The sequence below is a fragment of the Pauljensenia sp. UMB6358 genome (assembly GCF_030216865.1).
GTDB lineage: Bacteria > Actinomycetota > Actinomycetes > Actinomycetales > Actinomycetaceae > Pauljensenia > Pauljensenia turicensis_A.
The window spans coordinates 57672-113965 of the sequence record NZ_JASOMS010000007.1 but is presented as its reverse complement, the minus strand read 5'-3'; the positions used below and the strand labels follow the sequence as shown (position 1 = coordinate 113965).

Here is a 56294-nt window from a genome sequence, read left to right as displayed (position 1 = left end):
GGCTGTCGAGGCCGGCGAAGCATGGACCCGTCACCTCCCGGCTGACGGCATCACCACCGAACCTGAGACTCTCGTGGCAACCCCCGTGTTCGACGGTCTTGAAGCCGACGAACTCGCAGGCCTGCTGCGTAACGTGAACCCGAACCGCGACGGCAACCGTCTGACGAACGAGCAGGGCAAGGCCCGCCTGTTCGACGGTCGTTCCGGTGAACCGTTCCCGTATCCGATCGCAGTGGGCTACACCTACATGCTCAAGCTCCACCACCTGGTTGACGACAAGATTCACGCCCGTTCAACCGGCCCGTACTCGATGATCACGCAGCAGCCACTGGGCGGTAAAGCCCAGTTCGGTGGCCAGCGTTTCGGTGAGATGGAAGTGTGGGCGCTCGAAGCTTACGGTGCAGCCTACGCGCTCCAGGAACTCCTCACAATCAAGTCGGATGACACGACCGGTCGTGTGAAGGTCTACGAAGCGATCGTCAAGGGCGAAGACATTCCTGAGCCCGGAATCCCCGAGTCCTTCCGAGTTCTCATCCAGGAAATGCGCTCGCTGTGCCTGAACGTCGAAGCTCTCGACGCAGCCGGCAACGCCATTGACCTGCGTGACCAGGAAGAAGACTTCAACGCGCGCGAAGACCTCGGCATCACACTTGATGCCCGTCCGAACGCCGCGGCGACCATCGACGCGATCTGATAGGGAGAGATGACTTTGCTGGACGCCAAAACGTTCGACAGCCTGAAGATCACCCTGGCCACAAGCGATGACATCGCTTCGTGGTCACACGGTGAAGTCAAGAAGCCGGAGACCATCAACTACCGCACGCTCAAGCCCGAGCGCGACGGCCTGTTCGGTGAACAGATCTTCGGCCCCACACGCGACTGGGAATGCGCGTGTGGCAAGTACAAGCGTGTCCGTTACAAGGGCATCGTGTGTGAAAAGTGTGGCGTCGAGGTCACGCGCTCTAAGGTTCGCCGCGAGCGCATGGGCCACATCGACCTCGCCGCACCGGTCACCCACATCTGGTACTTCAAGGGCGTGCCCTCGCGCCTCGGTTACGTGCTGAACCTCGCTCCGAAGGACCTCGAAAAGGTCATTTACTTCGCCGCATACATGGTCACCGAAATCGACGAAAAGGGCCGCGACGAGGACCTCATGGATCTGCGCGCTGAACTCGAAGTTCAGAAGAAGCAGATGGAAGACCGCCGTGACGACGCCATCAACCAGGCAGCCGAGAAGCTCGAAGCTGACCTCGCTGCTCTCGAAGCTGATGGTGCCTCCGCCGCGGAACGCGAAAAGCTCCGCAAGAGCGCCGAGAAAGACATGACGCGCCTTCGTAAGCGCTTCGACGGTGACATCGACGGTCTTGAGGTCGTGTGGGATAACTTCACGAACCTGAAGGTCGGTGCCCTGATCGGTGACGAGCGCCTCTACCGCGCGATGGTCGCCCGCTACGGCACCTACTTCAAGGGCGACATGGGCGCAGCTGCCATCCAGAAGCGCCTGGAAACCTTCGATCTTGAAGCCGAAGTCGAATCCCTCCGTCAGACCATTGCGTCCGACTCCGGGCCTCGTAAAGCACGTGCCATCAAGCGCCTGAAGGTCATCAACGCCTTCATCGCGACCGGCAACTCGCCGGCATCGATGGTCCTGACCAAGATTCCGGTTATTCCGCCGGACCTGCGCCCGATGGTTCAGCTGGACGGTGGCCGCTTCGCGACCTCCGACCTCAACGACCTGTACCGTCGAGTGATCAACCGCAACACCCGACTCAAGCGGCTGCTTGAACTGGGTGCGCCGGACGTCATCGTCGCGAACGAAAAGCGCATGCTGCAGGAATCTGTGGACGCGCTCTTCGACAACGGTCGCCGTGGTCGCCCCGTTGCAGGCCCGGGCAACCGCCCGCTGAAGTCGATCTCTGACATGCTCAAGGGCAAGCAGGGTCGCTTCCGTCAGAACCTGCTCGGTAAGCGCGTCGACTACTCTGGCCGTTCGGTCATCGTCGTCGGCCCGCAGCTGAAGCTCCACCAGTGTGGTCTGCCCAAGCAGATGGCACTCGAGCTCTTCAAGCCCTTCGTCATGAAGCGCCTCGTTGAGAAGAACTACGCGCAGAACGTCAAGGCAGCGAAGCGCAAGGTCGAGCGTCAGCGCCCCGAGGTGTGGGACGTCCTCGACGACGTTATCCGCGAGCACCCCGTGCTACTGAACCGTGCACCTACCCTTCACCGTCTGGGTATCCAGGCGTTCGAGCCTCAGCTCATTGAAGGTAAGGCCATTCAGTTGCACCCGCTCGCCTGTGGCGCGTTCAACGCTGACTTCGACGGTGACCAGATGGCAGTCCACCTGCCACTGGGTGCCGAGGCTCAGGCTGAAGCGCGTATCCTCATGCTGTCGACGAACAACATTCTGAAGCCGTCCGACGGGCGCCCCGTTGCGATGCCGTCACAGGACATGATCATTGGCCTGTTCCACCTGACTTCGGAACCGGATTCGACGATCGAAGTTGCCAAGGATTCTGCCGGCAACCCCATCGTTCCGTCGTTCTCCAGTGCCGCTGAAGCGATTATGGCGTTCGACATGGGTCTGCTTGACCTCAACGCGAAGGCTCTCATTCGCTTCGACGGCATCGTTCCGCCGGCCGATTGGGAAGCACCTGAAGGTTGGGAACCGGGCGACGATGTTCTGCTCGAAACCAGCCTCGGTCGCGCGATCTTCAACGAGCAGCTACCGGTTGACTACCCGTTCGTGAACGAGGTCGTCGGCAAGAAGCAGCTCGGTCAGATCGTCAACACCCTGACCCAGCGTTACCCGAACGTTCTGGTTGCAGAATGCCTCGATGCCCTGAAGTCGGCCGGCTTCCACTGGTCGACGTGGTCGGGTATCACGATCGCGTTCTCCGACATCCAGGCGTCGCCGCGCAAGGAAGAAATTCTTGCTGAATACGAGGCTCGCGCAGCCAAGATTCAGGAAGACTTCGACGCAGGCTTCATCCTCGAAGAAAACCGCTACAAGGACCTCGTTGACCTTTGGCTCGAATGCACCCAGAAGGTTGCAGACGACATGCGCGGTAACTTCGACGATCGCAACACCGTGTACCGCATGGTCAACTCGGGCGCGCGTGGTAACTGGTCACAGGTCCAGCAGATCGCAGGTATGCGTGGTCTGGTGTCCGACCCGAAGCAGAAGCTCATTGAGCGTCCGATCAAGGCGAACTACCGCGAAGGCTTGACCGTTCTCGAGTACTTCATCGCAACGCACGGTGCTCGTAAGGGTCTTGCTGATACGGCACTTCGTACCGCAGAGTCTGGCTACCTGACTCGTCGTCTGGTTGACGTCTCGCAGGACGTCATCGTTCGTGAAGAGGATTGTGGCACCCGCCAGGGCGTCAAGATCAAGATCGCGAAGAAGGTCGACGGCGTTTGGGAGGCTCTCGAAACGGTTGAGACCACCGCATATGCGCGTAACCTTGCCCGCGATGCTGTGAACGAAGCCGGCGAGGTCATCATGCCCGCAGGCACCGATCTTGGTGACGATGAGCTCATCGCACTTGCGCAAGCAGGCGTTGAAGAGATCACCTGCCGTTCCGTCCTCACCTGTGAATCGCAGGTCGGCACCTGTGCTGCCTGCTACGGTCGCTCGTTGGCTACCGGCAAGCAGGTTGATATTGGTGAAGCAGTTGGCATTATCGCCGCGCAGTCGATTGGTGAGCCCGGTACTCAGCTCACGATGCGTACGTTCCACACCGGTGGCGCCGCATCTGCAGCTGATATTACCCAGGGTCTGCCACGAGTTCAGGAACTCTTTGAGGCTCGTAGTCCGAAGATGGAAGCAAAGATGAGCGAGGCCGCTGGTCGCGTTCACATTGATGACGAGGATCCGTCGGTTCGTCGCATCGTCATTACTCGTGATGATGCGAAGGAAGATGACGTTATTGAGGTCTCGCGTCGTCAGGAGCTTCTTGTCGCTGAAGGCGAGCATGTCGAGGCAGGCAAGCCTCTGACTGAGGGTCAGCTTGATCCGAAGGAAATCGTTCGCATCATGGGTCGCTCCGTCGCGCAGAAGCAACTTGTTGACGAGGTCCAGAAGGTCTACCGCGATCAGGGCGTCGGTATCCACGCGAAGCACATTGAGGTCATCGTTCGCCAGATGTTGCGTCGAATTACCATCCTTGAGCCCGGTGATACGACTTTCATGCCCGGCGAGCTTGTTGACCGTATGGCTTACCTGGCGCAGAACCGCAAGGTCGCTGCCGAGGGCGGGCAACCTGCTTCCGGTCGTCAGATGCTTATGGGTATCACGAAGGCGTCGCTGGCAACCGACTCGTGGCTGTCGGCGGCATCCTTCCAGGAAACGACGAAGGTTCTCACTGAGGCAGCGATGAACGGCAAGTCTGATTCGCTCGTTGGCCTCAAGGAGAACGTCATTCTCGGTAAGCTCATCCCGGCTGGTACCGGCTTGTCGCGTTACAACCGAGTCACCGTTGAGCCGACTGCGGAAGCGCTTGCTGCTTCGAACTACACGCAGATGGATTTCCAGGATGGTGGGGTGTCCGAGGACTTCCTTGATGCCCTTGGTGCGATCGACTTCGGTATGTCATTCCGTGAGTAGTAGTTGCTCTTTAGCTAGGCAATGACTGGCTAAATACGAGGCGTGGCGCTTGATGCGATTTGTTCGCTCGGGCGCCACGCTTTGTATATGTTGTCGTCTGCCTTTCGGCGCTTGTTCACCGTCGGCGAACGGTGAACAAGCGCCTGTTCGCTCAGAGCGAACAGGTTGTATTTGGTGCGCCGTCGAACGAGCGCGGGACACAGAAGTTACGAAATGTGACTGTAAATCGTGAACAAGCGCGGGGGTTAGGAAGCGGTATCAGACGCGAGGCGACACCGTAGTGCCTAGGCAGTGGCAGGGGGGCCGAGTGGCAAGGGCGGAAATGTCAGTAAAACGGTGGATTGATTCGGTCAGTAGAGACAGGCGAGGTGTTAGGCGTGGACGCGAGCGCGTCTCATAGTGGCCGGACAAGCCCCAACCTGCAGAAGTAGCATGAACACGGAATTCAATATCTTCGAACAGTCTGACAAGTCTTCCCAACGGAAACGGATGAACTGCCAACCGTCGGCCTCTAATTGTGTCTGTCGTTGAACTTGCTTGGCCGTAGCCTCGTCAATCTCTAACTCACTGTCCCCATACTTGAAACGCCCGTCAAACTCGATTGCGACGTGAGCCTCAGGAAAGCAGAGATCGAAGAAGAAACGGTTGCCGTTACTTGTGACTTCGTACTGCGTTTCAATGCCAGCTAGTCCGCTTGAACGCAGAATCCATAGGATGTGGCTTTCTCCAGGACTCTCGCACGCGGCATCGGCGTGAGTGAACAGCCAAGAGCCGTCCGCGCGACGGCGGTGGCCCGATTCGAGCTGTTTGAACTGAGCGATCAACGACTGCCTGAGTGTTCGAAAGCGTTTTTTGAATCCAATGCTTCTGCTTCGTGTGTTCTCAATCAACAGGCGCATCCCCGAGCAAGCCATCGAGAAAGCTAGCGCACCGCACTCCTGCACTGCGAGCGTCAACAGCGCGTCATGTAAGGTCAAACTCCGCACTCCATCAATCCTGCACGTGTGATTGGCGATAGGAAGCATCCGGTGAAACACGATTGTGGCGCGACTGGCTAGTACTTCTTCGCCGAGAGTGACCGCTGGTAACGCCTTTGCAGAACGCGTTGAATTTGACAGGGAAGCCATATGGACGTCGCCGGGGTAATCAAACGCGCGGGCACCGTGTAAGTACGCTGCTGATATACCCGTTGGAACGCATCGCGGATGAGTGTGCTGAACAGCGATAATGCGAGCGAGTTGGACGGCCTGTTCACGTTGCCAATGCTGAGGAAGTGTCGAGAGGTAGGTGACGCTCAGGAAAGCCCCTCTTCGTATTTCGACGTTGTACATGAGTTCGTCGCGCGAAGCTCGGTGCGGGCGGGTGAATGTCATTGCCTTGCGGACGTCGCGGATGCGAGGCGCCTGGAAACGGTGCATGGGGACCTCGATTGTGGGCTGAGGGGGGAGTAGGTGTCTAGCTTCCGCGATGGAGGAGGAATGTGCGAGGCTCCCTAGAGCGAAATGTTGATAAGTCGGGGTGTGTGAAAACTGTGGAAAACTACCGCGCTTGTTCACCGTTGCGGAACTCAATACGGGGAGGGAAGCGCGTAGTTTTGCGACTTTGGCGCGCTTGTTGAAGCAAAGCGCTCCTAGGCGTTCAAGTCCGTCAGGGTTTGGAAAAGGGTTCGCGGTGCCCTAAATGAGGAGTCGTTGGTGGTGAACAAGCGCGGTGGGTGGGGCGGGAGGTGGTGAACAAGCGCGGTGGGGGAAGTGGGGCGCACCTCACGAGTTGTGCCTTTGACCAAGAAACCCCAAGCCTCGTAAACTAGACGAGGTTCCCGTGAATTTACGGGTTCTCTTTCGTCAGCTTTCGCTGACAGCGGGCTCCGTCCGTCGGAGCTCCGGGCGTCATTCTCTGGCCAGCCGAACGGTGGCTATCATGGCGCACCGGCCCCTTGGCGGACATGCGTGTGTCCGTAAGGGGATTCGTCAAGCCATGGATGACTAGACAAGGGCCTTTCGCAATTGTTCAATCGAAAGGCCTCCGACGGAAAGAAACTGGAGAACCAGTGCCTACCATTCAGCAGCTCGTCCGCAAGGGTCGTAGCTCGAAGCGCTCGAAGGTGAAGACCCCGGCGCTTAAGGGCTCGCCTCAGCGACGTGGTGTGTGCACCCGCGTGTACACCACCACCCCGAAGAAGCCGAACTCAGCCCTCCGTAAGGTCGCTCGTGTGCGCCTTTCGTCCGGCATTGAGGTTACGGCGTACATCCCCGGTGAAGGCCACAACCTGCAGGAGCACTCGATCGTGCTCGTTCGCGGTGGTCGTGTGAAGGACCTCCCGGGTGTCCGTTACCGTATCGTTCGTGGCTCCCTCGACACCCAGGGTGTTCGTGGTCGCCAGCAGGCTCGTTCCCGCTACGGCGCGAAGAAGGAGAAGAAGTAATGCCTCGTAAGGGCCCAGCTCCTAAGCGTCCCCTCGTCGACGATCCGGTCTACGGCTCGAAGGTCGTGACCCAGCTCGTCAACCGCGTACTCCTCGACGGTAAGAAGACCGTTGCAGAGCGCATCGTTTACGGTGCACTGGAGACCGTGCGTGAGCGCACCGAGCAGGAACCGGTTTCGGTTCTGAAGCGCGCTCTTGACAACATTCGTCCCGCCCTTGAGGTTCGCTCCCGCCGTGTTGGTGGCGCGACCTACCAGGTTCCGGTTGAGGTTCGCCCCGCGCGCGCCACGACCCTTGCCCTGCGTTGGCTGGTTGACTATTCGCGTCAGCGTCGCGAAAAGACGATGACCGAGCGCCTCGCGAACGAGATCCTGGATGCCTCCAACGGTCTCGGCGCCGCCGTGAAGCGTCGTGAGGACATGCACAAGATGGCCGAGTCGAACCGCGCGTTCGCTCACTACCGCTGGTGATTTTGGGTGACGAGGCCGGGATCTTCGGTCTTCGTCAACCTTAATTTTGCCCGCGAATTCACAATCACTTCGAGCGAAGGATCGCACTCGTGGCACTAGACGTGCTTACCGACCTTAACAAGGTTCGAAACATTGGCATCATGGCTCACATTGATGCCGGCAAGACGACCGTGACGGAACGCATCCTGTTCTACACGGGCATTAACTACAAGATCGGCGAGACCCACGACGGCGCCTCGACGACCGACTGGATGGAACAGGAAAAGGAACGCGGCATTACGATTACGTCCGCCGCTGTTACCTCTTTCTGGAACGGCAACCAGATCAACATCATCGACACCCCCGGCCACGTTGACTTCACGGTTGAGGTTGAGCGCTCCCTGCGTGTGCTCGACGGCGCTGTTGCAGTCTTCGACGGTAAGGAAGGCGTTGAGCCACAGTCTGAGACCGTGTGGCGTCAGGCTGACAAGTACGAGGTTCCGCGTATCTGCTTCATCAACAAGATGGACAAGATGGGCGCTGACTTCTACTTCTCCGTTTCGACGATTAAGGATCGCCTCCACGCGACCCCGATCGTCATGCAGCTCCCGATCGGTGCAGAGAATGACTTCGAGGGTCAGGTTGACCTGCTCTCGATGGAGTCCCTGCGCTACCCGGCAAAAGACGACAAGGGCGAGGCAACCCTCGGCTCCCTCGTTGTTCGTGGCCCGATCCCCGAGGATCTGCAGGAACGCGCGGAAGAATACCGTGAACTCATGATCGAGGCTGCTGCGGAAGGCTCCGACGAGCTGACCGAGGCATACCTGGAGAATGGTGAGCTGACCGTCGAGCAGATTAAGGAAGGCATCCGCCTGCTGACGATCTCTGGTCGCGCATTCCCGGTTTACTGCGGTACCGCTCTTCGTAACATGGGTGTTCAGCCCGTGCTCGACGCGGTTGTTGACTTCCTCCCGTCTCCGCTGGACGTTGAGTCCGTCCGTGGCTTCAAGCCCGGTTCGGAAACCGAAGAAGAGACCGAGTCCCGTAAGCCTGACGAGAACGAACCGTTCGCAGCTCTTGCATTCAAGATTGCTGCTCACCCGTTCTACGGCAAGCTCACCTTCGTCCGCGTGTACTCCGGCAAGGTGGACTCTGGCGCACAGGTCTTGAACTCCACCAAGGGCAAGAAGGAACGCATCGGCAAGATCTTCCAGATGCACTCCAACAAGGAAAACCCCGTGGATCAGGCACATGCTGGCCACATCTACGCGGTTATCGGCCTGAAGGACACGACCACTGGTGATACGCTCTGCGCAATCGACAAGCCGATCGTTCTCGAATCGATGACGTTCCCGAAGCCTGTTATCCAGGTTGCGGTTGAGCCGAAGTCGAAGGCTGACCAGGAAAAGATGGGCGTCGCAATTCAGAAGCTCGCCGAAGAGGACCCGACCTTCACGGTCGAGCTCGACGCTGAGACTGGCCAGACGATCATCGGTGGTATGGGTGAGCTTCACCTGGACATCATCGTTGACCGTATGCGTCGCGAATTCAAGGTTGAAGCAAACGTCGGTGCTCCGATGGTTGCCTACCGCGAGACCATCCGCAAGAAGGTCGAGAAGTACGAGTACACGCACAAGAAGCAGACCGGTGGTTCCGGTCAGTTCGCGCGTGTCATCATCGCTCTCGAACCTATCCCCGCAGGCTCCGAGGAAGAGTACGAGTTCGAGGACAAGGTCACTGGTGGCCGCGTTCCGCGCGAGTACATTCCTTCGGTTAACGCTGGTATCCAAGACGCCATGCAGTCCGGTGTTCTCGCCGGCTACCCGATGGTTGACATCAAGGCAACGCTCCTCGATGGTGCGTACCACGAAGTTGACTCTTCGGAAATGGCGTTCAAGGTTGCCGGTTCGATGGCTTTGAAGGAAGCCGCGAAGAAGGCAAGCCCGGTTCTTCTTGAGCCGATCATGGCCGTTGAGGTCCGTACTCCTGAGGAGTACATGGGCGACGTCATCGGCGACCTGAACTCCCGTCGTGGACAGATTTCGTCCATGGATGAGCAGCACGGTATCCGCGTCGTCAAGGCACAGGTTCCGCTCTCTGAAATGTTCGGATACGTTGGCGACCTGCGTTCCAAGACGCAGGGCCGTGCAGTGTACTCGATGGAGTTCGACTCCTACGCGGAAGTTCCGCGTAACGTCGCTGACGAAATCGTCGGCAAGTCCCGGGGCGAGTGAGTCCCGATCCGTCGCGTTTCGCTACGCTCGCGCTAAGAAATTAGCGCGAGCGTAGCGACCCGCCTCACATACCAACAATTTCCATGTAGGTTTCGGCCGGCTGGGTGTTAGAGTTGCACGTAGCCAAAGGCTAGAAAAACTACCCGAGTCCAGGAGGACACAAGTGGCGAAGGCCAAGTTCGAGCGCAGCAAGCCGCACGTCAACATCGGTACCATCGGTCACGTTGACCACGGCAAGACCACGCTTACCGCAGCAATCACCAAGGTTCTGCACGACAAGTACCCGGAACTGAACGAGTTCACCCCGTTCGAAAACGTCGACAACGCTCCTGAAGAGCGTGAGCGTGGCATTACGATTAACGTTTCCCACGTCGAGTACCAGACCGAGGCGCGTCACTACGCACACGTTGACGCCCCCGGCCACGCCGACTACGTCAAGAACATGATCACCGGTGCAGCTCAGATGGATGGCGCAATCCTCGTTGTCGCCGCCACCGACGGCCCGATGGCTCAGACCCGCGAGCACGTTCTGCTTGCTCGCCAGGTTGGCGTTCCGACGATCCTGGTTGCCCTCAACAAGGCCGATATGGTCGACGATGAGGAAATGCTGGAGCTCGTTGAGGAAGAGTGCCGCGACCTGCTCGAGTCCCAGGACTTCGATCGTGACGCCCCGATCATCCAGGTTTCCGCGCTGAAGGCTCTCGAAGGTGATCCGCAGTGGGTTGCTAAGGTCGAGGAGCTCATGGAGGCAGTCGACACCTTCGTGCCGACTCCTGAGCGCGACATGGACAAGCCGTTCCTCATGCCGATCGAAGACGTCTTCACCATCACCGGCCGTGGCACCGTTGTTACCGGTCGTGTTGAGCGTGGCAAGCTCCCGATCAACTCTGAGGTTGAAATCCTCGGTATCCGCGAACCGCAGAAGACCACCGTTACCGGTATCGAGATGTTCCACAAGTCCATGGATGAAGCATGGGCAGGCGAGAACTGTGGTCTCCTCCTGCGTGGCACCAAGCGCGATGAGGTTGAGCGCGGTCAGGTCGTTGCCGTTCCCGGTTCGATCACCCCGCACACCAACTTCACCGGACAGGTCTACATCCTCAAGAAGGAAGAAGGCGGTCGTCACAACCCGTTCTTCTCGAACTACCGTCCGCAGTTCTACTTCCGCACCACGGACGTGACCGGCGTCATCACCCTCCCCGAGGGCACCGACATGGTCATGCCGGGCGACACCACCGAGATCACCGTCGAGCTCATCCAGCCGATCGCTATGGAGCCGGGCCTCGGCTTCGCGATCCGCGAGGGTGGTCGCACGGTTGGTTCCGGTCGTGTGACTGCGATCGAGAAGTGATCGACTCCGGTCGGGCGTTCCGCTGAGGCGGCTCGTCCGGACCGGGTGAGAGCTTCGGTCCAGCGGACCTCGAAGGGCCGCCATCCCCGTCAGGGGGTGGCGGCCTTTTCGCTTTTTGTGTGTGCTTGTTCGTGGTTGTTTGTGTGCTTGTTCGTGGTTGTTTGTGTGCTTGTTCGTGGTTGTTTGCGTGCTTGTTCGTCGTGTTTGCGTGCTTGTTCGTCGGGGCGGCGTCGACGGCGGATACGGAGTACACGGTTAAAGGGTCGGTGTCGGGGCACTTTGCTGCGTTGGCGTCGAAGTCGGCTGCGACGGGTGGTCGTGATATTCAGTTCAAGTTCACCTGGACTGGTGAGCAGACGCCTGAGGGTGCGGATGCGAAGACTCAGGTGGGTATTACGTACACGGTGAAGTACAAGCCCGCCCCGGCTGGGCCGAACAACCCGACACCGTCTGACCCCCCGAACACCAACAATTCGAGGCCGCGAAAGATCGCGAAGACCGGCTTCAATGGAACGCTCGTTGGCGGACTCGGAATCCTCTGCCTGGTTGCGGATGTGTGTGCAGTTCGTCAGAAATGCGACTGAGACGCCCAGCGTCATTAGCGAATACTAGGGTGACTGTGGAGCACTGAACCTCTGGTCGGTGCCCCGCAGGCGCCTCGTGCTAGTACACCCCCAGGTAGACGACACGCCCGAGTGCGGGTACACTGATTCGCGGTGCTTCAAGCACCTGTGGGCTAAAGGCTCCAAGTCGAAGCGCATGGGGGCTGACAAGTAATTTAATCGTCCGTGTAATGTATGAGGATTCACACTCCAGATGGCGAGTTCAAACTTGCTAGGAAAGGTGTGGCTCTGTCAGACTTGAACGGTTGCCTCGCGACCCGTGGGGCGGTTCCGCAGGGATTCTGCGGACTGGGCTGAAACGCCCGTGATCTTTGGACAAGACAACGGTCCACCTTCACATAAGAAGGAACCGCGCAATATGTGTGTCACTTTTTTAAGCGACACGCCCGAGTGCGGGGACCGGTGACGAATCTGTACGAGAAGAGGTAAGACGGCATGGCGGGACAGAAGATCCGCATCCGGCTGAAGTCGTATGACCACGAGGTCATCGACAGCTCCGCGCGCAAGATCGTGGACACCGTGCAACGAGCAGGTGCCACTGTTGTGGGCCCGGTTCCACTGCCGACCGAAAAGAACGTGTTTGTCGTCATTCGGTCGCCCCACAAATACAAGGACAGCCGCGAGCACTTTGAGATGCGCACACACAAGCGGCTCATCGACATCATCGACCCGACGCCGAAGGCTGTCGATTCGCTCATGCGTATCGACCTGCCCGCAGACGTCAACATCGAGATCAAGCTCTGAGGACATCTGCAATGACTACTGACAACAAGCAGCACGCAGCTGCGCCGATTAAGGCGTTGCTCGGCCGCAAGCTCGGCATGACCCAGGTTTGGGACGCTGACGGCCGCCTCGTGCCCCTCACTGTCGTGCAGGTCGGCACTAACATTGTGACCCAGGTTCGCACCGAAGAGGTCGACGGCTACTCCGCCGTTCAGATCGGTTTCGGCGAAATCGAAGCACGCAAGGTCACCAAGCCTCTCGCAGGCCACTTCGCAAAGGCTGGCGTCGAACCCCGTCGTCACCTGACCGAGGTCCGCACCTCCGCCCATGACTCTTACGAGGTGGGTCAGGAACTCGACGCTTCCACCTTCGAGGCTGGACAGGCTGTTGACGTTTCCGGCAACACCAAGGGCAAGGGCTTTGCAGGCGTTATGAAGCGTCACGGCTTTGCCGGCGTTTCCGCTTCGCACGGTGCACACCGTAACCACCGCAAGCCCGGTTCGATCGGTGCTTGCGCAACCCCCGGACGCATCTTCAAGGGCCTGCGCATGGCCGGCCGCATGGGTGGCGTTCGTCGTACCGTCCAGAACCTCAAGGTCCAGGCAGTCGACACCGAGAAGGGCCTACTGCTCATCAGTGGCGCCATCCCGGGTCCGAAGAACTCCGTGGTCCTGGTTCGCTCGTCCGTGAAGGGTGCGTGAAATGGCTGACGTTCAGACCATCGACGTCTTCGATCTCAAGGGCAAGAAGGCAGCTTCGGTTGACCTCCCCGCAGAGATCTTCGACGTTCCCACGAACATTCCGCTGATGCACCAGGTCGTCGTCGCACAGCTTGCTGCTGCCCGACAGGGTACGCACGCAACCAAGACGCGTGGCATGGTTTCTGGTGGTGGCAAGAAGCCGTTCCGCCAGAAGGGTACCGGTAACGCTCGTCAGGGCTCGATCCGTGCACCGCACTTCACCGGTGGTGGCATCGTCCACGGCCCGCAGCCACGTGACTACGATCAGCGCACCCCCAAGAAGATGAAGCAGGGCGCACTCCGCTCCGCTCTGTCTGACCGTGCACGCGCAGGTCGCATCCACATCGTCACCGCTCTCATCGAAGGTGAGAAGCCGTCGACGAAGTCCGCTCTCGCAGCGCTTCGCGCGATCGTCGAGGACCGTCAGGCTCTCGTCGTCATCGAGCGTAACGATGAGCTCACCGCTCTCAGCCTGCGTAACGCTCCCGAGGTTCACGTCCTTTGGGCAGACCAGCTGAACACCTACGACGTCCTTGACGCCGACGATATCGTGTTCACCCTGGCAGCCATGGAGTCCTTCCTCGGCACCAAGGAGGAGACCAAGTGAGCACCCTCGAAGCGGGCAAGAACCCGCGCGACATCATTCTGAAGCCCGTCGTCACCGAGAAATCCTCCATCCTCATGGATGAAGGCAAGTACACCTTCGAGGTTGACCCGCGCGCCAACAAGACCGAAATCAAGATTGCCATCGAAGAAATCTTCGGTGTCAAGGTCGGTCAGGTGGCCACTCAGAACCGTAAGGGCAAGACCTACCGGACCCGCACGGGTCAGGGCAAGCGCAAGGACGTCAAGCGAGCAATCGTGACCTTGCGTGAAGGCGCCATCGACATCTTCGGCGATCAGGCCTGAAAACCGGAGAGGTAGAGGACAAAAATGGGAATCCGCAAATACAAGCCCACGACCCCGGGTCGTCGTGGCGCGTCGGTCTCTGATTTCGTTGAGATCACCCGCTCCGAGCCCGAGAAGTCGTTGGTTCGTCCGCTGCACAAGACCGGTGGACGTAACTCGAACGGCCGCGTGACCTCGCGTCACCGTGGCGGTGGCCACAAGCGTCAGTACCGCGTCATCGACTTCCGTCGTCATGACAAGGACGGTGTCCCGGCAGTCGTCGCTCACATCGAGTACGACCCGAACCGTACCGCTCGCATCGCCCTTCTGCACTACGCAGATGGCGAAAAGCGCTACATCCTGGCACCGGCCAAGCTGAACCAGGGTGACCGCATCGAAGCAGGCGCCGGCGCCGATATCAAGCCCGGTAACAATCTGCCGTTGCGTAACATCCCGCTCGGTACCGTTATCCACGCTGTCGAACTCAAGCCCGGTGGCGGCGCAAAGATCGCCCGCTCCGCCGGTTCGTCCGTTCAGCTCGTCGCCAAGGAAGGCCGCTTCGCCCAGTTGCGTATGCCGTCCGGCGAAATCCGCAACGTCGAAATCACCTGCCGTGCAACGGTCGGCGAGGTCGGCAACGCTGAACAATCCAACATCAACTGGGGCAAGGCCGGCCGTATGCGCTGGAAGGGCAAGCGCCCGCACGTCCGTGGTGTTGTTATGAACCCGGTTGATCACCCGCACGGCGGTGGTGAAGGTCGTACCTCTGGTGGCCGTCATCCGGTTAGCCCGTGGGGTAAGCCTGAGGGTCGTACCCGCCGTCCGAACAAGGACAGCGATCGTCTGATCGTTCGCCGTCGCAAGACCGGTAAGAACCGCTGAGTAGGAGTCGATAACTATGCCACGCAGTTTGAAGAAGGGCCCGTTCGTCGACGACCACCTGCTCAAGAAGGTCGACGCCGCAATCGAATCCGGCTCAAAGAATGTCATCAAGACTTGGTCGCGTCGCTCGGTCATCACCCCGGATTTCCTGGGTCTGACCTTTGCGGTGCACGATGGCCGCAAGCATGTTCCCGTCTTCATCACCGAGTCGATGGTGGGTCACAAGCTTGGCGAGTTCGCTCCCACGCGTACTTTCCGCAGCCACGACAAGGACGATCGAAAGGGACGCCGGCGCTGAGCCGGCCTCCACGGAAGAAGAGGCAGATAAATGGAAGCTAAGGCGCAGGCGCGTTTTGTCCGCGTCACGCCCCAGAAGGCCCGCCGTGTCGTGAACGAGGTTCGTGGCAAGGCTGCTCTGGAGGCCGCTGACATCCTGCGGTTTGCACCGCAGGCAGTCGCCACCGATGTCCGCAAGGTGCTCATGAGCGCCGTTGCCAACGCGAAGGTCAAGGCCGAACAGGCTGGCGAAACCTTCAACGAGGCAGACCTGCTGGTCATCGAAGCATTCGTCGATGAAGGTCCGACTATGAAGCGGTTCCGCCCGCGTGCACAGGGACGCGCAGGTCGCATCCTGAAGCGCACGAGCCACATCACCCTCGTCGTCGGTACCAAGGAAGACAAGAAGAAGGGAGCCCGCTGAAATGGGCCAGAAGGTTAACCCCACAGGGTTCCGCCTGGGAATCACCACGGATCACCGCTCCCGCTGGTTCTCCGACTCGACCACCAAGGGACAGCGTTACTCTGACTACGTTGCAGAGGACGTTGCAATCCGCAAGAACTTGACCGAGAACCTCGAGCGCGCAGGCATCTCGAAGGTCGATATTGAGCGTACGCGTGATCGCGTTCGCGTTGACCTCCACACCGCTCGCCCGGGCATTGTCATTGGTCGTCGTGGTGCAGAGGCTGATCGCCTCCGCCAGAACCTCGAAAAGCTCACCGGCAAGCAGGTTCAGCTCAACATCCTCGAGGTCAAGAACCCCGACATGGATGCTCAGCTTGTCGCACAGGGCATTGCAGAACAGCTCGCTGCTCGCGTTTCCTTCCGTCGTGCAATGCGCAAGGGCATTCAGTCCGCGCAGCGCGCAGGCGCCAAGGGTATTCGTGTTCAGGTTTCCGGTCGCCTCGGTGGCGCCGAAATGAGCCGTTCCGAGTTCTACCGTGAGGGTCGCGTTCCGCTTCATACCCTCCGCGCGAACATTGACTACGGATTCCACGAGGCACGCACGACCTTCGGTCGTATCGGTGTCAAGGTGTGGATCTACAAGGGCGACATCACCGAGCGCGAGTTCGCACGCCAGCAGGCCGAGCAGGCCAACCGTGGCGGACGTCGCAGTGATCGTCGTGGCCAGCGCCGCGGCGGACGCCAGAACCAGGAGACCGCTCAGCAGCAGGCGCCCGCAACCGAGGCGCCCGCAGCTACTGAAAACGGATCGGAGGCCTGAGCCCAATGCTCATTCCCCGTCGTACAAAGTGGCGCCGTCAGCACCGCCCGCACCGTACCGGTAATGCAACCGGTGGCACCGAACTGGCGTTCGGCGATTACGGTATCCAGGCACTCACCGGCGCATACGTGACCAACCGTCAAATCGAGGCAGCTCGTATCGCTATGACGCGTCACATCAAGCGTGGCGGCAAGGTGTGGATCAACATCTTCCCGGACCGTCCGCTGACCAAGAAGCCGGCTGAAACCCGAATGGGTTCCGGTAAGGGCGCGGTTGAATGGTGGGTTGCCCCCGTCAAGCCGGGTCGTATTCTGTTCGAGCTGGGTGGCGTCGACGAGGCGCTTGCACGCGAAGCTATGCGTCGCGCTCAGCACAAGCTTCCGATGAAGACCCGTTTCGTGGTCCGAGAGGGTGGTGACATCTGATGGCGGAAAAGGCACTTACCCCTTCCGACCTCGATGCCATGGACGACGCCCAGCTGTCCAAGGAACTCGAGAAGGCTAAGGCCGAGCTCTTTAACCTGCGCTTCGCACAGGCTGTTGGCAACCTCGAGGATCATGGTCGCATGAAGACCGTGCGCCGTGACATCGCCCGTATCTACACGATCGCGCGTGAGCGGGAGCTTGGCTACCGCACCGCCCCGAGCACTGAGGAGTGATTCTGATGGCAGATAGCACCGCGCGTAACGACCGCAAGGTTCGTATTGGCCTGGTTGTCTCTGACAAGATGGATAAGACCGTCGTTGTCCAGATTGAGGATCGTGTGAAGCACGCCCTCTACGGCAAGGTCATGCGTCGTAACAAGAAGGTCAAGGTTCATGATGAGAACAACGAATGTGGCATTGGCGACCGCGTTCGCATCATGGAGACTCGTCCGCTTTCCGCTACCAAGCACTGGCGAGTAGTGGAGATCATCGAAAAGGCCAAGTGATTCGTCACTGAGGTTTGTAAGGAGCCCGGTTCCCCGGTTTGGGGAGCCGGGCTCCCTGCTGTTTTGCGCGCTTTCCCCGCGCTTGTTCACGAAATAGCGCCTCAAAGTGACTGCGCTTGTCCACGCTTGAACCTGCTTGTTCACTGTTGGTCACCCTCTTTTTTTGACCGCGCTTGTTCAAGAAATCGAACATCGTTCTTCGCGCCTATTCGCGTGTGTTGGTTAATGAAGCCGCGTGGCCTCGTGAACCCGAAACGGTGAACAAGCGCGGGGTGGAGGGAGGGGATGTTGGTGAACAAGCGCGGTGGATGGGGCACACCTCACGAAACTGGCGGTTTCAAGTCAGTGGGGAAGTGGGGTACTCTTGGAGGGTTGCGTGACGCAAGGTGCACTGTGCCTCGCGTCGGTAGTGAGAGCGAGCAACACCATATTTAATCCTGTGGTGCGTTCTCACTATTGTCGGCATCGATGCGCAATAGTTCATGCACGTTCGGCAAGGCTCGAGGGAAGTAATGCTCCCAACAGAACCAGCTCGACAACAGGAGTCAATAGAAAATGATCCAGCAGGAGTCGCGACTTAAGGTCGCCGACAACACGGGTGCAAAGGAAATCCTGACCATCCGCGTGCTCGGTGGCTCGGCTCGACGCTACGCGGGTATTGGTGACACCATCGTCGCCACCGTCAAGGACGCAATCCCCGGCGGCAACGTCAAGAAGGGTGAAGTCGTCAAGGCAGTCGTAGTCCGCACTCGCAAAGAAACCCGCCGTCCCGACGGTTCGTACATTCGTTTCGATGAGAACGCAGCCGTCATTATCAATTCCAACGGCGAACCGCGTGGCACGCGTATCTTCGGCCCAGTCGGCCGTGAGCTGCGCGACAAGCGCTTCATGCGTATCGTCTCGCTCGCACCGGAGGTGATCTGATGGCAGCCAAGATCCGTAAGGGTGACCTGGTTGAGGTCGTTCGCGGTCGTTCATCCGACGAGAAGAAGCTCGCAGAGCGCAACGCCCGCCGTGCAGCCGAGGGCCTCGAACCCCTCAAGGCTGGCGACAAGGGCAAGCAGGGACGCGTCATCAAGGTTTTCCCGGCTGAGGGCAAGGTTCTCGTCGAAGGCATCAACCTGAAGACCCGTCACGTTCGCCAGGGCCAGACCCAGGGGCAGACCGGCGGCATCGAGACCATCGAAGCCCCGATCTCGATCGCAAAGGTCGCACTGGTCGATCCCGAAACCAAGCAGCGCGTGCGCGTCGGCTTCCGCGAGGATGTCGTCGAGCGCGATGGCCGCACCCGCACCGTCCGCGTTCGCGTGACCCGCGGTGGCGCCAAGCGCGGCATCGAGCAGGGCAAGGAGATCTGAACATGACCCCGCGTCTCAAGGAAAAGTACGTCTCCGAAATTCGTGACGCTCTCCGCACCGAGTTCAAGCATGAGAACATCATGCAGGTTGCCGGTCTGACCAAGATCGTCGTGAACATGGGTGTGGGTGAGGCAGCTCGCGATTCGAAGGCACTCGAGGGCGCAATCCGCGACCTCACCGCTATCACTGGCCAGAAGCCCGTGACCACCAAGGCAAAGAAGTCCATCGCACAGTTCAAGCTACGCGAAGGCCAGGCCATCGGTGCTCACGTCACGCTCCGTGGCGATCGTATGTGGGAATTCCTCGATCGTCTTCTCTCAACTGCTCTTCCGCGTATCCGCGACTTCCGCGGTCTGTCGGCCAAGCAGTTCGACGGTCACGGTAACTACACCTTCGGTCTGACGGAACAGTCCATGTTCCACGAGATCGACCAGGATTCGATTGACCGAGTTCGCGGTATGGATATCACCGTCGTTACCTCGGCCTCCACCGATGATGAGGGCCGTGCGCTCCTGCGTCATCTCGGATTCCCGTTCAAGGAGGACTGACCCATGGCGAAGACATCCCTGAAGGTCAAGGCCACACGTAAGCCGAAGTTCGGCGTTCGTGCATACACGCGTTGCAACCGTTGTGGTCGCCCCCACTCGGTATACCGCAAGTTCGGCCTGTGCCGCGTTTGCCTCCGAGAGCTCGCCCTTGCTGGCGAACTCCCCGGAGTCACCAAGAGCAGCTGGTAAAACACTGACGTCGTAGGTCTCAAAAGGAGAAACCACGACGAGGAAGGGGAATTTCCCCAATGACAATGACTGATCCCATTGCAGACATGCTGACGCGTCTGCGTAACGCGAATCGTGCGCATCACGATACGGTTTCCATGCCGTACTCCAAGATGAAGAACGCGATCGCAAACATCCTGGTCGAAGAGGGCTACATTGCTTCGACCTCGGTTGAGGATGCCCGCGTGGGCAAGACCCTCACCATCACGTTGAAGTACGGTTCGCACCGCGAAGCGGCTCTCCAGGGTCTGCAGCGCGTTTCCAAGCCGGGTCTGCGCGTGTACGCCAAGTCCACCAACCTGCCTAAGGTTCGCGGCGGCCTGGGCGTGGCAATTCTGTCCACGTCCTCCGGTCTGCTCACCGACCGTCAGGCAGCCGACAAGGGTGTAGGTGGGGAAGTCCTCGCCTACATCTGGTGAACAGGAGGCTGAACAATGTCGCGAATCGGTAAGCAACCCATTGCTATCCCCGCAGGCGTCGACGTCACCGTTAACGGTGCAGACGTTAAGGTGAAGGGCAAGAAGGGCGAACTTTCACACACCGTCGCAGCCCCCATCACGGTGGCTATTGAAGACGGTCAGATTCTGGTTTCCCGTCCGGACGATGAGCGCCTTTCCTGTTCGCTCCACGGTCTGACTCGCACCCTTATTGCGAACATGATCGTTGGCGTGACCGAGGGCTACAAGAAGGAACTCGAAATCACCGGTACCGGTTACCGCGTGGTCGCCAAGGGCAAGAACCTCGAGTTCTCTCTCGGCTTCTCGCACACCGTTCCGGTCGAAGCTCCGGAAGGCATCGAGTTCACCGTTGAGTCGCAGACCAAGTTCACGGTCCACGGCATCGACAAACAACTCGTTGGCGAAACCGCAGCTCGCATCCGCAAGCTGAAGAAGCCTGAACCCTACAAGGGCAAGGGCATCCACTACGTGGGCGAAACGATCCGTCGCAAGGTCGGAAAGGCTGGTAAGTGATGGCGTACACGGTCAAGGGCAAGGGCAAGTTCGTCGCTCGCAAGCGTCGTCACATTCGCCTTCGCAAGAAGATCAACGGTACCCCGGCGCGTCCGCGCCTGGTCGTCACCCGCTCGAATCGTCACATCGTTGCTCAGGTTATCGACGACACCGTCGGTCACACCCTGGTTTCTGCTTCCGACTTCGAGTCCGGCGTCGAAACCATGACTGGCACGAAGACCGAAAAGGCAACCAAGGTTGGCGCTCTCGTTGCAGAGCGTGCGAAGGCGGCCGGCATCACCGCCGTCGTTTTCGACCGTGGTGGCAACAAGTATTTCGGCCGCGTTGCGGCCGTCGCCGAAGCTGCCCGTCAGGGTGGCCTCGAGCTGTGACCGGATCGAAGGAAAGAGAGATCATCTGATGGCTGCACCGCAGCGAGGCAGGAACGGTCAGGAAGGCTCTGAGCGTTCGGGCGACGGCGAGCGTCGCGACCGCCGTAATGGTCGTGGCGACCGCGATACACGTCGTGGCAACGAAAAGAATGAATACATCGAACGTGTTGTGACCATCAACCGCGTTTCCAAGGTTGTGAAGGGTGGACGTCGTTTCTCCTTCACCGCTCTGGTTGTCGTGGGCGATGGCGAAGGCACCGTCGGTGTTGGCTACGGAAAGGCCAAGGAAGTTCCCCAGGCCATTTCCAAGGGCGTTGAGGAAGCGAAGAAGAATTTCATTCGCGTTCCGATGATCCGTCGCACTATCACGCACCTGGTTCAGGGTCACGATGCCGCCGGCACCGTGCTTCTGCGCCCGGCAGCACCGGGCACCGGCGTTATCGCCGGCGGTCCGGTTCGTGCAGTGCTCGAGGCAGCTGGCGTGCACGACGTGCTCACCAAGTCGCTCGGCTCTGACAACGCAATCAACATTGTTCACGCGACTGTTGATGCCCTCAAGCAACTGGAACAGCCTGAAGCTGTTGCAGCACGTCGCGGTCTTCCGCTGGAGCGCGTTGCTCCGGCTTCGATGCTCCGCGCACGCGCAGAGGGTGAAGCTGAGAAGCGGGCCAAGGCTGAAAAGGCTGAGGCAGAAAAGGCTTCCGCGGGGGTGAATGAGTGATGGCGAACATCAAGATCACGCAGACCAAGTCGTCGATCGGCGCCAAGCAGAACATGAAGGACACTCTGCGCACCCTCGGGTTGCGTAAGATCGGCCAGAGCGTCGTCCGTGAGAACACCGAGACCGTTCTCGGTGCAGTTCACACGGTTCGTCACCTGGTGACCGTTGAGGAGGTCGACTGACCATGGCGGACTCCAAGTCCACAACAGGCGAAAAGGTGCAGATCGTTAAGCTGCACCACCTCCGTCCAGCCCCCGGCGCCAAGACCGCCAAGACCCGCGTTGGTCGTGGTGAAGGCTCCAAGGGCAAGACGGCTGGTCGCGGTACCAAGGGTACGAAGGCTCGCTACCAGGTGGCTGCAGGCTTCGAAGGTGGCCAGATGCCGATTCACATGCGTCTGCCCAAGCTCCGTGGCTTCAAGAACCCCTTCCGCGTTGAGTACCAGGTCGTCAACGTTGCCAAGCTTGAGGAACTGTTCCCCAAGGGTGGCAAGGTGACGGTCGAGGATCTTGTCGCAAAGCACGCGGTTCGTGACGGCGCTCCGGTTAAGGTGCTCGGCACCGGTGAGCTCACCGTCAAGCTTGAGATCGAAGTTGACTCCTGGTCAGCTTCTGCTCAGGAGAAGATCACCGCAGCTGGCGGAACCATTTCCGCACGCTGACAGCTGATTGGGGGTGGTCCGGCATCAACCCGGATCACCCCCTTTTAGTGTTTTAAACTGATAGACGGTTCCTCGCAGAACCTTTGAACCCAAGGCCGATGTCTACACGGAGCCATTTTTCCGGTAGTCTGACACGGTCGCTAGGGCACATGCTCCAGCATTCCCATTACCCGTAGGAGGAAGCCTTGCTTAGTGCATTTGCACAGGCGTTCCGCACCCCTGACCTTCGTCGTAAGCTGCTGTTTACGCTGTTTATCATGGCGATGTTCCGCCTGGGTTCATACATTCCGACCCCCGGCGTTGACTCGACCGCGATCCAACAATGTCTGGCTCAGCAGGAAGAAGCGAATCTTCTTGACCTCGTGAACCTGTTCTCCGGTGGCGCGTTGCTCCAGCTATCGATCTTCGCACTCGGCATCATGCCGTACATCACAGCGTCGATCATCATTCAGCTTTTGCGTGTTGTCATTCCGCGTTTCGATGACCTCCATAAGGAAGGACAAACCGGTCAAGCCAAGCTGACGCAGTACACGCGTTACCTGACGATCTTCCTGGGCGTTCTACAGGCCACGACAACACTGACATTGGCTCGCACCGGACGTATGTTCTCCGGTTGTTCCGCGAACGTTTTGGCAGATGACTCTTGGTGGATGTTCCTTATCATGATCATCATCATGATGGCGGGTACCGGCGTGGTCATGTGGCTCGGCGAATTGATCACCGAGCGTGGCATCGGCAACGGCATGTCGCTCCTTATCTTTACTTCGATCATTGCCCGTCTTCCCTCCCAGATGCTGGCCATCGGTCAGTCTGGCAAGTGGGGTGCCGTGATCGCGATCCTTCTGCTCCTCTTCGCCGTTACGCTCGCCGTGGTGTTCATTGAGCAGGCTCAGCGTCGCATTCCAGTTCAGTACGCGAAGCGCATGATCGGTCGTCGCCAGTACGGTGGCACGACGACGTACATCCCGCTGAAAATCAATATGTCTGGCGTTATCCCGGTTATTTTCGCCTCGTCGATTCTTGCGTTGCCGTTGATGATTGCTCAGTTTGGTACCCAGACCGACGGTTGGGTTCAGTGGATTTCGGCGAACTTACATCAGGGATCGTGGGTCTACCTCACGATTTATGCACTCCTGATTCTCTTCTTCGCCTTCTTCTACACGGTGATTACATTCAACCCCGAAGAGGTTGCTGACAACATGAAGCGCTACGGTGGCTTCATTCCGGGTATTCGCGCAGGTCGTCCGACCGCTGAGTTCCTGTCCTACGTCATCAACCGCATTACGAGTGCCGGCGCACTCTACCTTGTGATCGTTGCCCTGTTGCCGTCACTCCTTATTATCCCCCTGAAGATTTCGCAGTCGCAGATGCCGTTCGGGGGCACGACGCTTCTGATTATTGTGGGCGTCGGTCTGCAGACCGTGAAGGAGATTAATACTCAGCTTCAGCAGCATCACTACGAAGGATTCTTACAATGACCGCCATGGTTCTTCTGGGTCCGCCCGGAGCAGGCAAGGGGACGCAAGCTACTCGCATCGCGGAAAAGCTGAGTATTCCGGCTATTTCTACCGGAGAGATTTTCCGTGCGAATATGTCTGAAGGCACTGAGATTGGCCTGCAGGCCAAGGCATTCATCGACCGTGGTGAGTTCGTTCCTGACTCGGTGACCAATGCGATGGTGAAGGCGCGTCTGTCTGCTCCGGACACTGCGAACGGTTTTCTTCTTGACGGCTACCCGCGCAACGTGGAGCAGGCTCATGTGCTTGCCGACATGTGCGAAGAGGTCGGCATCAAGCTTGACCTGGTTCTTGAAATCCAGGTTGATGAGGACGAAGTTGTGACCCGCATGATGAAGCGTGCCGAGGAACAGCATCGCACCGATGATACTGAGCCTGTCATGCGTCACCGCCTTGAGGTCTATCACCAGCAGACAGAACCGGTTGCGGCGTACTACGCCGACCATGATTTGCTTCAGGTTGTTGATGGTTCGGGTTCGATCGACGAAGTGACCGAGCGTATTTTCACTGTCCTCAATTCTGTCGCGAAGAACTGACCGTTATGCAGCGTATTGAGTTGAAGACTCGAGACCAGATCCGCTGGATGCGTGAAGCTGGCTTGATTGTTGCTGACATTCACGCGAGCCTGCGCCAAGCGGTGCGCGCTGGTGTGACTACGGCTGAACTGGATGAAGTGTCTGCCGACGCGATTAGGCGCGGGGGAGGGACCTCGAACTTCCTCAATTACTACGGCTACCCAGCCACGGTCTGCATCTCCGTAAATGATGTGGTCGTCCACGGTATTCCCGGCAAGCAGAAGCTGAAGGATGGGGACATCGTCTCCTTCGACTGCGGTGCGTGGGTGTCTCACGGTGGCAAGCAGTGGCATGGTGACGCGGCGTTCTCCATCATCGTTGGTGACGAGTGGGTGGACGACGAGTCCTTCATGGCAGGAAAGCGTGGCTCGGGTGCTCACCCTCAGGGAGTTGACGAGGCCACGATGGAGCGTCGCCGTGAACTGGACGTTGTGACGCGCGAGTCTCTGTGGGCAGCTCTCGCTTCCCTCGAAAAGGGGCGTCGCATTTCCAGCGTCGGTCGCGCCGTCGAAGAAGTCGTTGCCAAGTATGACGACGAGTTCGGTTGGGAAGCCGGCATCATCGAGGAATATACAGGCCATGGTATCGGCACCGCGATGCACCAGGATCCCGAGGTCCTGAACTATGACGCTCGTGGAATCTTCCCGCGCGTGAAGCCCGGTATGGTCCTTGCGGTTGAGCCGATGCTGACGTCGGGTTCGATCGAGACCCTCACTGAGTCTGACGAATGGACTGTCCGTACCGTCGATGGTTCGGACGCCGCCCATTGGGAGCACACGGTCGCGATCCTCGACGACGGCATCAGCGTGCTCACCGCCCCCGACTATGGAAAGGCCGGGCTCGCGCCTTTCGGGGTCGAACCGATCGAGCTCTGACACAGATGTCGCAACGCTGGCTCTGCTCCTCGAGGCGAAGTCAGCGCCGTAAGCGTGGTGCGACAATGCGCACAGCGACGCGGATACTTATCTTTGTCCGTGCCCCGCGACTCTGCGATTCTCCTGCCGGAGTATCAGGTTGGGCTATCGGTGATCGACTGAGCCCAGGCCGACCGATCCGTTAGCGGGGGGAGTGCTCGTCCGTGGAATGTCCCGATTTCTTCGAGGAGCTGTGGCTCTTCGCGACGATGACCAAGGCGCGGACGATGTAGACGAGGGCGCCCACCCAGAAGATCCAGTTCCAGCGCGGTGCAGTCAACGCGACGCCTACGAGACAGAGGGCGAAGCCGACGTTCCACCAGGCAGCGCTACCGGTTGATGCTCTGCCGTTTATGAACATGACGCCACCGCGCGTCTGAGTCTGTGCGTCATGACAACTCCTTTGTTGATTTGAGGCAGGTGATCCCAGTATCTCCATGTTTTCAAGACGGAGGGGCCACTTTCGTTACAGAAGATGCTGTGTGGGATGCGGGGATGGTGATGCTCTGTGCAGCTCCCAGGTGTCGTAGCTTCCAGGTGTCATTGAAACGGCAAGGCATCACAGTAGGGGAGAAAAGGACTAAGCTTTTTGTCTCGTCCGCTGCACCGCTCCCTCCTTGTCGATGAACTCGGCTCGTGCTCTCGTCCTCGTCAATGAACTCGGCCCGCGCTCGAGTCCTCGTCGATGAACTTGGCCAGCGCTTCCCTCCTTGTCGATGAATCCGGCCGAAGGTGAGGCAGTCGACAGGGCAGTCAACTACCAGAGGGATGTGCTTTTGCTGTACTCTAGATCTTCGGGCGTGTCGCATGTCGGCTGTGTCGTACGTGTTGCATGCGCCCCGTGGCCCTTGGGCCATGACTCATCCGAAGAACGTAGAGGACAGACGGAGGATATGGCAAAGAAAGACGGCGTCATCGAAATGGAAGGCACGGTCGTTGAGGCCCTGCCGAACGCGATGTTCCGTGTGGAACTGGCCAATGGGCACGTTGTGCTCGGCCACATTGCAGGAAAGATGCGACAGCACTACATTCGAATCCTCCCCGAGGATCGAGTTCTCGTCGAACTGAGCCCCTACGACCTCTCCCGAGGCCGTATCGTCTACCGCTACAAGTAAACCCCGACACGACCGTCTACGGACGGTGGAGGAATAACCATGAAGGTCAAGCCGAGTGTCAAGAAGATTTGTGACAAGTGCAAGGTGATTCGTCGCCACGGCAATGTCATGGTCATCTGCGACAACCCCAGGCACAAGCAACGTCAGGGCTGAAATCCTCACGTAGCTGACCCGGGCACAACAGCCCACAGGATCACATCAAGCGCGAATACGCGACCCTCGGTTCGGAGGCCGAGGCCGGATAGCTCATCCGGAAGATGTGATGACGACCTCCGAAGAACAACTGGAGCACCAACAACATGGCACGTATTGCCGGTGTCGACCTCCCCCGTGAAAAGCGACTGGAGATTGCACTTACCTACATTTACGGAGTCGGCCGCACCCGCGCGGCCGAGACCCTCGAAGCAACGGGTGTCAGCCCGGACGTCCGCGTGAAGGACGCCACCGAGGAAGATCTCGTCAAGCTCCGTGAATACATCGAATCGAACTTCAAGGTTGAGGGCGACCTTCGTCGCGAAGTTCAGGCTGACATTCGCCGCAAGATCGAAATTGGCTCTTACCAGGGTCTTCGCCACCGTCGTGGCCTGCCGGTCCATGGTCAGCGCACCAAGACCAACGCTCGCACCCGCAAGGGCCCGAAGCGCACCGTTGCAGGCAAGAAGAAGGCCAAGTAAGGCCTAAGGACTTCCAGCCTTTACGGCGGATAGTTCTTCATACGACTGAAGAAGGAACTGTTAAACACAATGGCAGCTGCAAAAACTTCGCGCTCCGGTGCTGCTCGTAAGCCGCGCCGCAAGCTCAACAAGAACGTCACCCACGGTCACGCGTACATCAAGTCGACGTTTAACAACACCATCGTTTCCCTGACCGACACCACTGGTGCCGTTATCGCCTGGGCCTCGTCTGGCCAGGTCGGCTTCAAGGGTTCGCGTAAGTCCACCCCCTTCGCTGCGCAGCTTGCAGCAGAGGCGGCCGCGCGTCGCGCCCAGGAACACGGCATGAAGAAGGTCGACGTCTTCGTTAAGGGGCCCGGCTCCGGCCGTGAAACCGCGATCCGTTCCCTCCAGGCCGCTGGCCTCGAGGTCGGCTCGATCCAGGACGTTACCCCTCAGGCACACAACGGCGCTCGCCCCCCGAAGCGTCGTCGCGTCTGATTCGTCGCACCGGGATGCTTTGCCGTCCGGCATCGCATCCCCACGTCTGAGTACACCATTCGGTCGTGCTCACACCCTCCGTCCCACTCATGTGGGATCCACTGTCCGGCGTCATATGGCGGGCGCCGGGAAGAAAGGACCAAGACGTGCTCATTGCAGAGCGACCAATCCTCACCGAGGAAAAAGTCAGCGAACACCGTTCACGCTTCACACTCGAACCCCTCGAACCGGGCTTCGGTTACACGCTGGGTAATTCCCTGCGTCGTACCCTGCTCTCTTCGATCCCGGGCGCGGCGGTTACGTCCATCCGTATCGATGGCGTTGCCCACGAATTCCGCACTATCGAAGGTGTGAAGGAGGATGTCGCAGAGATCATCCTCAACATCAAGCAGATCGTCCTCTCCTCTGAGATGGATGAACCCGTCGTGATGTACCTGCGTAAGGCCGGCCCCGGTGTCGTCCTCGCTGGCGACATCACCCCGCCGGCAGGCGTTGAGATCCACAATCCGGATCTTCACCTTGCCACCCTCAATGACAAGGGCAAGCTCGAGATCGAACTGACCGTTGAGCGTGGACGCGGTTACGTTTCCGCGGCGCAGAACAAGGATCCTCAGGCTGAAATCTCGCGGATTCCGATCGATTCGATCTACTCGCCGGTTGTCAAGGTCACCTACAAGGTCGAGGCAACTCGTGTTGAGCAGCGTACCGACTTTGATCGCCTCGTCATCGACGTGGAGACCAAGTCGGCGATCACCCCGCGTGATGCTCTTGCATCGGCTGGTAAGACCCTTGTTGAACTGTTCGGCCTCATGCGCGAACTGAACGAGGAAGCAGAAGGCATCGAAGTGGGTCCGTCGACCACCGACGAAACCCTCGCAGCAGACCTTGCTCTGCCGATCGAAAGCCTGAACCTGCAGTCTCGTTCTTACAACGCGCTGCGTCGTCGTGGGATCCTCACCGTGGGCGAGCTTGTCGCTCACTCCGAGGCTGATCTTCTTGATATTCGTAACTTCGGCACCAAGTCGATCGAAGAGATCAAGGAATCTCTGGCCACTCTCGGCATGACACTCAAGGATTCGGTTATGCCGATCCCGGGTGCCTCTGAGTCTGGTTCGGTCCAGTTCAGCGACGAACAGTCCATCTGACCCTTATGCGTCCGATGGACGCACCTAATCCGTAGGAGACACAATGCCCACCCCCAAGAAGGGTGCTCGTCTGGGCGGAAGCCCGGCACACCAGAAGCTGATCCTGTCGAACCTCGCGACTCAGCTCATCGAACACCGCGCACTCACGACCACCGAAGCTAAGGCTAAGCTTCTGCAGCCTTACTTCGAGAAGCTCGTGACCAAGGCAAAGCGTGGCGACATGCACGCTCGTCGCACGGTTGCTAAGAAGATCACCTCGAAGGAAGCGCTCTACGTGCTCTTCGACGAGATCGCGCCGGCCATCGATTCTGAGCGTCAGGGTGGCTATACCCGCCTCATCCGCGTTGGTAACCGTAAGGGTGACAACGCTCCTCTCATGCGCATCGAAATCGTTCTCGAGAAGCTCGAGAAGAAGGCTGTTGTGAAGAAGGCTGAAGACACTGCCGCCAAGGCAGCTGAAAAGCCTGCTGAAAAGGTTGAGGAAGCCCCCAAGTCTGAAGAGACCGAGGTTGAGGCATCTGAAGCTGAGTGACTAGGTCGCGGGCTTGCCCGTGATTGACTTTCACTTTTGAGGTGGGGTCGGAGACGCTGATGCGTTTCCGGCCCCACCTTTTTGTTTGCGTCCACCGCGCTTGTTCAGGCGTGGCGTGTTTTTGTGGCTCTGCTTGTTCACGTTTGGGGTGTTTTGTGACTGTGCTTGTTCGCGTTTGGGGTGTTTTGTGACCACGCTTGTTCATGCTCAGGCCGACTATCGGGCATATGCAGGCGGGCCCATGGCGGTGAACAAGCGCGGTGGGAATCGACGACAATTCGGACTAAATCGGTGAACAAGCGCGGTGGATCGTTAGAGTTGGTGGCATGTCTGAACCCATGACGCTCGCCATTGACTGCGGTGGTGGCGGAATTAAAGGCTCCGTCGTTGACGAACGAGGCACGATGATCGCACCGGCGATTCGCACGCCTACGCCGTACCCGCTACCGCCGGAGCTCTTGATCGAAGTTGCGCAGGATCTGGCGAACAAGCTCCCTCAAGCTGACCGTGTGACTATGGGAATGCCTGGAATGATCCGACACGGAGTGGTTGTGGCTACCCCGCACTACATCACGCGCTCCGGCCCTCGCTCCAAAGTGGTTCCCGAACTTGTTGAACGTTGGGACCATTTCGACATGAGAGGAGGCATCGAAAGGGCGCTTGGCTTGCCCACGAAGGTTTTGAATGACGCCGAGGTTGCTGGAGCCGGTGTCATTACCGGTACGGGGCTCGAAATGATCATCACCCTGGGGACGGGCCTCGGAAATGCAGTCTTTGATTCCGGAGTGCTGGCACCTCACGTTGAAGTGTCGCAGGGCTTCGTCCGTTGGGGCCTGACCTACGACGATTACATCGGGGAACACGAACGGCTACGACTTGGCGATGCACACTGGTCGCGTCGCGTCCGTCGCGTCATCGATGGACTTCGTCCCATGTACATGTGGGACCGTCTCTACCTTGGAGGCGGCAACTCGAAGCTGATTACAAGCGGACATCGCGCCCGCCTAGGTGACGATGTCATCATCGTGCCCAATGATGCAGGCATCATCGGGGGAGTGCGCGCGTGGTCTCTATGAGCAACTCCGACCCCTTAGCTTTTACCGCGCTTGTTCACGAACCTGTCGCGCTTGTTGAAGAATCCGCTGCGCTTGTTCAAGCACCTCACACTCTTCGCATCCGTCTTGACCTCAGCTACGACGGGACGAATTTCCACGGGTGGGCTTCCCAGCCAGGCCAACGAACCGTGCAAGGTGAAATTGAAGCTGGCTTAGGCCTCGTACTTCGGTGCCCAACTGTGCTGACGGTCGCTGGGCGAACGGATGCCGGAGTGCACGCGCGCCATCAAGTGGTCCACTTCGACGTTGAACAAGCGCGGTGGGAAAAGCTCGCGCCTCGAGGGGCGGAAGCGACTGCGGAGGCCTGTGCGAACGCGCTTGTTCGCCGATTGAACGGTGTGATTGCGCGCGCGTATGGGCAGTGGATGCGCGATCGCGCCCTGAATGCGCCCAAAGGTACGGCCGATGTTGTGATCCGCGAGGCGCATGTTGTTTCGTCGGATTTTGATGCGCGTTTTTCTGCTCTAGGACGTCATTACTGCTACCGGCTGATGAGCGGGGGAGTCGATCCGCTCCGCCGTTTTGATGTTCTGAGTCTTGAACAACCTCTAGATGTTGACTTGATGAATCGGGCAGCAGCCCCATTGCTTGGCGAGCATGATTTTCTGTCGTATTGCCGGCCACGCGAAGGAGCCACAACGATTCGCACGCTGACGCGCCTGGAATTCAAGCCGTCTTCGACGACCGCGCTTGTTCACCGTTCGGGGGCGCTTGTTCACCGTTCGGGGGCGCTTACTCCCCAACAGGGCGCGTCAGAGTCCGCGCTTGTTGAGTGTTTTGTCGACGCTGATGCGTTCTGCCACTCGATGGTGCGTTCGCTTGTTGGCGCGCTTGTTGAAGTGGGTTTGGGTCGCCGGAGCGTCGACTGGCCGTATGAGCTGCTTCAAGCCTGCTCTCGAACAAGCGCGGCGCCGATTGCTCCTGCGCACGGACTGACTTTGGAGGGCGTGGACTATCCTGCGCCGGATCAGTGGGCCTCGCGCGCTCAACAAGCGCGGTCGCGTCGCGATTCGTGTTGTGGCGATGGGAGTTAGGCCCAGTCTGCCTTGGTGCGCCAGCGTTCGTGCGTGCTTGTTCACCAATTCACGAGGCCGGGATCATCACCGGAACGGTTTTCTTCGGGTTGCCCGCACGGTGAACAAGCGCGGTGGGGGTAGGGAGTAGCAACTGAGGAATCGGACACAAAGGCCCGGCAACTTTGACCGGCTCAATCCTGCCCGATAGACTTGATGACGCTGTGCGTTAGCTAGCGCCCTCGGTGTATTCCCACTCGCCGTTGAGTTGCAACTGACGCCTCGCGCGAACCGTTACATCGCGAGCGCGATCCTGACATTGGGGATCGACGCTCCATGACTGATAAGAATTGAAGGTTACGCCCGTGCGCACCTATTCACCCAAGCCTGGGGACGCAGACAAGAAGTGGTACGTCATCGACGCCACTGACGTCGTCCTCGGCCGCCTGGCGGCTCAGGTTGCCGCCATTCTTCGTGGGAAGCACAAGCCGACGTTCGCCCCTCACATGGATATGGGTGACAACGTCATCATCATTAATGCGGACAAGGTCGTTCTGACCGGTAAGAAGCTCGAACAGAAGATGGCCTACCGCCACTCTGGTCGTCCCGGTGGTCTGACCGCAACCTCCTACCGTGACCTCATGGCCAAGTCGCCTGAGCGCGCGGTTGAGAAGGCCGTTCGCGGCATGCTTCCTCACACCAGCCTCGGCCGTATGCAGTTCAAGAAGCTGCATGTTTACGCCGGTGCTGAGCACCCCCACGCCGGCCAGTCGCCGGTTCCCTACGAGATCACCCAGGTTGCTCAGTGAGCTTCGTGCCACTGAATAATCGACATAAGCACTGAGGAGAACCGTGGCTGAGACCACCGAAATCGTCGAGCTGGATGAGGAGAACGCCCCTAGCTCGTACACCACTGAGACTGAAACCGCGCCCGCAGGCGCCGGCCAGTCCATCACCGCGCCCGGCGCGGGCCTTGGTCGCCGCAAGGAGGCCGTTGCCCGTGTTCGTCTGGTTCCTGGAACCGGCGAATGGAAGATCAACGGACGCACCCTCGAGGATTACTTCCCGAACAAGCTGCACCAGCAGCTCGTGAAGTCCCCGTTCGTCCTTCTTGACCTTGATGGCCGTTTCGACGTTGTCGCCCGTATCAACGGTGGCGGCATCTCCGGCCAGGCAGGTGCCCTGCGCCTCGGCATTTCGCGCGCTCTCAATGAGATCGACCGCGATGCCAACCGCCCGGCACTCAAGAAGGCTGGCTTCCTGACTCGTGACGCTCGCGTCATCGAACGTAAGAAGGCAGGCCTCAAGAAGGCACGTAAGGCTTCGCAGTTCTCGAAGCGCTGATCCTTCGTTTTCTTGGCTTGTGGCCCTGCTCCTTGTGGAGCGGGGCCACAAGTGTTTTTAGGGCATCGTGCTACTCGGCGACTAGCGCGCTTGTTCACGGCATCCGGCTTTGTCGTGTGCGTGGTCTCTCATTGACGAGGCCGCGTACTTGTTGATGCCTCGCACTGAACGAGCGCGGTCTTTTTTGGGCGCCAGTGGTGAACGAGCGCGCTGCTTTTGCGGTGTTGGCGGTGAACAAGCGCGGTGGGAAGAGCGGGATCCGGGCCTCGTGGTCCTTTGCGATACCGGAAATACGCGAGGGTGGAAATTCTCGCAAAGTGACAGACGGGGCCGCAGAAGAACCGAACTCGCCGGGGCCACGGGTACGCTAGGGACAACTGACACAACGCTTTCCGGCGCGATGCCGGCGTGAATGAAGGAACTAAAATGGCACGAATGTTTGGCACCGACGGTGTCCGTGGCCTCGCGAATGTTGATATTACGGCTGACCTGGCGCTGAAGATCGGTGAAGCTGCTGCTCGCTACTTTGGTGCGCTCCGCAGTGACGGGACGAAAGCGCGTGTCGTCATTGGTCGAGATACGCGCATTTCGGGTGAGTTCCTTGAGCACGCTCTGGCTGCCGGGCTTGCAAGCGCAGGCATGGACGTGACTCTTCTTGGCGTTGTGACGACTCCGACCGTTGCCTACCTGACTGCTTCGCAGGACGACATTGACTTGGGTGTCATGATCTCGGCGTCACACAACCCGATGCCTGACAACGGCATTAAGTTCTTCGCGCAGGGTGGCTACAAGCTCCCCGACGCGGTTGAAGATGAGATTGAAGCACTGATCGGAACCGAGTGGGATCGCCCGACCGGCGACGGTGTCGGCGAGGTCGACGAACAACATGAGCAGGCGAAGCGCCTGTACGTTGACCATGTGGTGAAGTCTGTGAACACGGACTTGAATGGTCTGACAATCGTCGTTGACTGCGCTAATGGTGCCGCCTTCGAGCTCGGTCCGCTAACGCTACGTGAAGCGGGTGCCGAGGTCATCGTGATCAACGCTGAACCTGACGGTCGCAATATCAACCTCAATGCTGGTTCAACCCACCCTGAAGGCCTGCAGAAGGCCGTCGTCGAGCACAAAGCAGACTTCGGTGTCGCTTACGATGGTGACGCAGACCGTTGCTTGGCAGTCGATGCTGAAGGCAACCTGATCGACGGTGACAAGATCATGGGCGCACTCGCGGTGGATGCGCGTGAGCGTGGCAAGCTCAAGGGAGACACCCTTGTCGTGACCGTGATGTCGAACCTCGGTCTGATTCTCGCGATGCGTGACAAAGGTATTAAGACGGTTCAGACCGCAGTCGGCGACCGTTACGTGCTCGAAGAAATGCGCGCCTCCAACTATGTGCTGGGCGGCGAACAGTCCGGCCACATTATTGATCTCGACCATGCAACGACGGGTGATGGCATCCTGTCGTCCCTGCTGGTTGCTCGCATGGTGAAGGAATCCGGTCGCTCCCTGGCGGATCTGACTGCGTTCGTTGAGCGCTTACCCCAGACACTCATCAATGTGGGCGGGGTTGACCGTAGCAGTGCAGCGACGAACGAAGCTGTTGCGGTGGCTGTCAAGGCTGCTGAAGCACAGCTCGGCGATACCGGTCGTGTTCTTCTTCGCCCGTCGGGCACCGAGCCGTTGGTGCGCGTCATGGTTGAGGCCGCCACCCAGGAACAGGCTGATTTAGTCGCAGCCTCACTCGCTGACGTGGTGAAGGAAAACTTGGCGATCTGATACGAGGCATCCGCTGAGGGGCGTGACTGAGACAATCAACGGGCTCGGTAGGGGAATCCTCTACTGAGCCCGTTGAGCTTTGTCTTCACCACCAGAGGCGTTCAGCGTCTCAGAAGGGACCTCGTCGCCCCTGACACGAACTGGGAAAGGCGGTCGCTAGTCCTTACGCAGTAGCAACGAATCGACGCGGTGATCCTGGTCTTTGTGGAAGATCATCGTGGCGCGTTCGCGAGTGGGAGCGATGTTTTCACGCAGGTTTGGCAAGTTAATTGCCGACCAGACCATGCGCGCTGTCGCTTCGGCCTCCGTGTCCGTCAAACTGGCGTAAGTGCGGAAGAAGGAATCTTCACGCGAGAAGGCAGTTTGGCGAAGAGTGAGGAACCGGTCGACATACCACTGCTCGATGTCGGATTCTTCAGCATCGACGTAGATCGAGAAGTCGAAGTAGTCAGACACGGAAACACCGAGCGCCCCAGGGTGGAGGCGCGGGGGTTGCAGAACGTTCACTCCCTCGACGATCAGAATGTCGGGAGCCTCAATGTGGAGGATTTTGCCCGGGACAACGTCGTAGATGACATGCGAGTACACGGGAGCAGTGACGTCGCCCGCCCCCGACTTCACGGCGGCCAAGAAATTCAGCAGAGCCTGACGGTCGTAGGACTCCGGGAAGCCCTTGCGTGCCATGATGCCCTTTTCTTCGAGCACGGCGTTCGGATAGAGGAAGCCGTCGGTTGTCACCAGGTCGACGCGCGGGGTGTGCTCCCAACGCTGGAGCAGAAGTTGCAGAAGACGGGCGACGGTTGACTTTCCAACGGCAACTGAGCCGGCAATTCCGATGACGAAAGGGGTGGGTGTGGGCGTTTGCTCGCCCAGGAAGGTGGCGCGTTCGCGGGCGGTGCGTCGCCTGCCGTCAACGTACAGCTGAAGGAGCGCAGACAAAGGGCGATAAATCGCGTCGACTTCGCTCATGTCGATGGGGTCGCCCAAGGAAGCGATCCTGGTGATGTCTTCTTGCGTCAACGGCAGGGGAGTGTGGTCGACCAACCTATCCCAATCGGCGCGTTCAATGCGCGTAAAAGGGGAGATCGCAGAGTAGGCGTGTGCGTTGTGGGAAGTCACGATGGCATTGTCTCGCACTCGCTTGTTCGAATGCACCTTTGAGGCAAAAGTGTGAAGAATGGCGGGTATCTGTCGGACATGGGCAAGGCGACGAGCGCAACTCCGCTCGATGTGCTGGAATTGCTTGCATGTGTGGAATTGTTGGACATATTGGTTGTGCCCCTTCGGCTCATTCGCGTGAGGTCGTCATGGGGGGCCTCGCTCGCCTGGAATACCGAGGATACGACTCTGCCGGTTTGGCTCTGTCAACTCCGGACGGCCTGGAGGTGATTCGCGCGGTCGGTAAGCTCGCGAACCTTGCTGACAAGATCGAGGTCCTCAAGCCTGCCGATGCTTTCGCTGCGATCGGTCATACTCGTTGGGCGACGCACGGTCGTCCGACTGTTGCGAATGCTCACCCGCATTCGTCCGCAGACGGTCGTTTCGCTCTGGTACACAATGGCATCATCGAAAATGCTGACGCGTTGCGCGCCGAACTTCGCGCCGATGGCGTCACTTTTGCGTCCGATACGGATACTGAGGTTGTCGTCCACCTGATTGCCAAGATGTACGAGGCCGGGACCGCTGGGCAGTGGGGCGGCTCTCTTGCCGGAGTGCACGCTGGCGAAGATACTGTTCGTCGCCTGATTGCTGCGATGCGCGCTGTTACTGAGCGCCTGCAGGGCACATTCACGCTGCTACTCGTTTCAGCCGATGCGCCGGAGGTTATTCTTGCGGCACGCCGTTCTTCGCCTCTGGTCGTTGGTTTGGGTGACGGCGAAAACTTCCTCGGTTCTGACGTTTTGGCATTCATTGAGCACACGAACCGCGCTGTCGAGATCGATCAGGATCAGATGGCCATTGTCACGGCTCGTGGCGTGACTGTTCTTGGCCATGATGGGAATGTTGTTCCGCTCAAGGAATACGAAGTTGACTTCACTTCGGATCGCGCGACGAAGGACGGCTGGCCGACCTTCATGGAAAAGGAAATTCACGAACAGCCCCGTGGTGTTCGCGAAACCTTGGAAGACCGTATCGATTCCACCGGTCACCTTGCACTCGACGAGGTCCGTATCCCCGAGTACATTCTGCGTGGCGTCGACAAGATCGTCATGATCGGTTGCGGTACCGCGTCCTACGCCGGTCAGGTCGCCAAGTACGCGATCGAACACTGGTGCCGTATCCCCGTCGAGGTCGAGCTTTCCTCTGAGTTCCGCTACCGCGACCCGGTCGTCACCGAAAAAACACTGGTCGTGGCCATCTCGCAGTCCGGTGAAACCATGGACACGATCCAGGCGATCCGTCACGCTCGCGAGCAGGGCGCGAAGGTCGTGGCGATCGTGAATACTCCGGGCTCGACTATTTCGCGTGAGTCCGACGCTGTTCTGCTGACCCACGCGGGCCCGGAAATCGCTGTCGCCTCCACCAAGGCGTTCACGTCTCAGGTCACCGCCTGCTTCATCCTTGGCCTGTACCTTGCCCAAGTTCGTGGCAACAAGTACTCCGACGAGATCATCGACTACATGGAAAAGCTGGCTGAAGCACCGGCGAAGATCCAGAAGATCCTCGATCAGGGCGAGACTGTCCGACAGTTTGCTCGCACCATGAAACACGCGACGTCCGTCATCTACCTCGGTCGCCACGTCGGATACCCGGTTGCCCTTGAAGGCGCCTTGAAGCTCAAGGAAATCTGCTACATCCACGCAGAAGGCTTCGCGGCCGGCGAACTCAAGCACGGCCCGATCGCACTGGTCGACGAAGGCCAGCCAGTCATCATCGTTGTTCCGACCCCGCGTCGTCCCGAACTGCACAACAAGGTTCTGGCAAACATTCAGGAAGTTCGCGCTCGCGGTGCAAAGACCATCGTCATCGCTGAAGAAGGCGACACCTCCGTCGACGAATTCGCTGAAATCGTGTTCAGGATTCCTCCGATTCCGACGCTGTACGCACCCCTGTTGACGGTTGTCCCACTGCAGATCTTCGCCTGCGAACTTGCAACCGTGAAGGGCCTTGACGTCGATCAACCACGCAACCTCGCTAAGTCTGTGACCGTTGAGTAAGCATCCCTGACTGGACTTTTCCTGCGTCTGCCACACGTCGTGGCAGACGCAGGATTCGTTTTGTGCGGACGTTTTCGCTTTCGTGGGACAAATCCCACTACCATCGGGCTGTATCCGCTTGTTGACCGAGTATGCGAGCCCGGCCTCGTACACCAAAAACAGGATTGAGATTATCGTGATCGACATTCTCTGGGCGCTCGTTCCATCGATTTTGTTTGGCCTTCAAACCACCATCACCGGCGCGGTCAAGACAACTGACCAGCAGCGTGTTCTCGGTTTGACGATGGGTGGTTTTATTTTTGCGCTCGCAGTCACGCCCTTCCTTGGGGTTCAGTGGAATGTGCGCGATGTGATCGTCGCTTTTGTTACCGGATTGATTGTCGGCTGGGGTCTGGTGGACCAGGTCGCTGCTTTCAACGTGCTGGGTGTTTCGCGCACGATGCCGGTGTCGACGGGCGGGCAGTTGGCAGCGATCTCGCTGGGTGGTGTTCTTCTGTTCGGCGAATGGCGTCACGGTGGGGCGCTCCCGGTCGGTGCGACTGCGATTATCGTCCTCATTCTGGGTATTTGGTTCGTCTCACGCACCGAGGAAGGCTCCGATACGAAGAACCTGGATTGGGCGCGCGGAACGCGTTTGCTGATGACGTCGACCTTCGCTTTTTCGAGTTACGTGTTGATCGGTCGTGCCTTTGGGCTGGATGGTCCCTCGATCCTGTTGCCGCAGGCGACGGGCTACTTCCTTGTTGCCCTGATCGCGTACGCCGTTGACGCGCGCCGGAAGGGGGACGAGGCTCCGAAGCTAGTGAGTCTCCCAATGGCGCAAATGACGGCACTCGGCCTGATGTGGGGTGCCGCCGTCGTCCTACTCCAGGTCGGCGCTGGACGCGTCGGTGTCGCGACCGGTTTCACTCTGTCGCAGCTGGGCATTCTGATTTCGACTCCTCTCGGTATCCTCTGGCTGGGTGAGCACCGCGCGGGTCGCGAACTGCGTTGGACTGTCATTGGTGTTGCGCTGGTTATCGTCGGCGCGGTGCTTGCGGGGGTCGCTAAGGGGCTCGACGCCGCCTGAGGCCTTTTCGTCCGCGCCTTGGCGCACATCCCCCGGTCTTATACCACCGCGCTTGTTCACCGTTTGGGGTGTATACGACCGCGCTTGTTCACCGTGCGGCACCAACCCCTGAGAGTGAAGAAACCGCGACAATCCGCGCAATAGGTTGATGCGTGCCCAAAGGGGTGACACTATCACTGCATGATCTTCGTGAACGATCGCGCGACTGCGCGTGCCATTGAGGCTGACTTTTTAGCGCGCCACACAGAAGCTGGAGATGGCGATCCGGATTGGTTAATGAAGCGAGCGGCACACGCAGTAGCTGAAGCCGTGACCGCGCTTGTTCACCGCGGCGATACCGCGCTTGTTCACCGTTCACCCGCCTTTTCACCCGGATGCGTTGAAAGCGATGATTGTCTGACGCTTCCTCGCGTGTGCGCGCTTGTTGGAGGCGGGGACAACGGAGGCGATGCCCTGTATGCGCTCGCCTACCTAGCTGAACAGGGGTTTTCCTGCTCGGCTCTGCTTCTTGCTCCGAAGTCTCATTCACGAGGCCGATCAGTTGCGCTTGAGGCAGGTGTGCAGATTCTTGATGCTTACGCGCTTGTTCAGGAAAAGCTTGCCGATCAGCAGGATCCAGCCGGTGGCGCTGACGGTGAACAAGCGCGGTCGAAGTTGTGGGCGCTCACTGACATTTCAAACATTGCTACGGCTTTGGAAGCTCCTATCTGGATCGATGGAATTCTTGGAATTGGCGCGTCAGGCGAGCTTCGGGAACCGACGCGCTCGTTCATCGAGGAGCTTGTCCAGCTTCAACAAGCGCGGGGAGTGAAGGTCGTCGCGGTCGACGTGCCTTCCGGGCAGTTCTCAGATGATGGGGAAGTGACTGGGCCAGTAGTGTCTGCGACAACGACCGTCACTATGGGATTGCTGAAGACACCACTCGTCCTTCCTCCCTCCGCCTATTACACGGGGACTCTGCAGTGTGTTCCGCTGGGTTTTAACGCCCAAGAATCAGATGTTCGAGTCGTGACCGACCAAGATGTTGCCCGCACTGTCATTCGCCCCGATTGGGCGGACCACAAGTACACGCGCGGAGTCGCAGGCTTGGTAGTCGGCTCAGAAACCTACCCCGGAGCAGGCGCTCTGAGTTGTCTGGGTGCCAGCTATTCCGGCGTGGGCATGGTGCGTCTGGATGCGCCCGATCAAGTCCTTGACTTGGTGTTGACGCTCGAGCCGGGGATCGTTGGTGTCGGTGGTCGAATCCAGGCGGGTCTGGTTGGTCCGGGAATGGATGATGATACGCGTGTGAACGCGCTCGAGCTGGCAAAGTTCTGCGTTGCCTCGCATCTTCCCCTGATTGTTGATGCGGGTGCGCTGTCCTTTGTCCGAGAAATGGCGACGGTGGGAGGATTGGAGCGGGTGCTCCTCACGCCTCACGCAGGCGAAGCCGAGGCTATGTTCAGCCAATGGGGCCAGAAGCGCCCTCGCTGGTGGGTTGAGCAGTGCCCGGTAGAGGCCGCACGTCTTCTTGCGAAGCTCAGTGGAGCAAATGTGCTGCTGAAAGGGGCCTCGTGCATTCTTTCAACACCGCAAGGCGAAATCGTTATTGTTCCGCGAGGGAGTGGCTGGGCCGGAGTCGCAGGAAGTGGCGATGTGCTGGCGGGCCTGCTCGCAGGCTTTGCGGCACAGTGGGGTGCGAAGAGTGAACGAGGCTCATCAACTACTTCGCTTGTTGAAGCTCTGGCTGCGGGCGCGCTTGTTCACGCGCGTGCTGGCGAACGCGCTGCGTCGAAGGTGAGTGTGAGTGGTGGCCCGGTGACCGCAATCCAGATTGCAAAATGCGTGTCGAGCGTGATCGGGGAGTTGCTCGCCTGATTTTTACCGCGCTTGTTCAGTGCTCCGTTTCAACAAATTGGTGCTGACGAGCTGTTTTCTTGAACAAGCGCAGTGCTGTTTGACGAGTAAACGGTGAACAAGCGCGGTGTTGTTTGACGAGTAAACGGTGAACAAGCGCGGTGGGAGACGCGTGAATCTGAAGGTGAACGCAACAATGATGACCCTCCGTAACGCGCGCTTGTTCACCGGTGCGATACTAGAAGCGTGATGAACGAAGAGTCTTCCGCTTTCGCCCAGTACCCGGCGCGCGCTGTCGTTGACCTCAGCGCCATTGCCGACAATCTGGCGGTGCTGAAACAATCTGCGCCGACGGCCATTCAGATGGCAGTTGTCAAGGCAGATGCCTACGGGCATGGAATTCTTCCCGTTGCGATGACTGCGCTTGAGGCAGGAGCTTCGTGGCTCGGTGTCGCGCAACTCGGTGAAGCACTCACTCTGCGATACGCGCTCGACGAAGCTGGAATAGCACGTGAGAAAGCGCCGATTCTGACGTGGATCGCCCCCTCGGGAGCTGACTGGGCGCAGGCGCTCGAAGCAGACTTGGATCTGTCGGTGTCCTGGACCTGGGTGCTGGCCCAGATCTGCGCGGCTGCACGCGAAACGGGTAAGAAGGCGCGCATTCACGTGAAGATCGATACGGGCATGTCGCGCGCGGGTTCGACGCTTGCGGATCTGCCGGCGCTTGCTTCGGCAGTGCGGATGGCCCGCGACGAGGGTCTTGTTGAGGTGATCGGCGCGTGGAGTCACCTGTCGCGCGCGGACGACCCCAGCGACGAGGGCAATGCATCGACCGCCTCGCATGTCCACATTTTCGAGGCCGGTTGCACAATTCTGGCGCAGGCTGGAATTAGGCCGGAACTTCGCCACCTGAGTGCCACATCAGGCATCCTCTGGCATCCCGAAGCGCACTACGACATGGTGCGCGCCGGCATCGGTATGTACGGACTGAGCCCCAACTCCGCCGTGGCGTCCGCATCTGACTTGGGGTTGCGTCCCGCGATGACCCTGCAAGCGCCACTGACCAGCGTCAAAGTAATCGAAGAGGACACCCCCGCTTCATATGGTGGCACGTGGCGTTCGCCCTCGAGGCGCTGGGTTGGTCTGGTGCCCCTCGGATATGCCGACGGTATTCTGCGCGCCGGATCGAACGGCGCTCCCGTCCTTGTTAACACGGATAGGGGTCCGATTCGCACGCATATTGTAGGCCGAGTGTGTATGGATCAGTTCATCATCGACCTTGGCCCAGCATCGGGGGAGGCGGGTCTGCCGACTGGCCGCACCGAGAATGCGCCCGCACAGGTTGGAGACGGCGTCATCCTTTTCGGTGACCCGGCCACCGGTGCGCCACTGGCTGACGAATGGGCAAGCCAAGCCGGCACCATCAACTACGAAATCGTTGCCCGCTTGGGCGAACGCATCCCGCGCCTCTATATTGGCGCGGCTCGACGTGAGGAGAACTGTTCATGACCGCTGAACCCCAGTCGTTGGTGTCTGCTTCCGCTGATGAAACGCGGTGCCTCGGGCGCGCCTTGGGTGAAAACCTGCGCGCCGGCGATCTCATCATGTTGCGTGGCGGTTTGGGCGCGGGTAAGACGACGTTCACTCAAGGCGTGGGTGAAGGAATCGGGGTACGAGGCCGTGTGGCATCCCCGACGTTCATCGTGGCCCGCGTTCACCCGAACCTCGGTGACGGTCCTGACTTGATCCACGCCGACGCCTATCGCATCCGCGACCTCGAAGACCTCGAAACCCTGGACCTCGATTCTTCTCTGGCAGAGTCCGTGACCGTCGTCGAATGGGGCGAAGGTAAGACGGAAGCCCTGTCTGATGAGCGCCTCGAAATTGATGTCACGCGCAAGACCGGTGGTGAAGCTGCCCACGACGGAGACGCGATCGACCTTGAAACGATGGATGACGGCGAGCGCACCATTACGCTCCACCCGCACGGCAACCGCTGGGACGGCGTTCTCGAAGCAGTCATGGCACGCGCCAGCGAACTGATTGCCACCTTGGACGAAGACTGATTGGCAAGCCCCGCGTTTCTTGGGATCGCCCGCTCCCGAAGCTCACATCGTGACTCGCTGATCCGACGAGTAGGATTACCCCTGTGATTGAACTGAGCCTTGATACCTCCGCCGCCACGATCGTTTCCGTCTTGAAAGACGGAACCGTGGTGGGACACGCTCACAACGAATCAACGCGTCACCACGCTGAATCGATCACCGAGCTTGTCCGCGAGACACTCGGTCAAGCCGGTCTGCCGGTCGAGGCGAAGGACGCTGGTATTGAACGCGTGTTGGTTGGTACGGGTCCTGCACCGTTTACCGGTCTGCGCGCGGGCCTCGTCTCCGCGCGAGTGTTTGCGCTCGCGGCAGGCGTGCCCGTCTACGGAGCCTCAAGCTTGGATGTCATTGCCCGCCAGGCACTCGACTTGCTTCCCCCGGACACCCACGTGTACGCCGTTTCTGATGCGCGCCGTAAGGAACTGTACTGGGGACACTACGTCGCAGAAGGTGCCGATGATGTGCGTCTGATCGGCCGCCTTGAGGTCGGCACGGCTCAGAGCCTGCTCAACTCGATGCGTGATGCGGACGGTCTGATCATCAGCGCGGGTGAACTTCCCGCTCACTCCGTCGACTGCCTTGCCCTCGCGGGTAAGGGGCCGATCGTTGATGGAGATCCGGCAGTTCTGTCGCGTATTGTTTCTGCTCGTTTGGCCAAGGGTGAAGAAGATCGCCTCGGCACCGAGCCGCTCTACCTGCGCCGTCCCGAGATTCACGGCCAGCCGATGGAGCGCATGTGACCGGCGTTCCGGTTGAGATCCATCAGGCAAAGCCGGGGGATGAAGAGATCCTGGTTGCGCTTGAAGAAGCTCTTTTCCCGGAGGACCCATGGACGTGGGGAATGATCGCCGACGAGCTGGCCTCCCCGTTTTCCACCTACTACCTGGCGGCCCTCCCAGATGGCCCTGACCTGCAGGTTGTCGGCTACGGGGGAGTGAAAGTGGTGGGCGATGGCGCCGACATTATGACAATCGGCGTTTTCCCCCATGTACGAGGCCAGGGCCTGGGTAAACAGATCCTCGACCTGCTGGTATCTCGCGCACGTGAAGCTGGAGCGGACTACGTGTTCCTTGAAGTTCGCGAGTCGAATGAAGCTGCACGACGCCTCTACGAACGCTCAGGTTTTATCGTCCTGGACCGCTTGAGGGGATATTTCAAGAATCCACTCGAAGACGGCATCGCCATGCGATTGGACCTGACGAACTGAAAGTGTGGGTGGCCTCGTCCCTTCAACGTCGAGCGTGACGGTGACGGAAGAGAGCACACAAGTAGGCGCGCACCTGCGTTTTACGACGGGTTTCTCAAAACTGTCATATGCCCGAAATTTGAAACAGGACGGTTAGGTAAAAGGCAGTCAACACCCGCCTGAAACATCTCTGTCGCACGCGTAACCAGCCTCCAAACCGCCAAGGAAGCCCCTAAGAATTTAGCTAAATTACGCGGAAAACTGAGCTGACAAAACGCTCATCTAGGACCAAGGGCGGACAACAGTCCTAAAACGCTTGAAGACGTGTGGATATTCTTGGGACATGGCCACTACAAATGTCGCAACGAAGAAGCGCCGCGCGTGGACCACCAGTGTTTTTATTAAGCAACTGATGGCCATCTCGGGCTTCATTTTCGTCTTCTTCCTGCTGTTCCACTCCTACGGCAACCTCAAGATGTTCCTCGGTCAGGAAGCGTATGACCATTACGCACACTGGCTGAAGGAAGAGGCTTTCGTGCCGATCTTCCCGCACGGCGGATTCATCTGGGTATTCCGCGCCGCGATGCTCCTGATGCTTGTCATCCACCTGTACGCAGCTGCATACACGTGGAAGCGTTCGCGTCGCGCACGTTCGACCCGCTACGTCGTGAAGAAGTCCGTTACCGATTCGTACGCCGCGCGCACCATGCGCATGTCCGGCGTTCTGATCCTGTTCCTCTTCATCTTCCACATCCTGCACTTCACGACCGGCACTGTCCGCACGGGCTTCACCGCTGATTCGACGCCTTACGAGCGCATGGTTGCATCGTTCAACTCGCCGCTGCTCGTCATCGTGTACGCAATCTTCGTCGGTCTTGCATGTATTCACGTTTCGCACGGCTTCTGGTCAATGTTCCAGACGCTCGGTTGGGTTCGCCCCGCGACTCGTAAGCCGATGATCGTCCTCTCCGGCCTCGTTGGCGCCATCATCTTCGTGATGTTCATGGCACCTCCGATCGCAATCGCCGCCGGATTCATCTCTTGAGGAAGCTGATTACTCATGACTGAAACCCTGATCAAGGGCCTCTACCGTGAAGGCGAGAAGATCGCTGACGCCAAGGCTCCTCTTGATGTGCCAATCGCCGAATGCTGGGAACAGCGTAAGTTCTCCGCCGCTCTGGTGAACCCGGCTAACCGTCGTAAGCTCCGTGTCATCATCGTAGGCAGTGGCCTTGCGGGTGGCGCTGCTGCCGCTTCGCTCGGCGAAATGGGCTACAACGTCGACGTGTTCTTCTACCAGGACTCCGCTCGTCGCGCGCACTCTATTGCTGCGCAGGGTGGTATCAACGCTGCGAAGAACTACCGCAACGACAATGACTCCGTCTACCGCCTCTTCTACGACACGGTTAAGGGTGGTGACTACCGCGCCCGCGAAACCAACGTCTACCGTCTGGCAGAGGTCAGCGCGAACATCATCGACCAGTGCGTCGCACAGGGCGTTCCGTTCGCGCGCGAATACGGTGGTCTGCTCGACAACCGCTCCTTCGGTGGTGTCCAGGTCTCCCGTACGTTCTACGCGCGTGGCCAGACAGGTCAGCAGCTCCTGATCGGCGCCTACCAGGCGCTGGAACGTCAGGTTGCAGCCGGCACGGTCAAGGAATACTCGCGCCACGAAATGGTTGAGATCATCGTTTCCGATGGTCGCGCCCGTGGCATCGTCGCCCGTGACATGGCAACCGGCAAGCTGGAAACCTACGTCGCTGACGCAGTTGTCCTGGCAACCGGTGGTTACGGCAACGTCTTCTTCCTGTCGACCAACGCGATGGGGTGTAACGCTACCGCAATCTGGCGCGCATACCGCAAGGGTGCCTACTTCGGTAATCCCTGCTTCACGCAGATCCACCCGACCTGCATCCCGCAGCACGGCGATCAGCAGTCGAAGCTGACCCTCATGTCGGAGTCTCTCCGTAACGACGGTCGTATTTGGGTTCCCAAGAAGGCTGAAGACTGCGAAAAGGACCCGCGTCAGATCCCCGAAGAGGATCGCGACTACTACCTGGAGCGCATCTACCCGTCCTTCGGCAACCTGGTTCCCCGCGATATTGCATCGCGTCAGGCAAAGAACATGTGTGACGAAGGTCGTGGCGTCGGCCCGAAGATCGCCGGCGTCGCCCGTGGCGTCTACCTCGACTTCGCCGATGCGATCGAGCGCATGGGTGTGGCCGCCGTCTCTGCGAAGTACGGCAACCTGTTCGATATGTACGAGCGCATTACGGGCGACAACCCCTACGAGGTGCCGATGCGCATCTACCCGGCAGTCCACTACACCATGGGCGGGCTGTGGGTTGACTACGATCTCGAGTCCAACCTTCCCGGTCTGTACGTTGCTGGCGAAGCAAACTTCTCCGACCACGGCGCCAACCGCCTGGGTGCATCCGCGCTCATGCAGGGGCTGTCGGACGGCTACTTCGTCCTGCCGAACACAATCAACGATTACCTCTCCAAGTGCTTCAATCTGCCGAAGCTGGACGAATCGTCCCCTGACGTTGTTGAAGCTCTCTCTGTGGCCCAGAAGCGCATCGACACCCTGATGTCGATCAACGGTTCCCGCTCGGTTGATTCCTTCCACAAGGAACTCGGCCACATCATGTGGGAATACTGCGGTATGGAGCGCACCGAGGAAGGCCTGAAGAAGGCAATCGGTATGATCCGCGAACTTCGCAAGGACTACTGGCAGAACGTTCGTGTTCCCGGCAAGTCCATTGGTGAACTCAACCAGTCCCTCGAAAAAGCTGGTCGCGTTGCCGATTTCATGGAGCTTGGTGAACTCATGTGCATCGATGCTCTTCACCGTGAGGAATCCTGTGGCGGCCACTTCCGCGCCGAGTCGCAGACCCCTGAAGGCGAAGCGCTTCGCGATGACGACAAGTTCCTGTACGTCGCCGCGTGGGAGTGGGGTGGCGAAGATCAGCCGCCGATCCTCCACAAGGAAGACCTCATTTACAACAACATCGAGCTAAAGCAGCGGAGCTACAAGTGAACCTGACACTGAAGATCTGGCGCCAAGATGGTCCCGAGGACCGTGGCGCGATGCACGAGTACCAGGTGAAGGGAATCTCCGAGGAGTCGTCCTTCCTTGAAATGCTCGACGTCCTCAATGAGGAACTCTTCGCACGTGGTGAAGAGCCCATCGCATTCGACTCTGACTGCCGTGAAGGCATCTGCGGTCAGTGTGGCATTGTCGTTAACGGCATTGCCCATGGTCCGGAGGTCACCACGACCTGCCAGCTTCACATGCGTACCTTCCACGACGGTGACACCATCACCATTGAGCCGTGGCGTGCAGAAGCATTCCCGGTTATCAAGGATCTGGTTGTCAACCGTTCTGCACTGGACCGCATCATCCAGGCTGGTGGCTACATCTCGGTGAATACCGGTGCGGCCCCGGACGCTCACGCAACCCCGGTTCCGAAGCAGGACGCAGACCGCGCATTCGAAGCGGCTGCATGCATTGGCTGTGGCGCTTGTGTGGCGGCCTGCCCGAACGCTTCGGCGATGCTGTTTACCTCGGCTAAGGTGACGCACCTCCAGCTTCTGCCCCAGGGCAAGCCGGAGAACTACAAGCGCGTTGTCAACATGCTCAACCAGATGGATGAAGAGGGCTTCGGCTCCTGCACCAACATCGGCGAGTGTGCTGCGGTCTGCCCGAAGCAGATCCCGCTTGACGTTATCTCTACGCTGAACCGTCAGCTCGGAAAGGCTGCTTTGAAGGGCATCTGATCCGGCTCGTGGCCTTTGCGGGGTCCCGGTGGTTTTCCACCGGGACCCCGCTTTTGTTTCTCCATCTTCCTTGCCCTATATCCGTCTTCCCTGACCGCGCTTGTTCACCGTTTCGTCTCCAAGTAATACCGCGCTTGTTCACCATCGGGCGCTCAGAATTACACATTAAGTCTGGAAGCATCGGCCCATCTCGCCGACTACTCAATGCAGAAGAGGCTAGAGTAAGAGCAGATAAAACTGCTGGTCAGCGCCATAGTTCGGCGTCGATGCGGAAGGTGATTTCAATGGAGAAATTCGACGAAACAGGCCCGAACACTCACACTCGTCGCTATAAGGTTTCATCATCGATTGCTATCGGAGCAATGATTGTCTTCGCGATTCTGTCGATCCTGCTTCTGCTCAGCTTGGTGTTCGGCTCGGATGCAATCAAGGTCACCGCGGATAAAGCACTCCCCTGGTCGCTTGTTGCCTTCGCCGTTGCATGTGTTGCGATGATCGTTGCCAACAAGCGGACTCCACTGAAGGATGATGACCCCGTAGAAAACTCACAGTGATGGCGGTCCGTGCCACGGCGCGGATGTCACACATTTGGATTCACGGCCTCGTTCTTTGCCGGCATAAACTGGAAGGGTGAAGGAACCACTCATCCTCGGAATCGAATCCACCTGCGACGAAACTGGCATTGGTCTTGTGCGCGGGTGCGAACTGCTCGTCGACCGCACGGCCACATCGATGGATCAGTATGCCCGCTACGGTGGTATCATCCCAGAAATTGCGTCGCGCGCTCACCTTGAATCGTTTATCCCAACCTTGAATGCGGCGCTTGATGAAGCTGGCGTGACGCTTGATGACGTGGATGCGATTGCTGTTGCTGCTGGCCCGGGCCTCGTTGGTTCTTTGACGGTCGGTATTTGTGCTGCGAAGGCGCTTGCCTCGTCCCTTGGCAAGCCCCTGTACGGTGTGAACCACGTGATCGGCCATCTTGCTGTCGATAAGCTTGCTGACGGCCCGCTCCCTGAGCGCTTTATCGGTCTGGTTGTTTCCGGTGGTCATTCGAATATTTTGCTGGTTAACGACATTGCAACCGACGTTCAAGAACTGGGTGGCACGCTTGACGATGCTGCCGGCGAAGCCTTCGATAAGGTTGGACGCCTGCTCAATCTGCCTTACCCGGGTGGGCCGCACGTCGATCGGCTCTCCCAGGCTGGCGACGTGAATGCCATTAAGTTCCCGCGCGGTTTGTCCGGTGGCAAGGATAAAGAGCGTCACAAGTACGATTTCAGCTTTTCCGGTCTGAAGACCGCTGTTGCTCGCTACATAGAGGGTACCGAGGCTCGCGGTGAAGCTGTGAACCCTGAAGACGTGTGCGCAGGCTTCTCTGAGGCAGTGAATGACTCTCTGACCGCTAAAGCAGTGCGCGCGGCGTTGGACACGGGGTGCCAGACGATCGTTGTGGGTGGCGGTTTTTCTGCGAACTCTCGTCTGCGTGCGCTTCTTGCTGAGCGTGCTGAGGCTTCTGGGCTTGAGGTTCGCCTGCCCCCGTTGCGTTTCTGCACGGATAACGGTGCGCAGATCGCTGCGATGGGGTCGGAGCTTGTTCGCGCAGGTGTTGCTCCGTCGGATTGGAATTTCTCGCCAGATTCGGGCATGCCTCTGACGCAGACGTCAATGTTGCCTAGTGCCTGATCTTCCTCTTTGCTATCGGTTGCGCCTAATCACCACCGCGCTTGTTCACCGTTTGTGTGGGGTGAGGTCGCGCTTGTTCACCGTTCAGGTTGGCGCGTCGGTGGCGCGAAGACGTTAATTGACGAGGCCACTTACCGTCACATCACTGCGCATGTGTGCGCGGATCAGCTGACACGCGTTGCAATGATCGCGCAGTGACGTCCCTCGATGCGCGTGGCAATGACGACGCCGTCCTTATCGCCTGAGAGCTTGAGTGAACGCCTCAGAGTCGCAGGGTCAATGTCGGCGCCTCGCTTCTTGACTTCAATGCGTCCGATGCCAAGGCTTCGAAGAGCAGCGGAAATTGTTTTCGGTTTCAACGTGACGACATCTTCGACCTTGAACCAGCGGATGAATTCGCTCGGCGTTGCCTCAGCCGCACTCACATACGCGATCGACTCAGAGATCAGGTGTGCATCCAACTGGTCGGCGAGCGTTGAAATGAGCCCGGCTCGAATCACTGCATCGTCGGGTTCACCCAAGTAATCCGCCAGCTTCCCGACGGGGGTTGGGATAAGTGGAGCGTTTGCTGGGGCCTCGTGAATTGCGCGCAAGGTGAACGTCCGCGATCCCTTGATGACGCACGCAACCCGACCCGAGCCATCGTGGGCGAGCGGGCCAGTCCAAATTGCCGCCTCGACTATGGATCCATCGACGCTTGTCCACTGCACGCACGCGTCTTCAGGCAGAGCCGAATAGGTGATTCCGGGCGCGACTTTGATGCCAACGCGGGGAATTGCCTCGCGCCAGCCCAGTACCGTTGAAAGTGAGGGAGACCAGGATTCAGGATTCATGAGACGCCTGGATCCGCGTTTTGCTCCGGTGCGTCGTGCAGGATCAGCGAAGATGGCGTCAACGCCACGGTCGGCAAGCTCATGAATGTCAAGATCCAGGACATTCCCAAGCAACACGTCGCTGTCCGGGAAATCGCGCAGGTTGGTTGCTGCGCATGCGACGGCATCGGGATTCAGGTCGACGCTGAGCGTTTTTAATCCCAGGCCGGCAATCGCCAGCGAGTCACTACCAATCCCACATCCGAGGTCTGCGACGTAGGTTGCTCCGCTGTCCCGAAACCGCCCAGCGTGGTGTGCGGCGACATTGAGGCGCGTTGCCTGCTCCAGCCCGTCGCGCGTGAAAATCATATGGTTGGCAAATTCGCCGAACTTCGTGTGAGCGTGAACGCGCAGATCCAATTGGGTGAGGAGCGCTGACACGAGCGCCGGCTCGATCCCTTCTTTCCGTAAGAGCGCGTTCAAGTGTGCCTGGTCTGCTTCTGTTGTGTGCGGGAGGGCCTGCAGGCGGGTAAGCAGGTCCCACCCCTCGCGCGTCAGAACAGGATCGAGGGAAGAATTCACCCTCCGATTCTGCCACGGACCGCGCTTGTTCGACGTTTACGCACATCGTTGGGCCTTTGCTTTCCCCGATTGAGTGCGCTTGTTCAGCGTTAGTGCGTCTGGATTTCAGATGTTGGGGACGAGGGCGCGCACATGAACTGGTTGCTTTTCTTGAACAAGCGCGGTGGTGGAGGTGGTGGATCGGTGAACAAGCGCGGTGGGTAATCTGCTGAAAGTGAACTGTTTGGCACTCAGGTTGCTCGAGTGCCAGAGGCGGAATATGCTCATGCATGAAGCGGTGAAAACCGCGAAGCGATCCTGCCCCTGACCCCCGCGACGGCAGGGAAGGGATGACGGAAACTTTCAAGAAGAAAGGGAGCGACAGTGTCGATCTCCATCAAGCCCCTCGAAGACCGTATTGTTATCCAGCAGGTCGAGGCAGTTCAGACCACCGCCTCTGGCCTGGTTATCCCGGATACCGCCAAGGAAAAGCCACAGGAAGGCGAAGTTATCGCAGTCGGCCCTGGCCGCGTTGATGACAATGGAAACCGCGTTCCCGTCGACGTGAAGGTCGGCGACGTTGTGATTTATTCGCGCTACGGTGGTACCGAGGTCAAGTACGAAGGCAAGGAATACCAGATCCTCTCCGCACGCGACGTCCTCGCAATCGTTGAGCGCTGAACCTAGAGTTCACCACTGACAAACAGTGTGGGCCTGGCACCTCAGGTGCCAGGCCCACACTGTATCGAGAACAGCAAAGAACTACGCGGCGTTTGTTTCCGTCTCCTTTGTCCGACGAGGCCACGCGAACCACGCGGCGGCAATCACCAAGACAACAACTGTGATCATTGCCCACGTAGGAATCGTCGAACCGAACCGCATCAGAGACTGTTCCCACGAAGCCAAGGTCGTTGCTGAAATCAATCCCCCAAGTGGATTCGCGATGCCAGCGACCAGAAGCGCCGCGCCCAGCGCAACCAAAACGATGCCTGAGACGACGTTCGTCCACGTTGTATCGCGACCGAATAGTCGAAGGGGGCGGGGACGCAACCAGGTGCTTGAGGACAAATTCGTAGACTGCCACGCCAATGCGAGCACTGCCAGAGGAACAACCATGCCAGTGGCGTACAGAGCCATCAGAGCAGCGCCTGTTGCCGGCGAAGCTCCGATACCTGCGGCCACCAAAACGGCCCCTAGGATTGGCCCAGCGCAACCGATACCGGCAAAGCCATAGGTGAGCCCCAAAAGGTAGATCGACAGAGGATGAGTGCGATCACGTTCTTTGCGTACTCCCGCCGACGCCTTGCGATGGGGCGTGGGGATTTCAAGAGCGATAATCTCAACGATGCCAAGAATGATGATGATGAAGGCGCAGATGCGTGTGATCAGATCCAGGTGATCGCGCAGAGCTGATCCCGCCGCGCCGACAAGTACGCCCAAAGGCAGAAGAGAAGTCAGCAAACCCAGCCAGAAGATTCCGGTGCGCAGTAGCAGTGCAGAACGCGACTGGAATGCGTATGCGAAGAATGCTGGCAGGATCATCACCGAACAGGGGGCGAAGACCGTCAATACGCCACCGAGCAGGGCAGCCAATGGGGTCAAAGTCATGAACGGGCGGCCTCCGCCTGAAGTTCAATCGTTGTGCGCACATACTCGTAATCGCGGTAGCCCGAAATGTAGGTGTCCCCAATGAACATGAAAGGTGTGCCGGTGATGCCGATGGAGTAGGCTTCCTTCTTCGCGTTGGCGACAGCCTGAACGGTTTCGGCCGCATTCATCGTGGCGCGGAAGGTGTCGATGTCTGAAACGCCAGCTTGTTCAGCGAATGCGACGAGAGATTCCTCGGTGTATTCCGGGTGTTCGTGTTCGTTGGTTGCCTGATACAGCAGGTCGTGGAATTCCCAGAACTTGCCCTGATCGGCTGCCGCACGTCCCGCTTGAGCTGCTAAGGGGGACGTGGGGGTGATCTGTGCCAGGTCGCGCCATTCGATGCGAAGAGTTCCGTCTTCGATCAGATCGGCAAGTTGGGGTTCGATTTTTTTAGCAAACAGCGTGCAGTAGGGGCAGGAGAAGTCAGAGAAGAGTGTGAGGACAACCGGAGCGTCCAGAGCGCCTTTGGCCTGATTGTCGTTGGCGTCGCGCTTGGGTGCGGATCGAATGATTGCAAGGAGCTCTGCGTTCTTCTCACTGGGTGCTGCGACGTTCGGGTCAACGTCGGCGGCCGCCGCGGCAGCGGACGAGGCTCCTGGCGTCGCTGATGCAGATTGGGCAGATTGAGTGTGCGTCGAGTCTGACGATTGCGCTGATGCTGCCGAATCTGCTTGCTTGTTTCCACTAGTTGTCCAAATGCTGACGGCAAGGACGAATGCTGCAATGATGATGAGTGCGATCGAAATGATGAGCGATCGGGATTTACGGCGTGGCTGGGATGAAACAACTGGTGATGTCACGACTTCGCTTCCGATTGGTTGTTGGGGAATAGTGAAAACTATCGATGATTCTTTAGTGTGGCATGAGAAGTGAAGAGGCGTCGCGCTATGTGCGCGACGCCTCTGTAAGACTGGGGTAGATTACGACGCTCGACGCTGACGATGCGATGAACGTATTTCTTCGCGTCGTTCTTCTTCTGTCATTCCGCCCCAGATGCCGTAGGGCTCTTGTGATGCCAGCGCGTATTCGCGGCACTGGTCGATCACGGGGCATGTTGCGCAGATTGCCTTTGCGTTTGCTGCGCGACGGCGACGCGTTGAACCGCGTTCGCCTTCAGGGTGGAAGAAGAGCTCGGTGTCGAGGTCACGGCATGCGCCGTCGTACTGCCAATCCCAAGCGTCGATCATTGGGCCGGGGAGACGTGAAACGTCAGACATGTGTACCTCTCATTCGGTGACTGCCAGTCGAAGTACTTCTTCGCGAGCAGCCTCCATCAGTTTAGATATTGTTCGTAAGTTGTTCAAGACCCGTTCATACATTCTTAGTTATTTCTCAGAAAAGGCAATAAACCTGAGAAAAATCTGAATATATCGCTACAAAACATGCGGAATGCCATGAAGAAGATTTGTCTCACTTACTTGACACATCTTCTTCGCTCCGGTGGCGAAAGCTCGCTCTTCGGTGAACAATCGTTGTAGGGGTGAACAACGTTGAATAAAAACGTTGGTAGCTGGCGAGCGGAAAGGAAACGACATGCCTCGCGCACATCTTGCGTCTTCAGCTGATTCAGGCGTCGATGCTCCGCTGACAGTGACTGCTGTTTCCGTTCGTCTCGGAATCTCCCCCTCGACTCTTCGCACCTGGGAACGACGCTATGGTCTTGGCCCAGATGAACGCCAAGCAGGAACTCATCGTCGCTATCGTGCCAGCGATGTTGCGCGTTTGACCGCGATGGTTGACCTTGTGCATCAGGGGGTTTCTCCCGCAGATGCTGCCGCTACCGTGTTGGCGACGGCCCCTGCGCGTTCACGTCAAGAAGACCTGCCCGTTCCTCATACGGTTTCTGAACTACTGAATTGTGTATCGGCCTGCCACGGGCATCAGCTGAAGAATGTCCTTCGTTCCGCGGTGGGCGACGAGGGGCTTGTTCATACTTGGAGTCGCTTAGTCAGCCCAGCGCTCGACACCTTGCGTGCCTCCACATGCGGGCAGAAACCTGGATGTGCGCCGTCTACGATTCTTCAAAACGCTTTCCTTGATGTGCTTGCTCAGTTTGCTAGCGAGTGCGTTTCTCCTCAGACAGCCCCGGGGGCTGTTGTTGTTCTTACGGACGTTGTCCACGAGCTGGGAGCGCACGTTCTTGGTGTTGCTCTTGGCTGGTACGGCATCGATGTGCGCGTCGTTTCGACTGCGACAGTTGATGATCAGGGAGCGTGTGCTCGCGTTGCGCTTCATACCGAAGAACGCCCGGTCGTGTTGGCTATTGTCATGGGTTCTGGAGCAACCTGCGAGAAATTTATTCATGGTCTTACTACTGATCTTGACCTTGATGTCATGCTGGTTGGCGCGGATGCTCCGAAGGTCGTTGATGAGCGCGTCCTGCGCGTGCGCACAATTGCTGCCGGCGTAGAAGAAACTCTTGCGGTACTTGCGCCCGGTGTTGATCTTTCCTCGGTTGTGTCTTAACAAGTCCCATAGAACCTCTCATCGAAACTTGAGGCAGTGATACCTTTATCGGTGTTACGCACATCTTTTGACCGGGAGTGACAATGAAGACCCCCTGGAATGATTCCGCTCTTATCGGCGCTTTTGATGCTGATTTCTCTGCGCTTGTTGAGTTCGCTTCAGCTTCAGCGTGCCCTGCTGGCTTCGGTTATCTGGATGCCGATGGTGCTATTACAGAGTCCAAGGGCGTTGAGCTGTGGATTACGTGTCGAATGACGTACGTGTTTGCACTTGCTGAGATGCGTGGTGTCCAGGGAGTGTCTGGTCTTGTCGAGCACGGGCTTGATGCGCTGTCCACCTCGTTGCATGACGATGAATACGGCGGGTGGTTCTCCGCTCTGGATGCGACGGGGGAACATGCTCGCCCGGTTGAGCCGATCCGCAAGGAAGCCTATGCGCACGCGTTCGTGATTCTCGCGACTGCCGCTTCCTATTTGGCTGGGCATGAACGAGGCCGGGCGTTGCTTGATGAAGCGCTTGCCGATCAGGACGCGCACTGGTGGGAACCGTCGTATGGGCGCGTCGCGAACTCGTGGAACCGCGACTGGAGCGAGTGTGAAGAATATCGAGGTCTGAACGCGAATATGCACACGGTCGAGGCGTATCTTGCTGCCTTCGATGCGACGGGTGAACGACGTTGGTTGGATCGTGCGCGCGAAATGATGCGTTTTGTTGCCGATCTTGGTGCTCGCTTTGGTTGGCGCTTGCCTGAGCACTTCGATAAAAACTGGGTTGTTTGTCCCGAGATGTTCATTGAAAATCCCGCTGATCCTTTCCGTCCTTACGGTGCAACTCCGGGACACGGGTTTGAGTGGGCGCGTTTGATCCTGCATGGTCGAGCCTCACTCATTGCGTGCGGGGATACTCCGAGTGAATGGATGTATGACGTTGCGCATTGCCTTGTTGATCGAGCGGATGAGGATGGTTGGGACAGCGAAAAGGGTGGGATCGTTTACACGACGGACTTTGATGGAAAGACTGTTGTGGATACTCGCATGCACTGGGTTGCTTGCGAAGCTGTGAATGCAACGCTCGCTCTGGGTAAAGTCAGTGAAGAACTAGGTAATGATGACGACGTCATGGTCCAGTCGGAGCGTTTCGCTCGCTATGTGGCGTGGGCGGATCAGGTCATTCATGCTGGCCCGGGACGCTGGATCCATGAAGTCGACGCAGATGGACACGAGAGTGAAACTGTCTGGGCAGGCAAGGCTGATGCCTACCATGTCGGTCAGATGTTGCTGTTGCCTCGTATTGGCTTGTATCCGGGATTCGCGGCGGCATTAGCGCAGGTGAGGGCACACGACCACTCGGAATTGTGAGGTTCGTCCGAAGTTTTTATCCGGCTTGAGCCACAGCCTAGACTTGGCTCATGGGAGACTTTTTAGAGCATGATCCGTTCTCACTGACTGGCCTTACTTACGATGACGTTCTTCTGCTCCCAGAGCTGACTGACGTCGTTCCATCCACTGTTGACACTACGTCGCGGCTGACGAAGAAAATTACCCTGCGTGTTCCGTTGCTTTCTGCAGCAATGG

At 58.8% G+C, this 56294-nt stretch carries 65 protein-coding genes (2 of these 65 cut by a window edge); 58 read left to right on the top strand and 7 right to left on the bottom strand.

Annotation, left to right across the window (positions count from 1 at the left end; all coding sequences use genetic code 11):
* Together rpoB and QP381_RS06555 are read left to right on the top strand one after the other, a co-directional pair.
* Positions 1 to 694, top strand: partial view of a DNA-directed RNA polymerase subunit beta gene (rpoB, locus tag QP381_RS06560; protein WP_006681508.1) — the final stretch only. It extends 2786 nt beyond the left edge of the window; only the last 694 of its 3480 coding nucleotides appear in the window; its start codon lies off the left edge, out of view; the stop codon is at positions 692 to 694.
* Positions 695 to 709: 15 nt separating this feature from the next.
* Positions 710 to 4606 carry a DNA-directed RNA polymerase subunit beta' gene (locus QP381_RS06555; protein ID WP_285068113.1) on the top strand — a complete coding sequence of 1299 codons (3897 nt, stop codon included), beginning with the start codon at positions 710 to 712 and terminating at the stop codon, positions 4604 to 4606.
* A 371-nt stretch (positions 4607 to 4977) separates the two neighbouring features.
* On the opposite strand, the gene QP381_RS06550 is transcribed toward QP381_RS06555, so the two are convergent.
* Positions 4978 to 6024, bottom strand: a complete 1047-nt coding sequence (locus tag QP381_RS06550) for a hypothetical protein (protein ID WP_179369899.1) — start codon at positions 6022 to 6024, stop codon at positions 4978 to 4980.
* Between the two features lie 632 nt (positions 6025 to 6656).
* Between QP381_RS06550 and rpsL the strand changes: the two genes are divergently transcribed.
* The 29 genes from rpsL (at position 6657) to QP381_RS06405 (ending at position 25178) form a co-directional block, all read left to right on the top strand.
* A complete protein-coding gene (gene rpsL, locus QP381_RS06545) occupies positions 6657 to 7031 on the top strand; it encodes a 30S ribosomal protein S12 (protein ID WP_006681505.1) in 375 nt (124 codons plus the stop codon).
* Positions 7031 to 7501, top strand: coding sequence for a 30S ribosomal protein S7 (gene rpsG / locus QP381_RS06540; RefSeq protein WP_006681504.1), 471 nt, complete (start codon positions 7031 to 7033; stop codon positions 7499 to 7501). The genes rpsL and rpsG overlap by 1 nt, the downstream gene beginning before the upstream one ends.
* Before the next feature lie 89 nt (positions 7502 to 7590).
* Positions 7591 to 9714: an elongation factor G gene (gene fusA / locus QP381_RS06535; RefSeq protein WP_006681503.1), complete on the top strand. Its 2124-nt coding sequence runs from the start codon at positions 7591 to 7593 to the stop codon at positions 9712 to 9714.
* 163 nt (positions 9715 to 9877) lie between these two features.
* Positions 9878 to 11065, top strand: coding sequence for an elongation factor Tu (gene tuf, locus QP381_RS06530; protein WP_006681502.1), 1188 nt, complete (start codon positions 9878 to 9880; stop codon positions 11063 to 11065).
* 191 nt (positions 11066 to 11256) lie between these two features.
* Complete coding sequence (locus QP381_RS06525) at positions 11257 to 11649, top strand: hypothetical protein (protein ID WP_285068104.1); 393 nt, start codon at positions 11257 to 11259, stop codon at positions 11647 to 11649.
* 474 nt (positions 11650 to 12123) lie between these two features.
* On the top strand, positions 12124 to 12432 hold the full coding sequence (gene rpsJ, locus QP381_RS06520; protein ID WP_006681500.1) for a 30S ribosomal protein S10: 309 nt from the start codon (positions 12124 to 12126) through the stop codon (positions 12430 to 12432).
* A gap of 11 nt (positions 12433 to 12443) precedes the next feature.
* Entirely contained in the window at positions 12444 to 13112 is a 669-nt protein-coding gene (gene rplC, locus QP381_RS06515) for a 50S ribosomal protein L3 (RefSeq protein WP_006681499.1), read from the top strand.
* Position 13113: 1 nt separating this feature from the next.
* Positions 13114 to 13758, top strand: a complete 645-nt coding sequence (gene rplD / locus QP381_RS06510) for a 50S ribosomal protein L4 (protein WP_006681498.1) — start codon at positions 13114 to 13116, stop codon at positions 13756 to 13758.
* Positions 13755 to 14060: a 50S ribosomal protein L23 gene (gene rplW / locus QP381_RS06505; RefSeq protein WP_006681497.1), complete on the top strand. Its 306-nt coding sequence runs from the start codon at positions 13755 to 13757 to the stop codon at positions 14058 to 14060. The genes rplD and rplW overlap by 4 nt, the downstream gene beginning before the upstream one ends.
* Before the next feature lie 24 nt (positions 14061 to 14084).
* The gene (rplB, locus tag QP381_RS06500) at positions 14085 to 14921 is read left to right on the top strand and encodes a 50S ribosomal protein L2 (RefSeq protein WP_006681496.1); all 837 of its coding nucleotides are present in this window, start codon (positions 14085 to 14087) and stop codon (positions 14919 to 14921) included.
* 16 nt (positions 14922 to 14937) lie between these two features.
* Positions 14938 to 15219 (top strand): 30S ribosomal protein S19, encoded by a 282-nt coding sequence (gene rpsS, locus QP381_RS06495; RefSeq protein ID WP_006681495.1) that lies wholly within the window; start codon positions 14938 to 14940, stop codon positions 15217 to 15219.
* Positions 15220 to 15249: 30 nt separating this feature from the next.
* On the top strand, positions 15250 to 15621 hold the full coding sequence (gene rplV / locus QP381_RS06490) for a 50S ribosomal protein L22 (protein WP_006681494.1): 372 nt from the start codon (positions 15250 to 15252) through the stop codon (positions 15619 to 15621).
* 1 nt (position 15622) lies between these two features.
* A complete protein-coding gene (gene rpsC / locus QP381_RS06485; protein ID WP_006681493.1) occupies positions 15623 to 16423 on the top strand; it encodes a 30S ribosomal protein S3 in 801 nt (266 codons plus the stop codon).
* A gap of 5 nt (positions 16424 to 16428) precedes the next feature.
* Entirely contained in the window at positions 16429 to 16848 is a 420-nt protein-coding gene (gene rplP / locus QP381_RS06480) for a 50S ribosomal protein L16 (protein ID WP_006681492.1), read from the top strand.
* On the top strand, positions 16848 to 17081 hold the full coding sequence (gene rpmC, locus QP381_RS06475) for a 50S ribosomal protein L29 (protein ID WP_006681491.1): 234 nt from the start codon (positions 16848 to 16850) through the stop codon (positions 17079 to 17081). The genes rplP and rpmC overlap by 1 nt, the downstream gene beginning before the upstream one ends.
* 5 nt (positions 17082 to 17086) lie before the next feature.
* A complete protein-coding gene (gene rpsQ, locus QP381_RS06470; RefSeq protein WP_006681490.1) occupies positions 17087 to 17353 on the top strand; it encodes a 30S ribosomal protein S17 in 267 nt (88 codons plus the stop codon).
* Positions 17354 to 17908: 555 nt separating this feature from the next.
* Complete coding sequence (rplN, locus tag QP381_RS06465) at positions 17909 to 18277, top strand: 50S ribosomal protein L14 (protein WP_006681489.1); 369 nt, start codon at positions 17909 to 17911, stop codon at positions 18275 to 18277.
* Positions 18277 to 18711, top strand: a complete 435-nt coding sequence (gene rplX / locus QP381_RS06460; protein WP_006681488.1) for a 50S ribosomal protein L24 — start codon at positions 18277 to 18279, stop codon at positions 18709 to 18711. Before rplN ends, rplX begins: the two co-directional genes overlap by 1 nt.
* 2 nt (positions 18712 to 18713) lie before the next feature.
* A complete protein-coding gene (rplE, locus tag QP381_RS06455; RefSeq protein ID WP_101627638.1) occupies positions 18714 to 19259 on the top strand; it encodes a 50S ribosomal protein L5 in 546 nt (181 codons plus the stop codon).
* A gap of 3 nt (positions 19260 to 19262) precedes the next feature.
* Positions 19263 to 19448, top strand: a complete 186-nt coding sequence (locus tag QP381_RS06450; RefSeq protein WP_285068103.1) for a type Z 30S ribosomal protein S14 — start codon at positions 19263 to 19265, stop codon at positions 19446 to 19448.
* Between the two features lie 59 nt (positions 19449 to 19507).
* Positions 19508 to 19906: a 30S ribosomal protein S8 gene (gene rpsH / locus QP381_RS06445; protein WP_006681485.1), complete on the top strand. Its 399-nt coding sequence runs from the start codon at positions 19508 to 19510 to the stop codon at positions 19904 to 19906.
* A gap of 15 nt (positions 19907 to 19921) precedes the next feature.
* Entirely contained in the window at positions 19922 to 20458 is a 537-nt protein-coding gene (gene rplF, locus QP381_RS06440; protein ID WP_006681484.1) for a 50S ribosomal protein L6, read from the top strand.
* On the top strand, positions 20458 to 20829 hold the full coding sequence (gene rplR / locus QP381_RS06435; protein ID WP_006681483.1) for a 50S ribosomal protein L18: 372 nt from the start codon (positions 20458 to 20460) through the stop codon (positions 20827 to 20829). The genes rplF and rplR overlap by 1 nt, the downstream gene beginning before the upstream one ends.
* Positions 20830 to 20857: 28 nt before the next feature.
* Positions 20858 to 21550: a 30S ribosomal protein S5 gene (rpsE, locus tag QP381_RS06430; protein WP_006681482.1), complete on the top strand. Its 693-nt coding sequence runs from the start codon at positions 20858 to 20860 to the stop codon at positions 21548 to 21550.
* Complete coding sequence (gene rpmD, locus QP381_RS06425) at positions 21547 to 21732, top strand: 50S ribosomal protein L30 (RefSeq protein WP_179369897.1); 186 nt, start codon at positions 21547 to 21549, stop codon at positions 21730 to 21732. The genes rpsE and rpmD overlap by 4 nt, the downstream gene beginning before the upstream one ends.
* A 2-nt stretch (positions 21733 to 21734) precedes the next feature.
* Positions 21735 to 22211 carry a 50S ribosomal protein L15 gene (gene rplO, locus QP381_RS06420; RefSeq protein WP_006681480.1) on the top strand — a complete coding sequence of 159 codons (477 nt, stop codon included), beginning with the start codon at positions 21735 to 21737 and terminating at the stop codon, positions 22209 to 22211.
* 185 nt (positions 22212 to 22396) lie between these two features.
* Entirely contained in the window at positions 22397 to 23689 is a 1293-nt protein-coding gene (secY, locus tag QP381_RS06415) for a preprotein translocase subunit SecY (protein WP_006681479.1), read from the top strand.
* Entirely contained in the window at positions 23686 to 24264 is a 579-nt protein-coding gene (locus QP381_RS06410) for an adenylate kinase (protein WP_006681478.1), read from the top strand. The genes secY and QP381_RS06410 overlap by 4 nt, the downstream gene beginning before the upstream one ends.
* A gap of 5 nt (positions 24265 to 24269) precedes the next feature.
* The gene (locus tag QP381_RS06405) at positions 24270 to 25178 is read left to right on the top strand and encodes a type I methionyl aminopeptidase (protein WP_103631686.1); all 909 of its coding nucleotides are present in this window, start codon (positions 24270 to 24272) and stop codon (positions 25176 to 25178) included.
* Between the two features lie 134 nt (positions 25179 to 25312).
* Here the strand turns inward: QP381_RS06405 and QP381_RS06400 are convergent, their stop codons facing one another.
* The gene (locus QP381_RS06400; RefSeq protein ID WP_285068102.1) at positions 25313 to 25537 is read right to left on the bottom strand and encodes a hypothetical protein; all 225 of its coding nucleotides are present in this window, start codon (positions 25535 to 25537) and stop codon (positions 25313 to 25315) included.
* 573 nt (positions 25538 to 26110) lie between these two features.
* Between QP381_RS06400 and infA the strand changes: the two genes are divergently transcribed.
* The 11 genes from infA to glmM all read left to right on the top strand — a co-directional run bounded on the left by infA (position 26111) and on the right by glmM (position 34411).
* Positions 26111 to 26332 carry a translation initiation factor IF-1 gene (gene infA / locus QP381_RS06395; RefSeq protein WP_040318576.1) on the top strand — a complete coding sequence of 74 codons (222 nt, stop codon included), beginning with the start codon at positions 26111 to 26113 and terminating at the stop codon, positions 26330 to 26332.
* Between the two features lie 39 nt (positions 26333 to 26371).
* A complete protein-coding gene (gene rpmJ / locus QP381_RS06390; RefSeq protein ID WP_003790577.1) occupies positions 26372 to 26485 on the top strand; it encodes a 50S ribosomal protein L36 in 114 nt (37 codons plus the stop codon).
* 146 nt (positions 26486 to 26631) lie between these two features.
* Positions 26632 to 27006: a 30S ribosomal protein S13 gene (gene rpsM, locus QP381_RS06385; protein WP_006681474.1), complete on the top strand. Its 375-nt coding sequence runs from the start codon at positions 26632 to 26634 to the stop codon at positions 27004 to 27006.
* A 69-nt stretch (positions 27007 to 27075) separates the two neighbouring features.
* Entirely contained in the window at positions 27076 to 27486 is a 411-nt protein-coding gene (rpsK, locus tag QP381_RS06380; RefSeq protein WP_006681473.1) for a 30S ribosomal protein S11, read from the top strand.
* A 146-nt stretch (positions 27487 to 27632) separates the two neighbouring features.
* Positions 27633 to 28631 (top strand): DNA-directed RNA polymerase subunit alpha, encoded by a 999-nt coding sequence (locus QP381_RS06375; protein WP_006681472.1) that lies wholly within the window; start codon positions 27633 to 27635, stop codon positions 28629 to 28631.
* Between the two features lie 43 nt (positions 28632 to 28674).
* Positions 28675 to 29163, top strand: coding sequence for a 50S ribosomal protein L17 (rplQ, locus tag QP381_RS06370; protein WP_006681471.1), 489 nt, complete (start codon positions 28675 to 28677; stop codon positions 29161 to 29163).
* A gap of 326 nt (positions 29164 to 29489) precedes the next feature.
* On the top strand, positions 29490 to 30239 hold the full coding sequence (locus QP381_RS06365) for an ROK family protein (protein WP_006681470.1): 750 nt from the start codon (positions 29490 to 29492) through the stop codon (positions 30237 to 30239).
* On the top strand, positions 30227 to 31312 hold the full coding sequence (locus tag QP381_RS06360; RefSeq protein ID WP_285068101.1) for a tRNA pseudouridine synthase A: 1086 nt from the start codon (positions 30227 to 30229) through the stop codon (positions 31310 to 31312). Before QP381_RS06365 ends, QP381_RS06360 begins: the two co-directional genes overlap by 13 nt.
* A 344-nt stretch (positions 31313 to 31656) precedes the next feature.
* Positions 31657 to 32100: a 50S ribosomal protein L13 gene (gene rplM, locus QP381_RS06355; RefSeq protein ID WP_179369894.1), complete on the top strand. Its 444-nt coding sequence runs from the start codon at positions 31657 to 31659 to the stop codon at positions 32098 to 32100.
* A 43-nt stretch (positions 32101 to 32143) separates the two neighbouring features.
* On the top strand, positions 32144 to 32635 hold the full coding sequence (gene rpsI, locus QP381_RS06350; protein WP_006681467.1) for a 30S ribosomal protein S9: 492 nt from the start codon (positions 32144 to 32146) through the stop codon (positions 32633 to 32635).
* Positions 32636 to 33061: 426 nt separating this feature from the next.
* On the top strand, positions 33062 to 34411 hold the full coding sequence (gene glmM / locus QP381_RS06345) for a phosphoglucosamine mutase (protein ID WP_006681466.1): 1350 nt from the start codon (positions 33062 to 33064) through the stop codon (positions 34409 to 34411).
* A 156-nt stretch (positions 34412 to 34567) separates the two neighbouring features.
* On the opposite strand, the gene coaA is transcribed toward glmM, so the two are convergent.
* Positions 34568 to 35530: a type I pantothenate kinase gene (gene coaA, locus QP381_RS06340; protein ID WP_006681465.1), complete on the bottom strand. Its 963-nt coding sequence runs from the start codon at positions 35528 to 35530 to the stop codon at positions 34568 to 34570.
* Positions 35531 to 35658: 128 nt separating this feature from the next.
* On the opposite strand from coaA, the gene glmS reads away from it, so the two are divergent.
* The 12 genes from glmS to tsaD all read left to right on the top strand — a co-directional run bounded on the left by glmS (position 35659) and on the right by tsaD (position 49231).
* Positions 35659 to 37569, top strand: coding sequence for a glutamine--fructose-6-phosphate transaminase (isomerizing) (gene glmS / locus QP381_RS06335; protein ID WP_040318575.1), 1911 nt, complete (start codon positions 35659 to 35661; stop codon positions 37567 to 37569).
* Positions 37570 to 37744: 175 nt separating this feature from the next.
* Positions 37745 to 38638, top strand: coding sequence for a GRP family sugar transporter (locus QP381_RS06330; RefSeq protein ID WP_285068100.1), 894 nt, complete (start codon positions 37745 to 37747; stop codon positions 38636 to 38638).
* 180 nt (positions 38639 to 38818) lie between these two features.
* Positions 38819 to 40495 (top strand): bifunctional ADP-dependent NAD(P)H-hydrate dehydratase/NAD(P)H-hydrate epimerase, encoded by a 1677-nt coding sequence (locus QP381_RS06325; RefSeq protein ID WP_006681462.1) that lies wholly within the window; start codon positions 38819 to 38821, stop codon positions 40493 to 40495.
* 228 nt (positions 40496 to 40723) lie between these two features.
* Entirely contained in the window at positions 40724 to 41983 is a 1260-nt protein-coding gene (gene alr / locus QP381_RS06320; protein WP_006681461.1) for an alanine racemase, read from the top strand.
* Positions 41980 to 42540: a tRNA (adenosine(37)-N6)-threonylcarbamoyltransferase complex ATPase subunit type 1 TsaE gene (gene tsaE, locus QP381_RS06315; protein WP_006681460.1), complete on the top strand. Its 561-nt coding sequence runs from the start codon at positions 41980 to 41982 to the stop codon at positions 42538 to 42540. Before alr ends, tsaE begins: the two co-directional genes overlap by 4 nt.
* An 83-nt stretch (positions 42541 to 42623) precedes the next feature.
* Positions 42624 to 43319, top strand: coding sequence for a tRNA (adenosine(37)-N6)-threonylcarbamoyltransferase complex dimerization subunit type 1 TsaB (tsaB, locus tag QP381_RS06310; RefSeq protein ID WP_006681459.1), 696 nt, complete (start codon positions 42624 to 42626; stop codon positions 43317 to 43319).
* Positions 43316 to 43786 (top strand): ribosomal protein S18-alanine N-acetyltransferase, encoded by a 471-nt coding sequence (rimI, locus tag QP381_RS06305; RefSeq protein WP_006681458.1) that lies wholly within the window; start codon positions 43316 to 43318, stop codon positions 43784 to 43786. The genes tsaB and rimI overlap by 4 nt, the downstream gene beginning before the upstream one ends.
* A 322-nt stretch (positions 43787 to 44108) precedes the next feature.
* Positions 44109 to 44810: a succinate dehydrogenase cytochrome b subunit gene (locus QP381_RS06300; RefSeq protein ID WP_006681457.1), complete on the top strand. Its 702-nt coding sequence runs from the start codon at positions 44109 to 44111 to the stop codon at positions 44808 to 44810.
* A gap of 15 nt (positions 44811 to 44825) precedes the next feature.
* Entirely contained in the window at positions 44826 to 46805 is a 1980-nt protein-coding gene (locus QP381_RS06295; protein WP_285068099.1) for a fumarate reductase/succinate dehydrogenase flavoprotein subunit, read from the top strand.
* On the top strand, positions 46802 to 47545 hold the full coding sequence (locus tag QP381_RS06290) for a succinate dehydrogenase/fumarate reductase iron-sulfur subunit (RefSeq protein WP_103631668.1): 744 nt from the start codon (positions 46802 to 46804) through the stop codon (positions 47543 to 47545). The genes QP381_RS06295 and QP381_RS06290 overlap by 4 nt, the downstream gene beginning before the upstream one ends.
* A 284-nt stretch (positions 47546 to 47829) precedes the next feature.
* The gene (locus QP381_RS06285; RefSeq protein ID WP_285068098.1) at positions 47830 to 48099 is read left to right on the top strand and encodes a hypothetical protein; all 270 of its coding nucleotides are present in this window, start codon (positions 47830 to 47832) and stop codon (positions 48097 to 48099) included.
* Between the two features lie 76 nt (positions 48100 to 48175).
* On the top strand, positions 48176 to 49231 hold the full coding sequence (gene tsaD, locus QP381_RS06280) for a tRNA (adenosine(37)-N6)-threonylcarbamoyltransferase complex transferase subunit TsaD (RefSeq protein ID WP_179369882.1): 1056 nt from the start codon (positions 48176 to 48178) through the stop codon (positions 49229 to 49231).
* A 164-nt stretch (positions 49232 to 49395) separates the two neighbouring features.
* On the opposite strand, the gene QP381_RS06275 is transcribed toward tsaD, so the two are convergent.
* The gene (locus tag QP381_RS06275; protein WP_285068097.1) at positions 49396 to 50625 is read right to left on the bottom strand and encodes a class I SAM-dependent methyltransferase; all 1230 of its coding nucleotides are present in this window, start codon (positions 50623 to 50625) and stop codon (positions 49396 to 49398) included.
* 363 nt (positions 50626 to 50988) lie between these two features.
* Here QP381_RS06275 and groES point away from each other — a divergent pair, with 363 nt between their 5' ends.
* Positions 50989 to 51285, top strand: a complete 297-nt coding sequence (gene groES, locus QP381_RS06270) for a co-chaperone GroES (protein WP_006681451.1) — start codon at positions 50989 to 50991, stop codon at positions 51283 to 51285.
* Between the two features lie 81 nt (positions 51286 to 51366).
* On the opposite strand, the gene QP381_RS06265 is transcribed toward groES, so the two are convergent.
* The 3 genes from QP381_RS06265 to QP381_RS06255 form a co-directional block, all read right to left on the bottom strand.
* Entirely contained in the window at positions 51367 to 52212 is an 846-nt protein-coding gene (locus tag QP381_RS06265; protein ID WP_006681450.1) for a cytochrome c biogenesis CcdA family protein, read from the bottom strand.
* The gene (locus QP381_RS06260) at positions 52209 to 53054 is read right to left on the bottom strand and encodes a DsbA family protein (protein WP_006681449.1); all 846 of its coding nucleotides are present in this window, start codon (positions 53052 to 53054) and stop codon (positions 52209 to 52211) included. The genes QP381_RS06265 and QP381_RS06260 overlap by 4 nt, the downstream gene beginning before the upstream one ends.
* A gap of 120 nt (positions 53055 to 53174) precedes the next feature.
* On the bottom strand, positions 53175 to 53471 hold the full coding sequence (locus tag QP381_RS06255; protein ID WP_006681448.1) for a WhiB family transcriptional regulator: 297 nt from the start codon (positions 53469 to 53471) through the stop codon (positions 53175 to 53177).
* A 316-nt stretch (positions 53472 to 53787) separates the two neighbouring features.
* Between QP381_RS06255 and QP381_RS06250 the strand changes: the two genes are divergently transcribed.
* The 3 genes from QP381_RS06250 to guaB form a co-directional block, all read left to right on the top strand.
* Positions 53788 to 54720, top strand: a complete 933-nt coding sequence (locus QP381_RS06250; RefSeq protein ID WP_103631661.1) for a MerR family transcriptional regulator — start codon at positions 53788 to 53790, stop codon at positions 54718 to 54720.
* A gap of 83 nt (positions 54721 to 54803) precedes the next feature.
* Entirely contained in the window at positions 54804 to 56078 is a 1275-nt protein-coding gene (locus QP381_RS06245) for an AGE family epimerase/isomerase (RefSeq protein WP_103631659.1), read from the top strand.
* 50 nt (positions 56079 to 56128) lie between these two features.
* Positions 56129 to 56294 carry the 5' portion of an IMP dehydrogenase gene (gene guaB / locus QP381_RS06240; RefSeq protein ID WP_006681445.1) on the top strand. The gene runs 1361 nt beyond the window's last position, so 166 of the gene's 1527 nt are visible here — the first part of the coding sequence; the start codon lies at positions 56129 to 56131; the stop codon falls past the right edge of the window.

Excerpts from the sequence above, each read along its gene's own strand:
- QP381_RS06405 (WP_103631686.1), top strand. The coding sequence starts at position 24,270 with ATGCAGCGTATTGAGTTGAAGACTCGAGACCAGATCCGCTGGATGCGT.
- rplP (WP_006681492.1), top strand. The coding sequence starts at position 16,429 with ATGCTCATTCCCCGTCGTACAAAGTGGCGCCGTCAGCACCGCCCGCAC.
- QP381_RS06265 (WP_006681450.1), bottom strand. The coding sequence starts at position 52,212 with ATGACTTTGACCCCATTGGCTGCCCTGCTCGGTGGCGTATTGACGGTC.
- rplB (WP_006681496.1), top strand. The coding sequence starts at position 14,085 with ATGGGAATCCGCAAATACAAGCCCACGACCCCGGGTCGTCGTGGCGCG.
- rplD (WP_006681498.1), top strand. The coding sequence starts at position 13,114 with ATGGCTGACGTTCAGACCATCGACGTCTTCGATCTCAAGGGCAAGAAG.
- infA (WP_040318576.1), top strand. The coding sequence starts at position 26,111 with ATGGCAAAGAAAGACGGCGTCATCGAAATGGAAGGCACGGTCGTTGAG.
- rplF (WP_006681484.1), top strand. The coding sequence starts at position 19,922 with ATGTCGCGAATCGGTAAGCAACCCATTGCTATCCCCGCAGGCGTCGAC.
- rpsE (WP_006681482.1), top strand. The coding sequence starts at position 20,858 with ATGGCTGCACCGCAGCGAGGCAGGAACGGTCAGGAAGGCTCTGAGCGT.
- QP381_RS06550 (WP_179369899.1), bottom strand. The coding sequence starts at position 6,024 with ATGCACCGTTTCCAGGCGCCTCGCATCCGCGACGTCCGCAAGGCAATG.
- rplX (WP_006681488.1), top strand. The coding sequence starts at position 18,277 with ATGGCAGCCAAGATCCGTAAGGGTGACCTGGTTGAGGTCGTTCGCGGT.
- rpmJ (WP_003790577.1), top strand. The coding sequence starts at position 26,372 with ATGAAGGTCAAGCCGAGTGTCAAGAAGATTTGTGACAAGTGCAAGGTG.
- glmS (WP_040318575.1), top strand. The coding sequence starts at position 35,659 with ATGTGTGGAATTGTTGGACATATTGGTTGTGCCCCTTCGGCTCATTCG.
- rplR (WP_006681483.1), top strand. The coding sequence starts at position 20,458 with ATGGCGTACACGGTCAAGGGCAAGGGCAAGTTCGTCGCTCGCAAGCGT.
- QP381_RS06245 (WP_103631659.1), top strand. The coding sequence starts at position 54,804 with ATGAAGACCCCCTGGAATGATTCCGCTCTTATCGGCGCTTTTGATGCT.
- rplQ (WP_006681471.1), top strand. The coding sequence starts at position 28,675 with ATGCCCACCCCCAAGAAGGGTGCTCGTCTGGGCGGAAGCCCGGCACAC.
- QP381_RS06410 (WP_006681478.1), top strand. The coding sequence starts at position 23,686 with ATGACCGCCATGGTTCTTCTGGGTCCGCCCGGAGCAGGCAAGGGGACG.
- QP381_RS06300 (WP_006681457.1), top strand. The coding sequence starts at position 44,109 with ATGGCCACTACAAATGTCGCAACGAAGAAGCGCCGCGCGTGGACCACC.
- rpmC (WP_006681491.1), top strand. The coding sequence starts at position 16,848 with ATGGCGGAAAAGGCACTTACCCCTTCCGACCTCGATGCCATGGACGAC.
- alr (WP_006681461.1), top strand. The coding sequence starts at position 40,724 with ATGAACGAAGAGTCTTCCGCTTTCGCCCAGTACCCGGCGCGCGCTGTC.
- QP381_RS06250 (WP_103631661.1), top strand. The coding sequence starts at position 53,788 with ATGCCTCGCGCACATCTTGCGTCTTCAGCTGATTCAGGCGTCGATGCT.
- rplV (WP_006681494.1), top strand. The coding sequence starts at position 15,250 with ATGGAAGCTAAGGCGCAGGCGCGTTTTGTCCGCGTCACGCCCCAGAAG.
- rplE (WP_101627638.1), top strand. The coding sequence starts at position 18,714 with ATGACCCCGCGTCTCAAGGAAAAGTACGTCTCCGAAATTCGTGACGCT.
- QP381_RS06285 (WP_285068098.1), top strand. The coding sequence starts at position 47,830 with ATGGAGAAATTCGACGAAACAGGCCCGAACACTCACACTCGTCGCTAT.
- glmM (WP_006681466.1), top strand. The coding sequence starts at position 33,062 with ATGGCACGAATGTTTGGCACCGACGGTGTCCGTGGCCTCGCGAATGTT.
- QP381_RS06255 (WP_006681448.1), bottom strand. The coding sequence starts at position 53,471 with ATGTCTGACGTTTCACGTCTCCCCGGCCCAATGATCGACGCTTGGGAT.
- rpsM (WP_006681474.1), top strand. The coding sequence starts at position 26,632 with ATGGCACGTATTGCCGGTGTCGACCTCCCCCGTGAAAAGCGACTGGAG.
- QP381_RS06450 (WP_285068103.1), top strand. The coding sequence starts at position 19,263 with ATGGCGAAGACATCCCTGAAGGTCAAGGCCACACGTAAGCCGAAGTTC.
- rplC (WP_006681499.1), top strand. The coding sequence starts at position 12,444 with ATGACTACTGACAACAAGCAGCACGCAGCTGCGCCGATTAAGGCGTTG.
- rpsK (WP_006681473.1), top strand. The coding sequence starts at position 27,076 with ATGGCAGCTGCAAAAACTTCGCGCTCCGGTGCTGCTCGTAAGCCGCGC.
- rpsG (WP_006681504.1), top strand. The coding sequence starts at position 7,031 with ATGCCTCGTAAGGGCCCAGCTCCTAAGCGTCCCCTCGTCGACGATCCG.
- QP381_RS06365 (WP_006681470.1), top strand. The coding sequence starts at position 29,490 with ATGTCTGAACCCATGACGCTCGCCATTGACTGCGGTGGTGGCGGAATT.
- rpsQ (WP_006681490.1), top strand. The coding sequence starts at position 17,087 with ATGGCAGATAGCACCGCGCGTAACGACCGCAAGGTTCGTATTGGCCTG.
- rpsH (WP_006681485.1), top strand. The coding sequence starts at position 19,508 with ATGACAATGACTGATCCCATTGCAGACATGCTGACGCGTCTGCGTAAC.
- rpsJ (WP_006681500.1), top strand. The coding sequence starts at position 12,124 with ATGGCGGGACAGAAGATCCGCATCCGGCTGAAGTCGTATGACCACGAG.
- QP381_RS06295 (WP_285068099.1), top strand. The coding sequence starts at position 44,826 with ATGACTGAAACCCTGATCAAGGGCCTCTACCGTGAAGGCGAGAAGATC.
- QP381_RS06325 (WP_006681462.1), top strand. The coding sequence starts at position 38,819 with ATGATCTTCGTGAACGATCGCGCGACTGCGCGTGCCATTGAGGCTGAC.
- tsaE (WP_006681460.1), top strand. The coding sequence starts at position 41,980 with ATGACCGCTGAACCCCAGTCGTTGGTGTCTGCTTCCGCTGATGAAACG.
- rpsS (WP_006681495.1), top strand. The coding sequence starts at position 14,938 with ATGCCACGCAGTTTGAAGAAGGGCCCGTTCGTCGACGACCACCTGCTC.
- rpsC (WP_006681493.1), top strand. The coding sequence starts at position 15,623 with ATGGGCCAGAAGGTTAACCCCACAGGGTTCCGCCTGGGAATCACCACG.
- rplO (WP_006681480.1), top strand. The coding sequence starts at position 21,735 with ATGGCGGACTCCAAGTCCACAACAGGCGAAAAGGTGCAGATCGTTAAG.
- rplN (WP_006681489.1), top strand. The coding sequence starts at position 17,909 with ATGATCCAGCAGGAGTCGCGACTTAAGGTCGCCGACAACACGGGTGCA.